Here is a 57,671-nt window from a genome sequence, read left to right as displayed (position 1 = left end):
GTGCTCGCCGCCGAGAACGCGAGCTTCTACTCCGACAGCGGGGTTTCGCCGAGCGGCGTGATGCGGGCCCTGACGCGGATGGTGACGGGGGGTGAGACCCAAGGCGGTTCCACCATCACTCAACAGTACGTGAAGAACGCTTATCTGAATCAGCAGCAGACCTTCTCCCGCAAGCTGACCGAGATGTTCATCGCCATCAAGCTGGACGACAAGATGAGCAAGGAGGAAATCCTCGAGAGATATCTCAACACCAGCTGGTTCGGCCGCGGCACCTACGGCATCCAGCGGGCCGCCTATGCCTATTACGGCAAGGATGTCTCCCAGCTCGACCCCAGTGAAGGCGCGATGCTGGCGTCCCTGCTCAAGGGCGCCGGGACCTTCGACCCCGCGATCAGCGCCAAGAACCATCGCCGGGCGGTGGACCGCTGGAAATGGGTCCTGGACCGGATGGTCGACATCGGCAAGCTCTCCAAGTCCGAGCGGGCCAAGTACACCAAGTTCCCGGAGCCCAAGGCGATGCCGAAACCGGAGGGGCTGACCGGCCAGGTCGGCTATCTCGTCGAGACGGCGAGGGCGTATGTGTCCTCCCACACCGAGATATCCGCCGCCGATTTCGACCTGGGCGGCTATCAGATACACACCACCTTCGAGAAGTCGAAGGTGAATGAGCTCGCCAAGTCGGTGGACAAAATGCGCGACAGCCTCGACCCGAAGCACCGCAAGGAGGACCGGTACTTACGGGTCGGCGCCGCGTCCGTCTCTCCCGACGGGCGTATCGCCGCGCTCTACGGCGGACCCGGCTACCTCGAACAGGGCTTCAACGACGCGAACGCCTCCAACGTCCCGGCCGGCACGTCCTTCACGCCCTTCGTCTACGCCGCGGCCCTGCGCGACGGCGTACAGCTCGAACGAGGCGGTGCGCGCACCCCCGTGTCGCCCACCACTGTCTACGACGGCAACGACAAGGTGGCGGTGCGCACGCCCGAGGGCCCGTACTGGGACCGCAGCGGGCAGATCGTGCGGGGTGCCAACGACGAGCAGCGCTCGTTCGGGCAGGTGACCCTGCGGGAGGCGATCATGCTGTCGATCAACACCCCGATGATGCAGCTCGGCATGGACGTGGGCCTGGACCGGGTGCGCAAGGCGTCCATCGACGCGGGCCTGCTGCCCAGCAGCTTCAAGGCCCGGGTGCCCGCCTTCTCGCTCGGCACGGCCACCCCCAGCTCCATCCGCATGGCCAGCGCCTACAGCACCTTCGCGGCCAAGGGCAGGCACACCCCGCCGTACTCGGTCACCGGGCTCACCCACCAGGGCGAGCGGGTGCCCCTCGAAAAGCAGTCCGCCACCCGGGCGTTCAGCCAGGAGGTGGCGACGCAGGTGGACGACGCCCTGCACGGGGCGGTGGAGACCGGCACCGCGGGGGCGGCCGCGGCGGTCGGCTCCGATGTGGCGGGCAAGGGGGGCACCGCGCAGGACAACACCTCGTCGTGGTTCGTGGGCTATACGAAGGAGATGTCGACGGCCGTGTCGCTGTCGCGGCTGGATCCCAAGACCCAGGAGCTGCTGCCTCTGGACGGGCTGGGCGGATCCGGCGGGGCCTCGGAGGTCACCGGAATCCCCGGGACCTCCGGTGGCACCGGCGGCGCGACCAATTCCGGACCCACCTACGCCATCGACATCTGGACGCGCTACATGAAGTCCGTCACTCCGCCTTCGTGAAGGTGGGCCAGTCGGGCGCCTGGGCCGGATCCAGTGTGCGCAGCTCCTCCAGGACCTTCGGGTCCTGGGCGTCCAGCCAGTCGGCGAGCTGTTTGAACGAGACGCACTCGACGCCCTCGCGGGGGCACACGTCCCTCATCACGTCCTCGATGGCCTGCATATAGATGCCGCCGTTCCAGGTCTCAAAGTGATTGCCGATGAACAGCGGCGCCCGACTGCCGTTGTAAACGCGCTCGAAGCCGTTCATGTAGCCCTCGCGGGTCAGCCGCTCCCACTCCGGGTACTTCGCCGGGTCGCCCTCGGTGCTGTCGCCCGACTGGTTGTAGAGGAAGTTGAAGTCCATCGAGAGGACCTGCTTCTCGCTCTCCGGGTAAGGCACCAGCTGCAGTGGGAAGTTCCAGATCCCGTCGATCTTCGACGGCCAGATCTGGAAATCGCCGGGTGAGCTCGCGTCGTACCGCCAGCCCATCGACTTGATGGCCGGGATGAGGTTCTTCTGCCCCTCCAGGCACGGCGCCCGGCCGCCGACCAGCTCCACGTCGTAGTCGAAGGGCAGCGGGGCGACGTCGGTGAAGCCGGTGTTGGTCTTCCAGTTCTTCACAAACGAGTACGCCTGCTCGGTCTCGCTCTTCCACTCCTCCGTGCTCCAGTCCTCGCCGCCCTTGGAGCCGCAGAAGTGGCCGTTGAAGTGGGAGCCGATCTCGTTGCCCTCCTGCCACGCCCCGCGCAGCTGCTCCAGGGTCTCCCTGATGTGCTCATCGGTCGGGTACGAGATCGCCGCCGAGCCCTGCTTGTGCTGGGGCGGCTGGTAGAGGTCGCTCTTCGACTTGGGCAGCAGGTACATGCCGCTCAGGAAGAACGTCATCGTGGCGCCGCTCTCCTTGGCCACGTCGCGGAAGTGGGAGAAGAGATGGTCGCCGTTCTCCAGCGCGCCGTCCCAGGAGAAGACCACGAACTGCGGCGGCTTCTCCCCGGGCTTCAGTTTCTTGATCTTGAGCTGGTGGGGCTGCGGCCCGGTGTACGACGTGGAGCCGTCCCCGAGCACCTTGACCTTGCCGTCCCAGTCGGCGTACTTGCTCTCTTTCTTCTTCGTGCCGGAGGTGCTCCCGTCCGGCACGGGGGACGCGCCGGCCGCCGGGGCCTTCTCTCCGGGCGCGCCGTCCGCCGTGCCGCCCGACGGCAGTACGGTCAGCAGCACGGCGACGACGACGGCCACGGCGACCAGCGCGCCCACGGGGCCCGTCACTCCATAGGCGTTCCTCGGCCGTAACGCCTTCAAAGCCTTCAAGGTCTTCAGCCCCTTCACGGGTCCCGCCCCCGAGACAGTACAAACGTGCGGCTCCCCAGTATCACTGAAGAATTACCGTCTCTTCACACAGGCCCCGCATCAACCACGCACGGCTGCTGTCGTGCACCGCGGTCAGCCGGTCGACCAGGTCCCGCACCGGGGCGGACAGCGACTCGTACGGGAGTTGCAGATCGGCCCAGTTGGTGGCGGGCACGGCCCGCCACGAGGCGGTGATCCGACCGGGCGACATCGTCGGCGAGCCCCTTCACATGGACGGCGTTCACCAGCGCGCTCCGGCCGGGCACCGCCTTGATCTGCTTCTGGTCGGCGAGGAACTCGGCCGCGCTGCGAAGGCCTTCCGCCAGGTGTCCGACGCGTCCCGGCCGGCCCAGCCAGGTGGCGCTCGCCTGGTCGGCGGGGCTGAGGAAGATCCCTTGTCGAGCTGCACTCGTGCTTCCTTGTCGCTGATGCTTAGTTGCCGCGCAACCGCAACCGCAACCGCAACCGCAACCGCGGCAGCGGACGGGCCGTCATGGATCAGATGCAACAGCCGAGCTGGCGACGGCGTTACACGGCATTCCGACCAGCCACTCCGGAGCACCGTTGGATTAGCCACGCTTAATGTGGCTTGAGTAATTGAGCCTTGTCGGGCCAAATCGCCAACTGCCAGCATTCAGGGGGCAGTGAGTAGGCCATGCCACCCATTGATGAACGATGGCCTGCCCAACTGCCGCCGCGCGGCGGTCGATCGTCGACATGCCGTACCCCTTCCTGCTTTGAAGGAGTCCCGACATGCCGCTACGTGAACAGGTCAGCTTCGCCGGTGATGGGGCAAAGCTCGCCGGGCACCTCTTTCTGCCCGATACCGAGGGCACCGATGATGCCATTCCGGTGCAGGGTGTCGTGGTCGCCGGTACCTGGACCAGCGTCAAGGAACAGATGGCCGACCGGTACGCCGAGGAGCTCGCCCGACGCGGCTATGCCGCCCTGTCCTTCGACTTCACCGGATACGGCGAATCGGCCGGCGAGCCGCGCAACTACGAATCGCCGCAGCTGAAGGTCCAAGACCTCCGGGCGGCGGCCGATTTCCTGACGGGGCATCCAGCGGTGGGCGACGGACAGTTGGGCATGCTGGGGGTGTGTGCCGGCGCGATGTATGTGAGCGCCTTCGCCGCCGAGGACCCAAGAGTGGGGTCGCTTGCTCTGGTGGCGCCGTGGCTGCACGACCGCCGTATCTGCGAGGAGAACTACGGCGGCTCGGAGGGCATCGAGGCGAAGAAGGCATCGGCGGCCGAGGCCCGGCGCAGATACGAGGAAACGGGTGAGGTCGTCTACGTACCGGTGGTCAGCGGCAGTGACCCGGATGCGGCCATGCCCTTCGACATCGACTTCTACCTCAATCCAGCGCGCGGCGGGATCGAGCAGTGGTCCAACCGGTTCGCCGTCATGGCCTGGAGCGGCTGGCTGGACTTTGATGCCCTTGCGATCGCGCCGCAGGTGACCGCGCCCGTGCTGCTCGTACACGGCGAGGACGCCGCCATCCCCGACGGCGCTCGCCGCTTCCACGACAACCTCGCAGGGCCCAAGAAGTTCCGGTGGACCGAGGGCATTCAGTTCGACTTCTACGACCAGTCACCCCAGGTCGGCCTCGCCGCGGACGCGGCGGCCGAGCACTTCGCCCGCACGCTGTGAGCAGTCTGCACCCTGCATCCCGCCCCGCCGGCCTCCCTTTCATCACCCGACTGGAGATCACTTCGCCATGCCCGAGTCCTTTGATCTCGCCGCGCCGTGCCCAGCTCAGACCCGGATCGAGGTTGCCGAGACCTGTACCCGGATGGCCGTGCACGCGGACCGGCGTGAATGGAAGCTGTTGCGTGGCCTGTTCGCCGACAAGGTGCTCCTTGACTACACCAGCCTCAACGGCGGCGAACCGGTCCGGCTCACGCCGCAAGAGATCGTCGACGCCTGGTCGGCGACGCTCGGCGGCTACGACGCCACCCAGCACCTGATCGCCAACCACCTCGTCCAGATCGACGGGGACCGTGCCGTCTGCACCGCCTCCTTCCAGGCCACCCACCGCCTCGCAACCCCCCACGGAGCCCCGCTGTGGACACTCGGCGGCGACTACCGCTGGGAACTGGCACGGACTGGCGGCCGCTGGCTGATCAACTCCGTAGTGATGACGGCGACGTGGGGGGACGGCAACAAGGACCTGCCCGCACAGGCAGCCCGCTGACCGCAGTACCGCCGGCCGGGCGGCGGAACGCTCACCGCCCCGCGCCCCTCGTTTCACCGCACCCATTGCCGACCGATATGTCAGCGGTCGCGCCTGATCGCCGATCTCGCTCCCGCATCGTCCGTACGCCTCAGGAGTGCCCTGGTGAAATCTCCCCTCACGTCTTCTCCTGCCTCCGGCGCCGCGGTCGCTGCGCCGGAGGCCGCACGCGGCGGTTCCTCCCTTGTGCTGGGAGCCGCCCTGCTGGGCTTCTTCCTCATCTCGCTGGACGCATTGATCGTCACCGTCGCGCTGCCCGACATCGGCCGCAGTCTCGGCGGCGGCATGTCTGGCCTGCAGTGGGTGGTGGACGGATACACGCTGATCTTCGCCGCCCTGATGCTCTCCGCGGGCGCCCTGTCCGACCGCATCGGTGCCCGGCAGGCATACGGCGGCGGCGTCGTGCTCTTCGGACTGGCCTCGGCCGCGTGCGGGCTGGCGCCCAACCTCGGCGTGCTGGTGGCGGCGCGGCTCGTGCAGGGAGGTGCGGCGGCCGTGATGATGCCGGCGTCGCTCGCGCTGGTCCGCCAGGGCTTCCCCGACCAGGCCAAGCGGGCCCGGGCGATCGCGATTTGGACCGTGGGCGGCGCGGTCGCGGTGGCGGCCGGGCCGGTCCTCGGCGGGGCGCTGGCCGCATCCGTGGGCTGGCGGTGGATCTTCTTCGTCAACCTGCCCGCGGGCCTGCTGGCGCTCGCCCTGCTGGCGCGGGTGCCGGCCTCGCCGCGGCTGCCCGCGCGACTGGACGTGGTCGGGCAGGTGACGGCCGTGGTCGCGATGGGCGCGCTGACGTACGGCGTGATCGAGGGCGGTGACCAGGGCTTCGGCCGGCCGCTCGTGGTGGTGTCGCTGCTGGTGGCCGGGGTAGCGGTAGCCGTCTTCCTGGCCGCGCAGGCCAGGGGCGCGCACCCGATGCTCCCGATGCCGCTGTTCCGCTCGCACGTGGTAGCGGTGTCCCTGGTGGTCGGGTTCATGCTCAACGCCGCCTACTACGGAGGGGTGTTCATTTTCAGCCTGTACCTGCAGCAACAGCGCGGGCAGACGGCGCTGCACGCGGGCCTGATGTTCATCCCGATGACCGCACTGGTCGCGGTAGTGAACCTGGCCTCGGCGACGCTGGCCGCGCTCTTCGGCCCGCGGGCGCCGATGCTGGCGGGACAACTGATCGGGGCAGTCGGGCTGTTGGCACTGCTCACCGTCGGCCCGCACACCCATGTGTGGGTGGTGGCGCTGCTGATGGTGCCAGTCGGCCTCGGCGGCGCGCTGACGGTGCCGGCGTTGACCGCGATGCTGCTCGACGTGGTCCCCGCGGACCGGGCCGGCACCGCCTCCGCCGTACTCAACACCGGCCGCCAGGCCGGCGGGGCCATCGCGGTAGCCGTCTTCGGCGCACTGCTGGCAGGGGCGGACACGTTCCTGGCTGGTATGCGGTGGAGCATGCTGCTCGCGGCGGCCGGGCTCGTACTGACCGCTGGCGCGACGCTGACCCTGCCGCGGGCGGGGCGGATAGGCGCGTAGGCTGCCGACCAGCCGGAGTGAGGGCCCCGCTGCGATTGCTGCGATCGAACAACGCGCCACCGATACGCCGCTCCAATCTCTTGATCGCCTGGCTGACCCGGCCCGGCGAGATGAGCAGACGCTCGGCGGTCCGCGTGAAGGGAGCTTTTCGGCGAGGGGCAGGAACGCCTCGATCTCATGCCGCTTCCCTGGGCCCCCCGCCGGACCGTGGCCGCGGATCCCATTCCGCACCCTGTGGGGCTTCGCCGAGGACGGTCTCTATGAACGCCCGGAGCCCGGCGCTGTCGTCCGCGGCGCGCCACATCAGCGCGTAGTCAACGGGCGGTGCGTCATCGATCGGGACGTAGACGATATCGGGCCGACCGTAGTAGCGCCCCGCCCGGACGGTGGCCACCGTAGCCCCCTTGCCCGCCCCGACCAGTGAAAGCATCTCCTGCCACCCGGCGGCGGCCGGCCCGTGCCGTATCGGGCGCCCCAGGGGGGTGCAGCGGGGGAAGAAGGCGTCGTGCCAAGCACGGGAGACCCCTACAGCCGTGATGAGCGGCAGGGCTGCGAGGTCCTCCAGTGACACCGTTTCCTGTTTCGCCAAAGGGTGGTCGGCGGGCACGAGGAGGGCGCGGGGCTCGCAGAACAGGACGGGGCCCACGGTGATGGCCGGGTCCTCGACGGGAGGCTCGGAGATCACCAGGTCGGCCCTCTCGGCCTGCAGCGCTGCGATGGCCGAATTGTACGTCGCTTCCTGCAGCTCGACGGCGCAACGGGGATGGAGCGAGTTGAACGCCTCGGCCGCCCGCACGAGCAGAGCACCGGACCATGCGGCAGTGAAGCCGACGCGCAGCACTCCGCCAATGCCGTGCCCGGCCGACACCGCCCTGGCGACGGCACGCTGAACTTGCTGATAAGCGGGCAGCAGGTCGTCGCGGAGTTGCTCACCGAGCGGGGTCAAAGCCACCCGGTGACTGGACCTGTCGAACAACCGCGCTCCAAAGCGCCGCTCCAGTTTCGCAATCGTCTGACTGACCCGGCCGCTCGTGATGTGCAGCAGCTCCGCGGTACGGCGGAAGTGCAACTCCCGGGCCAGGGCCAAAAAGGTCTCGATCTCGTACCGTTCCACTGGTCCCCACACCTTCCGCAGCCTTGCCGCCTCCGCTCCGGGCCGCAGCCCTACCGCCGACAGTAAAGGCGTTTGCAGCCTGGTCGTCCACAGCGTTGCCGGGCGCTGACGATGACCTGAGCTGAGATCAAGGAGCGCGAACCAAGCCCCGCGATGCGCCGCCGCCGGTCCTGGGTGATGCTGGATAAACACGTCAAAAGCCGAGAGGCAACGGATGCGTACCACCGGACTGACATCCCGCACGCTGACAGCCCTCCGCGCCAGGCGCCCCTACCCCGCGGTCACCATCACCCTGCCGACCCACCGCCGCGAGCCCTACCGCCCGGCGGACACCGTACGGCTGCGCAACCTGATCGCCGAGGCCAAGCGCCGCCTGGAAGCGGACCCGGACGTGCCGCGCGAGGCCCGCTACGAGATCAGCGGGCAGCTCGACCGGGCCATGGCCGATGTGGACCTGCGCCACGCCCTGGACTCGCTGGTGATCTTCGCGGCCAAGGGCGAGTACGAGGTGTGGACCCTGCCGAGAACCGCGCCCGAGCGCGTCGTCTTCAGCGACACCTTCCTGACCCGCAACCTCGTCGCGGCGCGGGAGCGGACCCGCCCCTACTGGGTGCTGGCGGTCTCCGTGGACCGTACGACGCTGTGGAGCGGCAGCGACAGCACGCTGCAGGAGGAGCGGGCCGCGGGCTTCCCCCTGGAGCCCGAGCCGACGTACAACGAGGACGCCGAGCGCGAGGAGCGGATCGGCAACGTCCCCGGCCCGTACGACGACGAGGGCACCCGCACCTATCTGCGGCAGGTCGACACCGCCGTGGACGCCCTGCTGGCCACCGACCCGCGCCCGCTCTACCTGGTAGGTCTCGCCCCCGCGCTGAGCCTCCTGGAGGAGGTGGGCTCGGCGGCGAAGGCGGCCGTCAGCAAGGTCCTCAAGGGCGGGCTGACCAACGGCCCCGCCCGCGCCCTCGCCGACGCGCTGCGCCCCGCCCTGCGGGAGCAGGCGGAGCGGCACACCGGGCGCGTCCTCGAGCGCATCGGGCAGGCGCAGGGGCGCCGCGCCTTCGCCGCCGGTCTCGAAGAGGTGTGGCAGGTGTGCAAGGAAGGCCGGATCGAGCTGCTCGACGTCGAGGAGAACCACCAGCGGACGGTGAAGGTCACCGGGGAGCACCTGACCCCGGTCGACCCGGAGGAGACCTCGCCCGCCGAACTGGGCACGGCGGTGCTGGAGGACATCGTGGACGAGATCATCGAGACCACGCTGGACCGGGGCGGGGAAATCGCCTTCGTCCCGGACGACTCCCTGGCGGCGCACGAGCGCATAGCGGCGGTCCTGCGCTTCTGACAGACGACTGCTGACCCCGTACACGTACAACGCGCTGGTTGAGCTGACGGTCCTTCGGTCACAGAACGCACACCGCGGGTACGACGCGGCGTTGCCTGCCGCTGCCAACGTGGCGGCCGGTCCCCCCACCGCAAGCGACCGAGGACAGACCATGACGGCAACCGCCCCGCGCCCGGCCCAGCGACCCCGCGATCTCCACGAGGTCAAAGGCTGGTTCCCCAGCCTGGACCAAGTGCTCTTCGACCGCTTCCTGACCCGGCAGAAACGGCTGGGACACCGCGGCGACCTGCTGGAAATGGGCGCCTACCTGGGCAAGAGCGCCATCTTCACCGCCGGCTATCTGCGGACGGACGAGCGCTTCACCGTCTGTGACCTCTTCGACGCGCCCGCGCCCGACGAACGGAACGCGGCGGAGGCCAGAAAGTCCTACGCCACCTTGACCCGGGTCGCCTTCGAACAGAACTACCTGGCGTTCCACGACGCACTGCCCGACGTCGTGCAGGGCCCCACCTCCCTCGTCCCGCGCCACGTCGCCCCCGACAGCTGCCGCTTCGTCCACATCGACGCCTCGCATCTGTACGAGCACGTGGCGGGCGACATCGACGCCGCCCGCACGGCGCTGGTGCCGACCGGCGTGGTGGTCCTGGACGACTTCCGCTCCGAGCACACCCCGGGCGTGGCGGCCGCCACCTGGGAGGCGGTGTTCGTGCGTGGGCTGCGGCCGGTGTGCCTGAGCACCAATAGGCTCTACGGCACGTGGGGCGACCCCGAGCCGCTGCAGGAGGAACTGCTCGCCGATGAGGAGTGGCGCGCCGGGATGCACCTGAGCGTGCAGGAGATCGCCGGCCGGCGGGTGCTGCGCTTCTCGGGCCGCCCGCCCAACCCGGCCGCGCCCCGCTCCCGCTACGCCGACGAGATCCGCCCGTCCGACGCCGCCGCCGAGCCGGCGAAGTCCGCGCAGTCGTCCGCGAAGCCCGTGAAGCCCGCGCAGTCCGTGCCGCGCCGCCGCAGCCCGGTGCGCAGGCTCGCCGCCGACGTCCTCCCGCCGGTCGTCACCCGCGCGATCCGCCGCCGAGGCGGCAGGTAAGTGAGGAAGGGGCTGATCAGCCCTGTCCGTCCGATGCCCCGGGCCACGGCCGCACAGGGCCGGGTGGTCCGCGACGACCGTGTACGAGCCGGGCGCGATCTCGTTCGGCCGGCATCGGATCAGCCCGCCATGGCCCGGGCGACGGCTGCGATGAGCATGACTACCCGTGCAGAATTCGCGCAGCGCGTACCGCGCCGACCGGTTTGCCGTGTCCGAGAACGGGCGCGGCGGCGAGTTCGGCGAGGGTTTCGTCGGCGTCGGTGTCAACGCCGAGCCGCCGTAGTGCGGCGATCATGACGACGGGGCGAGCCCGGGTGGAGCCGTCGGCGATCTTCAGGGAGATCGACGAGCCGTCGGGGAGTGCCATCGCGTAGACGCCTTCTGCGCCTTCCTTGGCGACCGATCCGAGAAGTGCGCCCATGAGCCGGGTCACGTCCCGGCCGGTTCCGCCGACGTATGCGGCGTGCGTGCTCATCGCGACGGCGACTCGCCGTTCCAGCGATCCGGACCGGCTCGTCGCCAGCTTGGCGAACGCCCGGGCCAGGCCCCGGTAGCCGATGGCGAACAGCGGCGCTCCGCAGCCGTCGACGCCGGTCGCGGCGACCTTTTCGTCGGCCAGGTCCTCGATCGTCTCGCGCAGCGCGCGCTGCAGCGGGTGGCGGGGGTCCCGGTACGTTGCCGTGTCCCATCCGTTGGCGACACAAGTGGCGAGCATCGCTGCGTGTTTGCCCGAGCAGTTCATCGTCAATGGCGTCGGGCCTTTGCCCTCGGCAAGGTAGGCATGCAGAGCGGCATCTCCGATGGGCAGGGCGGCCGTGCACTGCAGTGCCCCGGTGCCGAGCCCGGCGCCTTTGAGGATCCTGCGCACACCATCGAGGTGGAAGGCCTCGCCGGAGTGGCTTGCACAGGCAAGTGCCAGCAGCTCGCCGTCCAGGTCGAGTCCGGCGCGCAGCATGCCGAGCGCCTGAAGGGGCTTGGCGGCCGACCTGGGGTACATGGGGCTGTCCGCCTCACCGACGCTCAGCACGGTCTGCCCGTCCGGTCCGGCCGCGTAGACCGTTCCGTGGTGCACCGATTCGAGGAAGTCTCCTCGCCAGACCTCCGCCACCACCGCGTGCATCGCGCGCTCCTTCCTCTTCGGCCGTACCGGCCGAACGACCTGAACTGTCAACAGTTATCACTTTGCCGCCAGCCGCGTCGATGCCGCCCGGAGTCTTGACAGGCTCCGATGCGCCGCTGTGCACTGTCATCTGTCAACACTTTTCCGCTGCGTTCGGCGACGCGGGACCCTTCGTGGCCGTGGCGATCCACCAGCGGTAAGCCCTGATCGGACGGGAAGCACGCATGCCTGAAACGCTTGAGCGCGGCCTCGCCGTCCAGCTTGCCGAGACGCTTCGCGAACGCCTCCTCAGCGGCCGGATCACCTCCGGCACCCGGATCAACGAGGTCGAGATCGCCCGCGAGTTCAGCATCAGCAGGGGACCCCTGCGTGAGGCGATCCGGCAGCTCGTCAGTGAGGGCCTCCTCGTGCACCGCCCCAATAAGGGCGCCGTCGTGTTCGAGGCCCAGCCGGACGAGATCGAGGCGCTCTTCGAGCTGCGCTCAGCACTCGAGACCGCCGCCGCGCGCCTGGCCGCCGTACGGCGCGACCGCAAGGACATCGCCGCGCTGCGCCGCGCCTGCGAGCGGTCGAGGAAAGTCCTCGCCGCGGGCCGCGAGTTCGCGCACCGCATGGACCTCGACTTCCACCGCGCGCTGCTCGACGCGGCCTGCAGCCCTCGCATCACCGAGCAGGTGTGGCGGGTGCATCAGCAGATCATCGTGGTGCGCAGTCGGCACGACGTGGCCGCGTCGCACACCGACGCCTCGCTGACCGACCACGAGCAGATCGCGGAGGCCATCACCGAGGGGCAGGCCGACCGTGCCGCCGCACTGATGGAGCTGCACCTTGACCGCGTACGGCTGCAGATGATCACGAGCATGACGGGCACCGGCGCCTCCCGCGACTGACGACCCCCGTCCCGGCGCCGCTGCTCCCACTCCCTCCGCTTCTTCCTCCACCCCCCTCGCTTCTATTCCCATGCCCTCGCACCGGCTGCCGGCATGTCCGGCTTTGAGGAGCACCGTCACCATGTCCGAAACCCCCGTCGTCGACGTCGCCAAGGCGTCGCCACGCCGCCGCCCCCGCCGCACACCGACACTGTTCGAGGCGGCCCTGCCCATCGTGCTCATGCTGGCGATCGTCATCCCCGGCTCGATCTGGCTCAGGCTCAACCCGGTCGTCCTGCTCATAGTCGCCGGCTCGTGTGCGGGGATCATCGCCTGGCGATTGGGAGTGACGTGGGAGGAGATGCTGCACGGCATCCGCGAGAAGATCGACTCGGCGATGCCGGCGCTGCTCATCCTCGTCGCCATCGGGATGCTCATCGGCACGTGGACGCTCAGCGGCACCATTCCGATGATCGTGGACTTCGGACTGCGGGTCATCCAGCCGACCTGGATCATCCTGGCGGCGTTCCTGATCACCATGATGGTCTCCACCATGACCGGTACCTCGTGGGGCTCGGTCGGCACGGTCGGTGTCGCGCTCATGGGCGTCGCCGCGGGGCTGGGGGCGTCCCTTCCGATGACCGCGGGCGCGATCGTGAGCGGCGCCTATTTCGGCGACAAGATGTCACCGCTGTCCGACACCACCAACCTCGCGCCGGCGGTGGCCGGCTCCACGCTCTTCGAGCACATCCGCCACCTCTTCTACACCACTCTCCCGGCGGCCGGAGTCTCGGCGGTCCTCTACTTCGTCCTCGGCCTGACCCAGCACACCGACGGGCACGCCGCCGCCCGCTCGGACGCCCTGCTGACGGCGCTCAACCACGCGTTCGACTTCAACGTCCTGCTCCTGCTGCCACCCTTGGTGGTGCTGGCGGGCGCGATGACGAAAAAGCCCCCGGTGCCGACGATCGTGCTGTCCTCGGTGGTCGCGGCCGTCCTGGGCATGGCCGTTCAGGGCTTTACGATCCACGACGTCAGCGACGCCGCGGCGAAGGGCTTCGACGTGACGATGCTGGCCGGGCACGGCGTCGACCCCTCCCAGCTGCCCGATGCCGCCGGCCTCCTGCTCAACCGTGGCGGGATGATCTCCATGGCGCAGACCATCCTTATCGGCCTGGTCGGCTTCGCGCTCGCCGGGATCCTCACCGAGGCGGGCTGCATGGACGTCCTGATGCACCGCCTGCTGCAGCGGGTGCGGCGCACCGGCGGCATCATCCTGGCGACCGTGGTCTCCTCGATCGGTACGGCGATGGCCATGGGCGTCTCCTATCTGGCGATCTTGATCCCCGGCCAGGCGTTCAAGGACGTCTACCGAGAGCGTGGGCTCGCCGCCAAGAACCTCTCGCGGACGCTGGAGGACTCTGGCACGGTGGTCGTCCCGCTGGTGCCGTGGACCGAGGCGGGAATGTACATGTCGACGACGCTGGGCGTGGCGACGGTCGCCTACGCGCCGTATGCGTTCCTCAACTACCTGGGCGTGGTGTTCGCGCTCATCTGCGGGTTCACCGGATTCGGCATCGCCCGGATCAAGACGGCGGACAACGCCGCGAAGTAGACGTCGAAGGCCCTCGTCCGCCCGGCTCCTCAGGTGCGGGCTCGGCGAGCAGGCCGTCGTCCGGTGTTCCCACCGGACGGGGAGGCATACGGCCTTCTGGCTGCTGTCGCATGCCTTTCGCCCGACGTGCGGGAGCGGCGGGGCGACGCGTTACCTCAATGTAACGGGTGATACATCTAGGCATCCCATCGGCACAGATGTAATGTCCCAGTCATTCGACGGCCGCCCGCGCCGTCGCCCGCCAGACCGTCGAGAAGGACCTGACCGTGAAGCTGACCTCCTCGAACCGCCGCATCATCGTGGCGGCCATGTCCTGCGCGACCGCGCTGCTCACCCTGTCCGCCTGCTCCGGCAGCAACGACGACGGCGGCACGCAGGCGGCCGCCGGTGGAAAGTTCACCATCGCCGGCAAGGTCGTCCAGCAGGACGCCGCGCTCCACAAGCTCCTGCCGGACGCCGTCAAGAAGTCGGGCATCGTCCGTGTGGCGACCGACATCCCCTACCCGCCCTTCGAGATGTACACCGCCGCCGGCAGCACTACGATGACGGGCCTGGACTACGACCTCGGGCAGGCGCTCGGCGCCAAGCTCGGCGTTCGCTTCACCTTCTCGGCGCAGAAGTTCGACGGCATCGTGCCGGCCCTGCAGGCGGGCAAATTCGACGTTGCCATGTCCGCGATGACGGACAACAAGGCACGGCAGCAGGTCGTTGACTTCGTCGACTACACCCATTCCGGCTCCGGCATCATGGTCGCCGACGGAAACCCGGAGAAGATCACCACGCTGGACGACCTGTGCGGGCGCAAGATCGCCGTCCAGGCCGCGACCAACCAACTCAAGCTCCTCACCGCCCACCAGGCGACGTGTGCCAGGTCCGGCCGAGGCAAGGCCGACATCCAGACCTTCCCCAAGGACTCCGACGCCCAGCTGGCTCTCAGGTCCGGCAAGGTCGTCGCCGACGTGCTGACCCAGCCGGCTGCGGGCTGGACCGCCAGGACCGCCGACGGCGGCAAGGCCTTCGACCTCGTCGAGGACCCCAAGGCCCCCGGCGGCTACAACCCCTCGCCCAACGGCATCGCGGTCAGCAAGCGGTTGCCCGAGCTGACCGGTGCGATCCAAAAGGCCCTGCAGGCACTCATCGACGACGGCACGCTCACCAAGATCTGCGACAGGTACGGCGTCGGCTCGATCGCGGTTGACAAGGCCACCCGGAACGCGGCGGTGGACTGATGCAGACCAGCACCCAGCCGCTGCCGCACGCGGCGGCCGAACAGCCCGCGGCACAGGATCTCGAGGTCGTCCCCATCCGCCACTACGGCCGCTGGGCGGCCGCCGTCGCCGCGACCGCGGCCCTGGCCGGACTGATCGGCTCCCTCGCCCGGAACGCCAACGTCCACTGGGACGTGGTAGGCCACTACCTCTTCGCAGGCCTGATCTTCGACGGCCTGGGAACCACCCTGTGGTTGACGGCCGCCGCCATGGTGCTCGGTCTCGGACTGGGCACCCTGATCGCCGTCATGCGTCTGTCGGCCAACCCGGTGCTCTACGGGCTGTCCTCCCTGTTCGTGTGGTTCTTCCGCGGCACCCCACTGCTCGTGCAGATCATCTTCTGGGGTTACGCCGCAGCCCTCTACAAGTACGTGTTGATCGGCATCCCCTTCACCGACATCACCTTCTTCCGGGCCGACACCAACTCCCTGCTCACACCCTCGGTCGCGGCCCTGCTCGCCCTGGGACTCAACGAGGCGGCCTACGCCAGTGAGATCATCCGCGCCGGCATCCAGTCCGTCGACGCCGGACAGGCCGAGGCCGCGCACTCGCTGGGCATGCGACCGGCCATGACCATGCGCCGCATCGTGCTCCCGCAGGCGATGCGGGTCATCGTCCCGCCGATGGGCAACGAGACCATCAACATGCTCAAGATGACCGCCCTCGTGTCGGTGATCGCCGCCCACGACCTGATGTCCAACATTCAGGACGTCTACGCACAGAACTACCAGGTCATTCCCCTGCTGGTGGTGGCGAGCATCTGGTACCTGGCCCTGGTGACCGTACTGAGCGTCCCGCAGGCCTGGCTGGAGAGGCGCTACGGCCGCGGCAGCGCCGGAGCCGGCCCCACCTCGCCCCTGCAGCGCATGTTCCTGGGGGCCGCCGCAGCCCTCCGCAGGAAGGAGGGGCGCCGATGAGCGTCCCGATGGTTCACGCCGAGGGCGTGCGCAAGCACTTCGGCCGGCTGCAGGTGCTCCAGGGCATCGATCTGACCGTGGAGCGCGGACAGGTGTGCTGCTTGCTCGGCCCCTCGGGCTCCGGCAAGTCGACGTTTCTGCGCTGCATCAACCATCTGGAGAAAGTCGACGGCGGACGCCTGTCCGTCGACGGGCAGCTGGTCGGCTACCGCCAGGACGGCAACCGGCTGCATGAATTGCGCGAGCGCGAGGTCGCCGAGCGCCGACGCGACATCGGCATGGTCTTCCAGCGTTTCAACCTCTTCCCCCATATGACGGCACTGGAGAACATCGTCGAAGCCCCGATCAGGGTGGCGGGCGTCAGCCGCGCCACCGCCCGAGAGGAAGCGGTCAGACTGCTCGACCGGGTGGCGCTGAGGGACCGGGCCGACCACTATCCGGCCCAGCTGTCGGGCGGCCAGCAGCAACGTGTGGCCATCGCACGCGCCCTGGCGATGAAGCCGAAGCTGATGCTCTTCGACGAACCCACCTCCGCGCTCGACCCGGAACTGGTCGGCGACGTGCTGGAGGTGATGCGACAACTCGCGGACGACGGGATGACCATGGTGGTGGTGACCCACGAAATCGGCTTCGCCCGGGAAGTGGCCGACACGGCCGTCTTCATGGACGGCGGCACCGTGGTGGAGGCGGGCAGGCCCGCCAAGGTACTGGTCGACCCCGAACACGAGCGCACCCGCGTGTTCCTGTCCAAAGTCCTGTGACCGCCGAGGTACGCCGGCGCCCGCCCGCCGCCGCCCTGCTGGCGCTGGCGGGCGATCGGGAACCCGGCTTCGTCAACGACCTGGCCGAACTGGTGGGCATCGACTCCGGCTCCAACAGTCCCGCCGGGGTCAACAGGGTCGCGGACTGGGTGGGCGACCGGCTCACGACTCTGGGCTTCACCGTGGAGCGGGTCGCGCTGCCCGCGACCGCCGACGGGCAGCGCGTCGGTGACGTGCTCGTGGCCCGCAAGGCGGGTGCCCTGTCCGCCGCGCAGGGCGGGCGCCGGGTGCTGCTGGCGGCTCACATGGACACCGTCTTCGAGGATGGCACCGCCGCGCTGCGGCCGTTCACCATCCGCGCCGGACTCGCTCACGGTCCCGGGGTGTGCGACGACAAGGGTGGGCTGCTCGCCGGTCTCACCGCGCTCGACGTGCTCGCCGAGGCGGGCGTGGACGCCTACCGGGAGCTGGTGTTCCTGGCCACGCCGGACGAGGAGATCGGATCTCCGGCCAGCCGTCCGGTGACCGAGCGGATCGCCCGGAAGAGCGATGTCGCCCTCGCTCTGGAGTGTGCGCGGGAGAACGGAGACCTGGTGTGCGCCCGCAAGGGCGTCGCGGACTTCCGCGTCACCGTCACCGGCCGGGCCGCACACGCCGGCATCGAACCGGAACGTGGAGCCAACGCCGCCTTGGCCGCGGCCCACCTGGTCGTTGCGTTGCAGGGCCTCAACGGCCGATGGGACGGGGTCACGGTCAACGTGGGGGTGGTGCGAGCAGGCACCCGGGCCAACATCGTCTGCCCGGAGGCGGAGCTGCGCGTGGAGGTCCGCTCGGCCACCGCGTCGGGCATCGATGCCGCACGTGACGCCATCGAGACCGCGGCATCACAGCCGGGTGTGGCCGGCACCAGCGCGCACGTCGAGCAGCTGGACTTCTGTCCCCCCATGGAGCACACTCCCGCCGCCCGCCGGCTGCTGGCCACGGCGTGCGAGCTGGGGACCGAACTCGGCCTGTCCGTCCGTGCCACCGCCACGGGCGGCGTCGGCGACGCGAACCTCATCGCGGGCGCGGGCATACCCGTGCTCGACGGGCTGGGCCCTGTCGGCGGCGCTGACCACTCCCCCGAGGAGTGGCTCGACCTGAGCTCTGTGCACCGGCGCGTGGCCCTCCTCGCCTCGCTCATCGCGGTGGTGGGCGACGGCCGCACCTGACGGCCGGTGCCCGGTGCTCTGCGATGCACGCGGCTCGTGTGAGCCGGCGGCGGTGGTGCCGGCCAGTACGCCGGTGCGCCGACCTCCCTGATCAGCGCACCGGCCACGGGTTAAGCTCGTCCGACGTCGACCGCGCTCCACCAGTCCGAACGCCGCGGGAAGGAAGACTGACAGGATGGCCACTGGCGTTCTGGCGGACGAGATCCGCCACAAGCTCGGCGAACTGAGTCCGGCCGAACGCAAGGTCGGGCGCGTACTGCTGGCCGCCTACCCGTCCGCCGGCTTCGAGACCGTGGCCGCCATCGCGGAGCGCGCGCAGGTCAGCGCCCCCACCGTACTGCGGTTCGTCTCCCGCTTCGGCTTCCGCGGCTTCCCCGACTTCCAGGCGGCGCTGCGTGCGGAGCTGCAGGAGCGCAACGCCTCGCCGTTGTCCCTGTACGACGCTCCCGCTTACGGCCGTCCCGTGGAGGAGGGAACCGACCAGGGAAGCCTGCTCGACCGGGTGGGGAGGATCTTCCCGAGCGAGGTGGCCAAGACGCTGGCGGAGCTCCCGCCGCATGACCTCGACCAGGCCGTCCGCCTGCTCGCCGACGCCAGACTCCGCGTCACGCTCGCCGGAGGCCGTTTCACACACCTGCTCGCGCACTACCTCGGACTGCACCTGATGCAGCTGCGGGAGGGCGTGCGGTTCCTGCCCGACCGCAGCGTGGAACGCACCGCTGCCCTGGCCTCGCTCGGCCGCCGTGACCTCCTTGTGCTCTTCGACTACCGGCGCTATGAGGCGGACAAGGTCGCGATGGCCGAACATTCCAGGGCGCGAGGCGGGAAGGTCCTGCTCTTCACGGACACTTGGCTCTCCCCGGTGGCCGGCCCGGCCGACGTCACGCTGCCCTGCCGGGTGACGGCGCCCTCCCCCTACGACAGCCTGGTGCCGACCCTTGCGGTCATCGAGACGGTCGTGGCCGGAGTGGTGGAGGCTCTGGGCGAGGCCGCCCACGACCACCTGCGCCGCGCCGAGGACATCGCCCAGCACATCGGCCTGGTATGACGTGGGCCGGCCCGGGTGGTGCGTGCGTTACCTTCCGGCACCGGGCTGAGCCCGCGGAGGGCACCGGGTCCGTCGGCAACGGCCGCCTCCGAGGCGCGGACGGCGCGGCGGTGTTCGGCCTGCGCAGGTCGCCGGAGTAGCCAAGTTACGACCGTCGTTCGCGGGGGAGGCGGCAGAACTGGGTGCCCCCCTCGACTGCAAGAGTTGGCCCGGGGGCGATCTCGGTGTACCCCGCGTCGCGCACCACCGGCAGGCCGCCGGCGACCAGCCGGGCCCAGTGCTCCGCCGACGGGGTGCGCACCGACAGCGGGAACCCCGCCGCGCGCCAGGCCGCGCGCGCCGCGTCGTCCAGCTCCCACCACGCGAGCTGCGCGCCGTGCCCGGCCTGCGCCATCGCCTTGCCCGCCGACATGGTGACCTCCGGGTTCAGCCACAGCACCGGCCCGGCGGGGTCCGGCACGGGCGGCGGCTCGGGGTCGTCCAGGTCGGTGCCCGAGACCTGCAGCTTGGCCAGGTCCTTCGGCCAGCCGTCGAGCGGCACCGGAGGGAACACCCGCACCTCCGCCGCCGACGGCCCGCCGTCCACGGCCGCCGGGCCGCCGAGCGTGATCCCCGGCAGCGCCTCGGCCCGCCGCCACTCCGCGCCCCGCGCCCGCCGCACGACCTTCCGGATCCGGGCGTCCTGCCAGCTCCGTACCGCCTCGGCCCACTCGCCGTCCGCCGCCGTCGCCCGCTGGTCCGACAACAGGACGAGCACGGCGCGCGCCGCCGTCTCCAGGGCGTCCGTACGGGCGGGCGGAGCGGCCTTCTCGATGTGCACCACCAAGGGCAGCACAAACTGCGGCGCGGCGTCCCGGTCGGTCTCCGAGTGCCGGAACGGACTGGTACGGACGCGGTCGCCGGAGCCGACGGGGGCGTCTGGACGGGTCTCGGAGCTGGTCACGCGCCCCAGTCTGCCACCCGCGCCACCCGTGCCCCGGAACGGCCTCGGGCCGCATAGGCTCAACCGTCATACGACTGTATGGGGTTGGCCGCCGCTACGGCCTGCGCGGGGCTTGGGTGCTGCGTGGCGTCGGCCTCGAGGTGCGGCCGGGCTCGCTCATCCGGGTGATGGGGGGCAACGGCAGCGGCAAGTCCACCCTCCTGCGGCTCCTCGCCGGCATCGACGCCCCCACCACCGGCCGGATCACCGCCCGGCCGCGCACCGCGTACGTCCCCGAGCGCTTCCCCGGGGACCTGCCCTTCACCGCCCTCGGCTACCTCACCCACCTCGGCCGCCTCCACGGCCTCGGCCGCGCCGCGGCCTGGACCGGCCTCGACCAGGCCGCCCGCGCCGCGCTCGACCAGGCGGTCATCTCCCGCGTCAGCGCCGGCGCCGCGGTCGTCTACGTCGACCACGACCCCCGCCGCCTGGCCACCACCGCCGACGAGGTCCTCCGCGTCACGGACACACGGCTCGTGCCGGAGCGGAACGGTTCCGGTCCCGCCGACGCCCCACGCCGGCGCCCGGGGAGCGCGCTGCCGCGGGATGGCCGGCCGGCCCCTGACCCGTGCGGATCAGGGCAGCCTGGGCTCGCGCCGGTGGCCGCCGACTCGTACGGGTCGGGAGAGTTCGGGCCGGGCCAGGCCCCGGGTGTTCTGCCGGATGTCCCGGTCCGGGGGCCGTCGGCCGGCGTGAGCCCGGGCTCGCGGCGGAGCAGAGCATCTCCGCGGCCGAGGCGCGCGGGTGCGTGGAGGTCGAGGGCCCGCCCGGGGCCTCGGTGCCGGATGACCTGCCGGGTGCCCCGGTCGGCGAGCCGGGACGGGGCGGCGGCGCCTGTGCCGTCCGGCTGACGGTCGCCGTCGCGCACTCCGACGCGCTGCTGCGCGCGCTCCTCACCGCCCCGCCGTGGCACATCCGCGCGGTGACGCCCGTGGCGGCCGTGGCGGCCGAGGAGAAGCGGGCCCCGGGGAACGTCCCGGACCGGGCGGCCGATGGCGGGTCGGAGGGGCGAGGTGGGCGGGGACCCGGCTCGGGGCCCGCGCCCCTACCGCCGTCGGACGGGGCCGAGGCGGCCGGGCGCGCGCTGCCCGCTCTGCTGCGCTACCAGGCCGTGCTGCTGGCCCGCTCGCAGCGGGCGGGAGAACAGGGTGCAGACCGGGCGTGTCCCGAAGGAGTCGCCCCGCCGAAGTGCTGGGAATGCGCTGAAAGTACCCATCGTCAGGCCCCGGCGCCCCGCATTCCGGTTGGCGGGTAGGGTGCCGATCAGCGGCCGGACGACAGGCCGCTGCGACCGTTGCACGGGGGTAGCGTGAGCATGGGTGACTTCATTCCGGATGGTCTTGAAGAGCGGGCCGAGGGCCTGGCCGAGGACGTCGGGACGGCCATTGGCGGCGCGGGTCACTGGGCGGGCGACTGGCTGGATGACTTCGGCTGGGAGAGTGGCGCGGACTGGGTCCGGGACAAGTCCGATTCGGCGGCGAACGCGCTGGGGGCGGATGTCGAGGAGATGCAGCTGGGGGAGAGTGAGGACCCCAAGAAGCTGATCCACGGCAGTCCGTCCAAGCTGCGCTCAACGGCCGGCCATCTCACCGATTTCAAGACGGCGTTCAACAATGTGGGCAAGGGGCTGCAAGGGCTGGGGTCGCGGTCGTTGAAGGGGAAGGCGGCGGATGCCTTCCGGGAGAGCGTGTCGGTCGAGCCGAAGAAGTGGTTCACGGCGGCGGACGCGTGTGAGAAGGCGTCGGGGGCGCTGGAGCGGTTCGCGGGGACGGTGGAGTGGGCGCAGGGTCAGGCGGAGGAGGCGATCCGGCGCTACAAGAAGGGGAAGAAGGCGTCGGACGATGCCCGTTCGGCGCATAACGACAAGGTGTCGGCGTACAACAAGGCGGCGGACGCGTACAACGCGCTGCCCGCCGGCAAGCGTGATCCGTCGAGCCTGCCGGACAAGCCGGGTGCGTTCCACGATCCGGGTGCTGCTGACGTCGAGGCCGCTGAGGAGTTGTTGCGGGAGGCGCGGCGGCAGCGGAGTGAGGCGCATGGGGTGGCGAAGGCGGCGGTGGAGGCGGCGCGGGACGCCGCGCCGAAGAAGCCGTCGTACGCGCAGCAGGTGGGGGACGGGCTCCAGGGGATGGCACTGGACACCAGCCATTTCTTCGGTGGTGTGGTGAAGGGGACGGCGGGGCTGCTCAACTTCGTCCGGCAGGTGAATCCGCTGGACGTGTACAACATCACCCATCCCGCCGAGCACGTCACCAATCTCAACAACACCGACGCGGGTCTGGTGCGGCTGTCCAATGACCCGGGTGCGGCGGTCAAGGGCATGTGGGACGCCTTCGAGAAGGATCCCTCCGAGGGGGTGGGCCGTCTGGTACCGGAGTTGATCGGGACCAAGGGTCTTGGCGGGGCGAAGGCGGCCATCACGGCCGCCGAGCGGCTGCCGGCGACCCTGGCCCGGGCCGAGCGCCCCGCCCTGCAGACGCTGGTCAAGGACGGCGCGGCGCCGCACGCCACGCCGGACCTGGCGAAAACGGCCGGGGGGACGGATCCGGTGGACTTGGCTTCGGGGCGGATGTATCTGCCGCAGCGGGATGTGGTGTTGCCGGGGGCGTTGCCGCTGGTGTTCGTGCGGCGGGCGGAGTCGGGGTATCGGGCGGGTCGGTGGTTCGGGCCGACGTGGTCGAGTACGGCCGATCAGCGGCTGGAGATCGGTGCGCGGGGTGTGGTGTTCGTCGCCGACGACGGGCTGCTGCTGTCGTACCCGCACCCGGCGCCCGGGGTGCCGACGCTGCCCGAACTCGGCCCTCGACGGCTCCTGGAGCGGACGGTGGAGGGGGATTACACGCTCAGCGATCCGGACACCGGCCGCACCTGGTACTTCACCGGCCCGGAGGGCGGGGGCGACGGCGAGGCGCTGCTGGCGGAGATCAGCGACCGCAACGGCCACCGGCTGACCTTCGAGTACGACGCGCAGGGCGCCCCGACGGGAATCGTCCACAGCGGTGGCTACCACCTCAAGATCACCACTGACGAGGGCCGCATCACCGCCCTGCGCCTGGCGGGCGCAGCACCGGACGGCACCGACCAGGAGCTGATCCATTACGGCTACACCGGCGGCAACCTCACCGACGTCACCAACTCCTCCGGGCTGCCGCTGCGGTTCGAGTACGACGCCGAGCGACGGATCATCGCCTGGATCGACACCAACGACCGGCGCTACGACTACGTCTACGACAACCGTGACCGGTGCATCGCCGAGGGCGGCACCGAGGGTCATATCGCCCTGCGCATCGACTACGGCCCCCCGGATGAGCGGACCGGCCACCGGGTCACCACCGTCATCACGCCCGAGGGCCACGCCACCCGGTACCTGGTCAACGACCGCTGCCAGGTGGTCGCCGTGACCGACCCGCTCGGCCACACCACCCGTATCCGGCGCGACCGCTACGGCCGAGTCCTGTCCCGCACGGACGCGCTCGGCCGCACCACCGGCTACACCTACGACGCGACCGGCCGCCCGCGCGCGGTAACTGCCCCCGACGGCACCCGGCGAACCGCCACGTACAACGCCCTGGGCCTCCCGACGGAGGTCACCCACCCGGACGGGGCCACCTGGCACTACGTGCACGACGAGCGGGGCAACCACACCTCCACCACCGACCCGTTGGGCCGCACCACTTACTACACCTACGACGACCACGGCCATCTGGCCTCGGTCACCAACGCGCTCGGCGACACCACCCACGTGCGCTGCGACGCGGCCGGTCTCCCCGTCGAGATCACCGATCCGCTGGGCGCGGCCACCACCTACCACCGCGACCCCTTCGGCCGCCCCACCGCCATCACCGACCCCCTCGGCGCCACCACCCACATCGAGTGGACCATCGAGGGCAAACCGCTGCGACGCACCGCCCCGGACGGCACCCAGCAGACCTGGACCTACGACGGCGAAGGTAACCGCACCACCTACGTGGACGCAGGCGGCGGCCTGACCACGTATGAGTACACCCACTTCGATCTGCTGGCCGCCCAGACCGGCCCGGACGGGGCCCGCCACGAGTTCACATACGACGCGCGGCTGCGCCTCACCAAAGTCGCCAACGCCCAGGGCCAGACCTGGAGCTACACCTACGACCCGACCGGCCGTACACTCAGCGAGACGGACTTCGACGGCCGTACCATCACCTACGCGTACGATGCGGCGGGCCAACTGGTGTCCCGCACAGACCCGCTGGGTATCATCACCCGCCTGGAACACGACGTCTGCGGCCGGATGGTCCGCAAGGACGCCGACGCCCAAATCACCACCTTCATCTACGACGCCGCCGGGCGGCTGACGGAGGCCGTCGGCCCTGACACGGTGCTGACGTACCGGCGGGATCGGATGGGCCGGGTGGTCGCGGAAGTTGTCGGCGGCCGGGTGCTGACCCATGCCTACGACGCCTTGGGCCGCCCTGCGCGGCGCACCACCCCCTCCGGCGCGAAGTCCACGTTCGTGTATGACGCGGCGGGCCGGCGCACCACGCTGACCACCTGCGGCCAGACCCTGGACTTCACGTATGACGCGGTGGGCCAGGAGACCGCCCGCCGACTTGGGCCTACCGCGTCTCTCGCGCAGATCTGGGATCCGGCCGGAAGGCTGTCCGAGCAGACCCTGACCGGCCCGGGGGGCGGAGCCCTCCAGCACCGTGCCTACACCTACCGCCCCGATGGCCACCTGACCGCCGTCGACGACCAGTTGCGCGGACCCCGCGCCTTCGACCTGGACGGCGCGGGCCGGGTCACCACCGTCCGCGCCGAGGGCTGGACCGAGACTTACGCCTACGACGAGGCGGGCAACCAGACCCACGCCACCTGGCCCACCCACCACCCCACCCAGGACGCCACCGGCCCCCGCACGTACACCGGCACCCGCATCACCCGCGCCGGACGCGTCCGCTACGAACACGACACCGCCGGCCGCCTCACCCTCCGCCAGAAGACCCGCCTGTCAGCCAAACCCGACACCTGGCGCTACAACTGGGACGCCGAGGACCGCCTCACCACCGTCACCACCCCCGACGGCACCACTTGGCGCTACCTCTACGACCCCCTGGGCCGCCGCAGCGCCAAACAACGCCTCGCCGACGACGGCGAAACGGTCCTCGAACAGGTTGACTTCACCTGGGGCGGCACCACCCTCGTCGAACAGACCACCACCACCCCCGACCTCCCCGACCCGACCACCCTCACCTGGGAACACGACGGCTTCCGCCCGCTGACCCAGACCGAGCGCATCACCGACCCCACCACCCAGCGCGAGACCGACCGCCGCTTCTTCGCCATCGTCACCGACGTCGTCGGCACCCCCACCGAACTCATTGACGAGACCGGCGACATCGCCTGGCAGACCCGTACCGCCTTGTGGGGCACCACCACAGAAGACCGCACCAGGCCGACGCACACCCCCCTGCGCTTTCCCGGCCAGTACTTCGACTCCGAGAGTGGCCTCCACTACAACCACCACCGCTACTACGACCCGGCCACCGCCCGCTACCTCACCCCTGACCCTCTCGGCCTGGCCCCCGCTCCCAACCCGGTTGCCTACGTCCCCAATCCCCACGCCTGGAGCGACCCGCTGGGGCTGTCCCCCTACGAGGCCATCGGGCGGACCGGCGAAAGTCCGGGACCACGCCCGGACGGCGCGACCGTCATCTCCGGTGAGGTTGGCTACCTCGATCTACCCCATCACCCGGGGTTCCACGTGCCGCCGGGCACGCGCGTCGCTGTGTACGCGCCGGTGGACGAGCCCCTGGCGGCTTGGCAGGTGAATGACATCATCAGCGGGCAGCCCATAGAACCGACCCGCATCTACGGACCGGGAGATTGGATGGAGGACTACATCGTGCACGGGGCGGACATGCCCTCCGGCAGCAAAATCGTCGACATTCCCCATTCATCCGGCAGGCCCCTTCCAGTCCGGCTGTCGTACTTGCTTCCTCCGGAAATGGACATGGTGCACTTCGCCGTGCCCACGCGGGTTCTTTTCTCGGACACACCCCTTACTCATGTTTACCCACCGTATTAACGGCTGGCACGCGCACAACGAGCACATGCATGACCAACCCGGTCGAGCTGGTCCGGCCGACCACGTCGGAGGAGGCGCTGCGTCCCAGGACCCACCGGATGGTCCACGCCGTCACCGAGACCGGCGGGGCCATCGGCTGTCTCGCGCCGCCGGACCGGGCGGAGACCGACGCCTGGCTCGACGGGGCGCTGGCCGCCGTACGGACCGGGGACGCGCCGTTCGCCCTGGCGACGGAGGGGGACGGGTCGGGTGAGGTGCTGGGCTGTGCGCTGTGGCGGCGGCGCGCCACCGCGGCCAGCTACCGGCACAGCTCCGAGCTCCAGCAGGTCATGACCCGCCCCGCGGCCATGGTCGGTCTCCGAGTGCCGGAACGGACAGGCTCGGCCGCATAGGCTCAATGGTCATGAGACTGTATGGAGTTGGCCGTCGCTACGGCCTGCGCGGGGCTTGGGTGCTGCGTGGCGTGGACCTCGAGGTGCGGCCGGGCTCGCTGATCCGGGTGATGGGGAGCAACGGCAGCGGCAAGTCCACCTTCCTGCGGCTCCTCGCCGGCATCGACGCCCCCACCACCGGCCGGATCACCGCCCGGCCGCGCACCGCGTACGTTCCCGAGCGCTTCCCCGCGGACCTGCCCTTCACCGCCCTCGGCTACCTCACCCACCTCGGCCGCCTCCACGGCCTGGGCCGTGCCGCGGCGGTGCGCGGTGCCGAGGAGTGGCTGGAGCGCTTCGACGCGGCCGGACACGCCCGCACCCCGCTCGCCGAGCTGTCCAAGGGCACCAGCCAAAAGGTCGCCGTCGCCCAGGCCCTCCTGGCCGCCCCCGACCTTCTCGTCCTCGACGAGGCCTGGACCGGCCTCGACCAGGCCGCCCGCGCCACGCTCGACCAGGCAGTCATCTCCCGCGTCAGCGCCGGCGCCACGGTCGTCTACGTCGACCACGACCCCCGCCGCCTGGCCACCACCGCCGACGAGGTCCTCCGCGTCACGGACACACGGCTCGTGCCGGAGCGGAACGGTTCCGGCCCGCCCGACGCCCCGGGCCGAGGCCCGGGCGCGGGGAGTTTGTTCGGGGAGCCCGGGTTCGCGCTGGTGGAGGGCTCGGAGGTTGGGCCGGGGGCTGCCGCTTCGTATGGGGCGGGGGAGTACGGGACGGGTCGGGTCCCGGGCGTCCTGCCGGATGCCCCGGTCCCTCGGCCCCTCGCGGACTCGCGGTCCGCACCGCCGCGCGGACAGGCGAGCGCGGCCGAGGCGCGTGTGTGCGTGGAGGCCGAGGGCCCGCCGGGGGCCGGGCTGCCGGATGGCCTGCCGGGTGGTCCGGTCGGCGAGCCGGGACGGGGCGGCGGTGCCTGTGCCGTCCGGCTGACGGTCGCCGTCGCCCACTCGGACGCCCTGCTGCGCGCGCTGCTCACCGCCCGTCCGCCGTGGCACATCCGCGCGGTGACGCCCGTGGCGGCCGTGGCGGCCGAGGAGGAGCGGGCCCCGGTGAGCGCCCCGGGCCGGGCGGCCGGTGGCGGGTCGGAGGGGCGAGGTGGGCGGGGACCCGGCTCGGGGCCCGCGCCCCTACCGCCGTCGGACGGGGCCGAGACGGCGGGCCGCGCGCGGCGGACCGAGGCGGCCGGCCGTGCGTTGCCCGCTCTGCTGCGCTACCAGGCCGCGCTCCTGGCCCGCTCGCAGCGCTGGGTGCCGCCGGTCGTTCTCTACGGCGCGTTCATGGGCATCGGCGTCATGGCGGGCCAGCCGATCCTCGACTCTCTCGGCTACGCCGCGGCCGCCCTGCTGCCCATCGCGGCGTGGCTGGTGCGCGTGTGCGTCAGCAACGAGCCGCCCGCGGCGCGCAACTGCGCCGCCGCGGCGACCAGCCCCGCCCGGGTCCACCTCAGCTCCGTGTTCACCGGGCTGTCCGCGGCGGCCGGGCTCGGCGTCGTGGGGGCGCTGTTCATCGCCTTGATCAGCGATCCGAAGACCTCCGACCAGCGGATCGACATCTCACGCTTGGACGCGACGTGCGCGGGGCTGCTCGCGGCTCTCAGCTGCGCCCTGCTGGGCACGGCGGTCGGCGCGTTGTTCAGCCGTCCGCTGCTGCTCAGCACCGGCTGGGGCATCCAGGCCACGGCGGTCGCCTCGCTGCTGGTGCTGGTGGTCTCGGCGTCGCCCGCGAACGCGGCCGTGTCCGACCTGGTCAGCGGCTCGCACACCGGCACCGTGACGCTGCCCCTGCTGCCGCTCGCCATGACCGGCGCGGTCGCCGCCGGGGCGACCGCGCTGGCCTGTGCACTCAGCTCACGGCGGTCGTGACGCGACTGCGTGCTGTGCGGCGAGCCGACCGAGCACCCCGCGTCGCGGCCCGGGGGCTCAGTGGCGCCAGGGCCCGGTCACCGCGAAGGTCGTGCCCGGGGTGTAGCAGTTCACGTACATCGTGCGCCGGTCCGGCGCGAAGGTCACCCCCGCGAACTCACCCCACTCGGGCTCCTCAGGTGTGCCAAGGTTTTGGCGTCCGCGCGCCATCGGATAGACCTCCCCGCGCCTGGTCAGCCCGAAGACGTGCTGCGCGCCGTTGCCGTCCTCGCAGACCATCAGGCCGCCGCTGGGCGCGAGCGTGATGTTGTCCGGTGACTCGCCGGGCAGCTGGACGTCCGTGCTCGGGCCGAAGACGATCACGAGGGTGAGGCGGCGCTGCTCCGGGTCGTACCGCCAGATCTGCCCGTAGTGGTCGGCGGCCGAGCCGTCCGCGCTCTTGGCGAAGCTGGAGACGAAGTAGACGGACGTGCCGCCCCAGTAGCAGCCCTCGAGTTTCTGCGCGTGGGTGATGCCCTTGGGGCCGAAGTCCTGGAACCGGACGGGGGTCTGTTTGGCGAGCGGGTCGGGGACCGGCACCCATTCGATGTCGCGGAAGGACGTGCCGGTCTCCTGGACGGCCGACAGATCCCGTACGCCGGGCACGCGCATCGCGTACAGCTCGCCGCCCGCGCGCAGCGACCCGGTGCCGCCGAGCGGCTTGCGCGGCAGGAAGCGGTAGAAGAGGCCGAAGGGCTTCTCGAAGGCGTCCTCGGTCTCGTAGACGACTCCGTTACGCGGGTCGATCGCGATGGCCTCGTGCTGGAAGCGCCCCATGGCGGTCAGCGGTACGGCGCCGGTGCGGCGCGGGTCGTACGGGTCGACCTCGAAGATGAAGCCGTGGTCTTTGGTGTAGCCGTTGGTGCCGGCCTTGTCCTCGGTCTCCTCGCAGGTCAGCCAGGTGTTCCAGGGGGTGGGGCCGCCGGCGCAGTTGACGGCGGTGCCCGCGATGGCGACGTGTTCGGCGAGGACGCGGTTGCCGGCGTCGAGTTCGAGGGCCGTACAGCCGCCCATGCCCATGGGGTCGTAGGTGATGCCCTGGACGGCGGGGACGCGGATCGCCGCGGTGGGGCGGTTCTCGTGGTTGCGGACCAGGTGGGTGCGGGCCCGGGCGCCGGTCCGGCCGGGGAAGGCGGCCATGCCGTCGTGGTGGCTGGGGACCTTGCCCTCGCCGGAGCGCAGCTCGTCGCCCTCGCGGGAGAGAACCTGGTAGCGGAAGCCCTTGGGGAGGTCGAGCAGGCCGTCGGGGTCGGGGACGAGGGGGCCGTAGCCGCCGGAGCCGGCGGCGGCCTCCTGGCCGGGCTCGGCGGCCGCGGCCGTACCGGCGAAGAGTTCGGAGATGTTGCCTGCGAAGGCGATGGCGGCCCCGGCGGCGCCGCTGCGGGCCAGGACCTGACGTCGCGTTACTGACATGCGGTAACTCCCTGCTGGCGGACAGGAAATGTGACCGCACGTGTGTATCACGCGGATTCGCGCGCGGGAACCATCCGATCAACGGTCACGGCTGCGCGTCGCGCTTCTTTTGTGGCTCGGTTCTCCCCCAGCTACCGCTGGGAGGTGCCCCCGGCCGGGGGCGAGGGCACCAGCCGCTTCGCGTCCCGCGCGAGCGCCGTGAGCCGTGATATCGCCCGGAAGTACTTCTTCCGGTAGCCGCCCTCGAGCATCTCCTCGCTGAAAAGACGGTCGAACGGCACCCCGGACGCCAGCACCGGCACCTCACGGTCGTAGAGCCGGTCGGCCAGCACCACCAGCCGCAGCGCGGTCGACTGGTCGGGCACCGACTCGACCCCGGTCAGGCACACCGCCTCGATCCCGTCGCACATCGCGCCGTAGCGGCTCGGGTGGACGCGGGAGAGGTGGTCGAGGAGGGTGGGGAAGTCGTCGAGCGAGGCGCCGGGCGTGCGGTGCGCGGCGCGGGTGACGGCCTCGTCCGAGTACGGGGAGGTGGCCTTGGGCAGGCCGCGGTGGCGGTAGTCCTCGCCGTCGATGCGCAGCGTCCGGAAGCGGGCGGACAGGCCCTGGATCTCGCGCAGGAAGTCGGCCGCGGCGAACCGGCCCTCGCCGAGCTTGCCGGGGAGCGTGTTGGAGGTGGCGGCGAGCGCCACGCCCGCGTCGACGAGCTTGCCGAGCAGTGTGGAGACCAGCACCGTGTCGCCCGGGTCGTCCAGCTCGAACTCGTCGATGCACAGCAGCCGGTGGCCGCTGAGGGTCTGCACGGTCTGCTGGAAGCCGAGGGCGCCGACCAGGTTGGTCAGCTCGACGAAGGTGCCGAACGCCTTGCGCTCGGGCGGGGCCGCGGTGGCGTGCCAGAGGGAGGCCAGCAGATGGGTCTTGCCGACGCCGTAGCCGCCGTCCAGATACATCCCGCGCGGGCCGCGCGGCGCGGCGGGCCTGGACTCCCGGCGGAACCAGCTCTTGCGGCGGGGCTCCGCCGCCCCCGGGCCGCCGCTGACGGAGGTGGCGAAGGCCGCCAGCTCCTTGACGGCCGTGGTCTGGCTGGGCTGTCCCGGGTCGGGGATGTAGTTGTCGAAGCTCACCGTCGAGAAGCGCGGTGGCGGGACCATCTCCGCCACCAGACGCTCGGCGGGGACGTGCGGCGTACGGGAGGCGAGGGCGGCGGGGGCCTGGTCGGCTATCGGACCCGCGGGCCTGTCGGTCGTGGTGGTTCGAGATGACACAAATTCCCAGCGTAGTCGCTTCGGGGAAGGTCACCGCCGGATAGGGAGGCATGTCACACTGCGGCGTATGCGACGCCTGTTCCCTCCGACCGCCGAACCGCCCGTCGAAACGTCCGCCGAAGCGGCTGCCGAGTCGTCCGCCGGACCGCCCTCGTGGGAGGACCGCGAGTGGGGGCTGGACGAGCTGGCCGAGGCGTACGCCTACCCGGACCTCCCGGCCGGCCCGGGCCGGCCCGTGGGCGTCTGGCTGCGGGCCAACATGGTGTCCTCGCTGGACGGGGCCGCCCATCACGACGGGCGGTCGCAGCCGCTGTCCTCCGCCGCCGACATGCGGATCTTCGGGGTGCTGCGGGGGCTGGCCGACGCGGTCGTGGTCGGCGCCGAGACCGTACGCCGGGAGGGCTACCGCCCGGCCCGCGCCCGCGAGGCGTTCGTCGCCCGGCGGGCGGCGCGGGGCCGCCCGCCGGTGCCCGCGATCGCCGTGGTCAGCGCGAGCCTGGACCTGGACTTCGCGCTGCCCCTGTTCACCGAGCCGCTGGTACCCACGCTCGTGGTCACCGGCGCGCAGGCCCCCGCGGACCGCTTGGCGGCGGCCCGGCAGGCGGGCGCCGAGGTGGTCCTGGCGGGGGAGGGGGCCGCGGTGGATCCGGCGCGGGCGGTGGCCGCGCTCGCCGAGCGCGGCCTGACCCGGCTGCTGTCGGAGGGCGGGCCGAAGCTGCTCGGGCAGTTCGCGGCGGCCAGGGTGCTGGACGAGCTGTGTCTGTCGCTGGCCCCGCTGGTGGCGGCGGGCGACGCGGCGCGGATCGTCAACGGCCACGTGCTGGTGGAACCGGAGCGGTTCTCTCTCTTTTCCGTCCTGGAGGACGCTGGGTTTCTTTTCACCAGCTACCGTCGCAGGCGGTAATAAGGCGATAATTGGTTTTAGTTAAAAAAGGAATATACGGAATAAACCGCAGGAGAGGGCGCCGGCTGTGTTCACGAGCGTATTGATGATCGAGAAGCCCCTGAGCCACGTCGACGTGGAATTCGTCACCACCTTGCACGGCGACGACCCGGTCTCCTTCGTCGTGCTCATGCAGCCGCGGGGCAGCAAGGACCGGCTGCTGCGCGCGATCGACGACATCGCGCTCGGCGATCTGGAGCACGCCGTCCAGGAACGGGAGGAACCCGAGGGGCAGGAGGCGCTGGAGCCCGCCGAGCGCGCCCTCAACCACTCCCTCGCCGCCCTGCGCGCCGCGGGCAGCGAGGCCCGCGGGGAGATCGTCCAGCGCCACCCGCTGGACGCGCTGCGCGGGGTGGTCGAGCAGGCCGGCGCCGACGAGGTGATCGTGTTGACCGCGCCGCACTTCGTGGAGGAGTTCTTCCACCGGGACTGGGCGTCGCGGGCGCGCCACAAGGTGGGCGTCCCGGTGCTCAAACTCTTCTCGCACGCGGCCGACGAGGAACAGCCGGCGACAGGCGCCTGAGTACGCGGCGGGCCCGTGCGTACGCGGCGGGCCCGCCCTTCATCCGCCCCGCCGGTGCGCCGGACGGGCCTTCGCCGACCCCACCCCCGCAGGGTGCGAGAATCAGGGCCGACAGCGACGAACCGCGACCCAGGGGAGACCCGCACATGGCACCGGCCGGCTTTGCCTCCGACGCGATGGCCCGACCGCACTTCATCGGCATCGGCGGCGCCGGGATGTCGGGCATCGCGAAGATCCTCGCCATGCGCGGCTCGCGGGTCGCGGGCAGCGACTCCAAGGACTCCCCGACCGTCGAGGCGCTGCGCGCCCTCGGGGTGACGGTGCACATCGGCCACGCCGCCGAGCATCTGGCGGCCGACGCCACCAGCGTGGTCGTCTCCAGCGCGATCCGCGCCGACAACGCCGAGCTGGCCGCGGCCGCCGAGCGCGGCATCCCCGTCATACACCGCTCCGACGCGCTGGCCGGCCTGATGGACGGCGCCCGCCCGATCGCGGTCGCGGGCACCCACGGCAAGACGACCACCACCTCCATGCTGGCCGTCTCCCTCACCACCCTCGGCCTCGACCCGTCGTACGCGATCGGCGGCGACCTGGACGCCCCCGGCTCGAACGCCCGGCACGGCGGCGGCGACATCTTCGTCGCCGAGGCCGACGAGAGCGACCGCAGCTTCCACAAGTACGCGCCCGAGGTCGCGATCATCCTCAACGTGGAGCTCGACCACCACGCCAACTACGCCTCGATGGACGAGATCCACGAGTCGTTCCAGACCTTCGTGGAGCGGATCCGGCCCGGCGGCACGCTGGTCGTCTCCGCCGACCACCCCGGCGCCCGCGAGCTGACCGGCCGCGTCACCGGCCGCGAGGGCCTGCGGGTGCTCACCTACGGCGAGGACCCGGGCGCGGACGTGCGCGTCCTGGACATCGCCCAGCGGGGACTGACCAGCGAGGTCACCGTCCTCCTCCCGGACGTCCCGGGCGGCGGCGAGCTGACCTTCACCGTCTCCGTCCCCGGCCGCCACTACGCCTTCAACGCCGTCGCCGCCCTGACCGCCGGCGCGGCCCTCGGCGTCCCCGCCCGCGAGCTGGCCCCCGCTCTCGGCTCGTACACCGGCGTCAAGCGCCGCCTCCAGCTCAAGGGCGTCGCGGCCGGAGTGCAGGTCATCGACTCCTACGCACACCACCCCACCGAGATCTCCGCCGACCTGGAGGCGATCCGCGGCGGCGCCGGCGACGGCCGGGTGCTGGTCGTCTTCCAGCCCCACCTCTTCAGCCGCACCCGCGAGCTGGGCGCCGAGATGGGCGAGGCGCTCGCCCTCGCCGACGCCGGCGTCGTCCTGGACATCTACCCCGCCCGTGAGGACCCCGTCCCCGGCATCACCAGCGCCCTGATCATCGACGCCGCCGCCCGCCGCGGCGCGGACGTCACCGCCGAGCACGACCGGACCGCGGTCCCCGAGCTGATCGCCGGAATGGCCAAGCCCGGTGACCTTGTTCTCACCATGGGCGCGGGCGACGTCACCGATCTCGGTCCGGAGATCCTCGCCCGCCTGCGGAGCGTCGAGAGCGCGGAGAGCTAGGAGATTCCATGCCGTACGAGATCGACAAGCCGGAAGACCAGTGGCGCGCGGAGCTGACCCCGCAGGAGTACCACGTCCTCCGCGAGGCCGGCACCGAGCGCGCCTTCACGGGTGAGTACACCGACACCAAGACGGCCGGCGTCTACTCCTGCCGCGCCTGCGGGGCCGAGCTGTTCCGCTCCGCGACCAAGTTCGAGAGCCACTGCGGCTGGCCGTCCTTCTACGACCCGGCCGACACCTCCGCCGTCGAACTGATCGAGGACCGCTCGCTCGGCATGGTCCGCACCGAGGTCCGCTGCGCCCGCTGCGGCTCCCACCTCGGCCATGTGTTCGCGGGCGAGGGCTACCCGACCCCGACCGACCAGCGCTACTGCATCAACTCGGTCTCGCTCCGCCTGGAGCCGGAGGAGGGCTGACCCCTCGGCCCGGCGGGGCCCCTCACCGCAGCACCACCGCCGTCTCCGGCGGCAGCCGCAGGGTGCCGTCCGCGGCGGGCGGGTCGGTGTGCTGCCAGGCGGCGACGACCTGGGTGCGGTCGGCGGCGTGCGGGCCGAGGCGGGCCTCGGCCGGGCGGTCGTACGGGTTGATCACGATGCGGAGCGGGCCGCGACGGAAGGCGACGCAGCCGTCCGAGGGGACGGACAGGCGGATGGCGGACAGGCGGGGGTCGGTCAGGGCCGGTTCGGCGCGGCGCAGGGCGATCAGCCGCCGGTGCCAGTCGAGCAGCCTGGCGTGCGGCTCGCGGGCCGGCTCGGTCCAGTCCAGGCAGGAGCGCAGCCGCGTCGCCGGGTCCTGCGGGTCGGGGATGTCCTCCTCAGCCCAGCCGTGGGCGGCGAACTCCCGGCGCCGGCCGCGCCGTACGGCCTCGGCCAGCTCCGGGTCCTGATGGTCCGTGAAGTACTGCCAGGGCGTGCGCGCCCCCCACTCCTCGCCCATGAAGAGCATCGGCGTGAAGGGCGAGCACAGTACGACGGCGGCCGCGCAGGCCAGCAGCCCGGGGGAGAGCCGGGCGGAGAGCCGGTCGCCGACCGCGCGGTTGCCGATCTGGTCATGGGTCTGGGCGTAGCCCAGCAGGCGGTACGCGGGGGTGGTCAGGGTGTTCAGCGGGGCGCCGTGGCTCCGGCCGCGGAACGCCGAGTACGTGCCGTCGTGGAAGAAGCCGCCGATCAGGGTCTTGGCGAGGGCGTGTACCCCCTCGGCGGCGAAGTCGACGTAATAGCCCTGCCGTTCGCCGGTGAGCAGGGTGTGCAGGGCGTGATGGAAGTCGTCGTTCCACTGCGCGTGCAAGCCGTGGCCGCCCGCCTCACGCGGGGTGGTGGTGCGCGGGTCGTTCAGGTCCGACTCGCCGATGAGGAACAGCGGACGGCCCACCTGGGCGGCCAGCCCGTCCACGGCGGCGGACAGCTCGGCGAGGAAGTGGCGCGCGCGGGTGTCGCGCAGCGCGTGCACCGCGTCGAGCCGCAGCCCGTCCAGGCGGTAGTCGCGCAGGTGGGCGAGGGCGCTGCCCAGGAAGTACGCGCGGACCTCGTCGGAGCCGGGGGCGTCCAGGTTGACGGCCGCCCCCCACGGCGTGTGGTGGGTCTCGGTGAAGTACGGGCCGAAGGCGGGCAGATGGTTGCCGGAGGGGCCCAGATGGTTGTGGACCACGTCCAGCACCACGCCGAGGCCGTGGCCGTGCGCGGCGTCCACGAAGCGCGCGAGCCCCTCCGGCCCCCCGTACGGCTCGTGCACCGCCCATGGCGCCACGCCGTCGTACCCCCAGCCGTGCGCCCCCGGAAACGGGCAGACCGGCATCAGCTCGACGTGGGTGACCCCCAGGTCGGCCAGGTGCGGCAGGCGCTCGGCGGCCGCGTCGAAGGTCCCCTCGCGGGTGAAGGTGCCGATGTGCAGCTCGTACAGGACCGCGCCCGGCAGCGGCCGCCCCCGCCACTCCCGCCGCCACGGGAAGCCCGCGGGGTCCACGACCGCGCTCAGGCCCTCGGGGCCGTCGGGCTGGCGGCGGGAGCGCGGGTCGGGCAGCGGCGCGCCGCCGTCCAGCGCGAAGCCGTAGCGCGCGCCGGGCCCGGCCTCGGCCGCCGCCCGCCACCACCCCTCCCGGGCCGGATCGCGCTCCATGGGGTGCGTACGGCCCTCCAGCTGGAGCTCGACCCGCCCGGCGCGCGGCGCCCACACCTCGAACAGCACTGACGTCTCCTCACCTCAGCGGTGCCTGAGGGACCATGCTGCGCGACGCGGGGTGCGCCGCGCAGCAGGCCACGGGTATCAGACCAGTTCGATGCGCTCCTGGGTGATGGGATAGCCCGCCTTGGCGAAGTGCGCGGCCATCGGGAAGTTGGCCTGGTCGGTCGCCGCCGCGATCTTCGTCGCGCCCCGCTCCACCAGGTCGTGTGTGCACTCCACCAGCAGGTCGTACGCGTAGCCGTGGCCGCGCTGCCCGTCGACCACCCCGATCTGGCCGACACAGGGGCCGGACGGGTTGTGCGCGGGAACCTGGATGCCGACCAGCTCCCCCTCGGGCGTGAACGCCAGCCGCCACCACTCGCGCGGCGACGGGCACCAGCTCAGGAAGTTCATCAGCTCGCGCACCGCGGCCTCGACGCCGCCTTGAGCCAAGGCCCGCTGGTCGTGCGCGTCGAGTGTGCCCGGCATGATGCGGCGCAGCGCCTCGGCGATCATCGCGTCGTCGGGCTCCGGCCGGAACACAAGCCGCCCCGGCCGCTCGGGAAGCCCGCACTCGGGCGTCCACTCGTAGCGGTAGCGCTCCACCAGCGGCTCCATCCCGGCGGCGAGGGCGGCATCGACCCGGGCCTGCGCCGCCGCCCGCTCCTCGGGCCTCTCGCGCCAGCCGGGCGCCGCGAGCAGGCTGTACTCGGCGTGCAGCGGGGCGGTGCGCAGCAACTGCGCCGCCGCGTCGGCCTCGCCGTCGGCGAATTCGAACCAGTCCAGCGTCACGGGTGCCGCGTCATCGGACGCGCCCCACCAGGCGGCGCGGGCGACCACACGGCCGTCGCGCAGCGCGACCCAGGTCCAGTCGGGGCGGTAGTCGCCGCCCTCGGCGCGGGTGCGGTAGGTCTGGCCGAAGCGGGCGCGGCCGACGAGCGCGGGGTCGTGCAGGGTGTGAAAGAGATGTGCGTCGCTCTCGGTGAGCGCGCGGATGACCAGCTCGGTCATGAGATTCCTTCCGGGAAAGCGATGCGCTCCCGGTCGGATCGGCGATCAGACGGCGGTACGCCCGGTGGACAGGGGGCGGGAGCGCGGGAACGTGATGATGTCCATGGCTCTCGCCTCCTTCCTCGATCATGGGCGTGCCCGCACTTTATGCGGGCCGACGGATCCGCGTCCAGGTGTTTTCAGAGCGGCTCAGGATTGTGGGCGGGCTGCGCCAGATAGTCGGCGAGGGTGCCCCGGCTGCGCCGCAGCTCGTCGAGGCGGTCGTCCACGGCCGCCAACTCCCCTTGCAGGATGGCCCGCAGGTCCGCGCACCAGTCGAAGCCCGGCTGCTCGCCCCGGGCGCAGGGCAGCACCTTGCGGATCACCTCGGTGGACAGACCCGCCTTCAGCAGGGCGCGGATCTGCCGCACGGTGATCACCGAGTCCTCGTCGTAGTCGCGGTAGCCGTTGTGACCGCGCCGGGCCTCGAGCAATCCCTGTTCCTCGTAGTACCGCAGCAGCCGTGTGCTGACGCCCGTACGCCGGGACAACTCCCCGATCAGCATCCGCCCCGTGCCCTCCGAGCTTGACCTTTCCACCGATGTGAAGCCATAACGTCGGCTCCGCGAGCGAGCATTCCGCGTCCGCTCAGCCGCTTCCCAACCGATGGAGTGATCATGACTTCTTCTGTCGCACACCGCAACGGCCGGGCCGCCACCGCCGAGGAGTTGGCGCCACTCGCCTTCGCCGGCTATGCCCACTTCACCGCCATGCAGGTGCGCGGGGGCCGGGTCCGGGGCCTTGACCTCCATCTGGAGCGGCTGCGGACCGCCTCGGTGGAGTTGTTCGGCCGCGCGCTGCCCGACGACGAGGTGCGGTCGTCTCTGCGGGCGGCGCTGGAGGCAGGCCCGGCCGACCTCTCACTGACGGCCACGGTCTACTCGAGGGCGGGCGAGTTCACCGCGGCCGGGGCGGAGGGGGAGTCCGAGATGCTGGTCCGCACGGGGCCGCCCTCGTCCGGGCCGGAGGGTCCGCTGGCGCTGGCAGCGGTCGAACACGAACGGTTCCTCCCGGCCGTGAAGCACGTCGGTGAGGTGGCCAAGACCTACTTCCTCCGTCAGGCCGTCGCGCAGGGCTTCGACGACGCCGCCTTCGTGGACCGGCGGGGGCGGCTCAGCGAGGCGACGATCTGGAATCTCGCCTTCTGGGACGGTGACTCGGTGGTGTGGCCCGCGGCCGAGGTGCTGGGCGGGATCACCATGAGCATCGTCCGCCGACAACTGGACCGCCTCGGCGTCCCTCAGCGCTTCCAGGAGGTCACGCTCGCCGACCTGCCGACGCTGGCCGGGGGCGTGGTCATGAACTCGTGGACGCCGGGCGTGGCGGTGCGCCGGATCGGGTCCGTGACCCTGCCCGAGGCGCCGTCCTTCCTGGACCTGCTGCACAAGGCCTACGAGTCCGAAACCCTCACCGTGCCGTGAGACTTTGCGGGGGAGTCATCCGAGCAGGCCCGCGTCGTGGGCCAACAGCGCGATCTGCACGCGGTTGTTGAGATCCAGCTTGGTCAGGATCCGTGACACATGCGTCTTGACGGTCGCGACGCTCATGAACAGGCCCGCGGAGATCTCCGCGTTGGACTTGCCCTGGCCCACCGCGACCGCGACCTCGCGCTCCCGGTCGTTCAGCCGGCCGAGCAGCGCCCGGGCCCGCTCCCGCCGCCCGTCCCGGCCCTCGCCCGCCACATGCTCGATGAGCTGCTGGGTCACGGTGGGGGACAGTACCGGCTCGCCCGCCGCCACCCGCCGCACGGCCGCGACGAGGTCGGCGGGCGGGGTGTCCTTGAGCACGAAGCCCGCCGCTCCGGCGCGCAGCGCCCGCAGTACATGCTCGTCCGCGTTGAAAGTCGTCAGGATCACCACCTCGGGGGCTGGTTCGCGCTGCCGCAGCTGCTCGGTCGCGGCCAGCCCGTCCACCGTGGGCATGCGGATGTCCATGAGGACGACGTCGGGGGAGTGGCGGTCCACGAGCGCGGCGACCTCCGCGCCGTCGGACGCCTCGGCGACGATCTCGATGCCGGAGGAGGCGCCGCCGAGCATCAGCCGCAGCCCGGCGCGGACCAGCGGGTCGTCGTCGACGATCAGCAGGCGGGTCGGGGTGGGGGAGGGCGCGGGCGCGGGGCCGGGTGCGGGCGCGGGGCTGGGCGCGGGCGCCGGTTCGGCGGATTCCGGTGGGGATGGGCTCATGCGGGCCACGGTAGCCAGGCGTACAGCCGGAAGTCCCCGGCGTCCGAAGGGCCGCACTCCAGCCGGCCGCCCGTCAGCGCCGCGCGCTCGGCCAGCCCGGCCAGGCCCTGGCCCGATCCGGGGATCGCCCCGGGGAGCGCCCCCGGCCGGTCCTCGTCGCGTGGCGGGGCACCCGGGGTGCGGGCGCGCACCGGGGCGCGTACGGCATTGCGCACCTCCACGGTCAGCCCCTCACCGGGCGCCCCAGACGCCGTCACCGTCACCTCCGCGCCGGGCGCGTGCTTGCGCGCGTTGGTCAGCCCCTCCTGGACGACGCGGTAGGCCGCACGGCCCGTGGCGCCCGGCACGGCCGCCGCGCCGGCCCCGGCGACGCCCGCCTCGTCCGACAGCGTCACCCGCATGCCCGCCTGGCGCGACTCCTCCGCCAGCCGCGGCAGATCGGCGAGGGTCGGCTGCGGCCGGTCGGGCGGGCTGCCGTCGGTGGCGTCGGCAGCAGCATCGGAGTCCGGGGCCCGCAGCACGCCGATCACCTCGCGCAGATCCTGCAGCGCCTGGTGCGCGCTGCTGCGTATCACCCCGGCGGCCTCGGCCACCTCCTGCGGGGACGCGTCGGCCCGGTACTCCAGCGCCCCCGCGTGCACGCTCAGCAGGGAGAGCCGGTGGGCGAGCACATCGTGCATCTCCCGGGCGATCCGCTCGCGCGTCAGACGCTGCGTCCGCTCGGCGCGCAGCGCCGCCTCCGCCTCGGCCCGCGCGGCCCGGTCGCGCAGCGACTCCAGCAGCTGGCGCCGGGAGCGCACGAACATGCCCCAGCCGATGGCGCCGCTGACCAGCAGAGCCCCGAGAACCACGTCCCCGATGTAGGAGAGGTCGGGGTCGGGGTGCACCAGCGGGGCGACGAAGATCTGGACCAACGCCACCCCGCCGACCCACACGACCGTACGCAGCGGCCGGTGCACCGCGACCGTGAACAGCGCCACGAGCAGCGGCCCCGCGACGTAGAACGAGACCACGCCCGCGGCGAGCAGCACCAGCGCCAGCCCGACCGGCCGGCGGCGGCGCAGCCACAGCGCGAGACAGGCCGCCACCCCGGTCATCAGGTCCGCGAACAGCGCCTCGTCCGACACCGAAGGGTCGGTGGCCATCGACTCGCAGGCCGTCAGCGAGAACACGGCCGCGATCGAGATGCAGCACACGTCCACGATCCAGTCGCGCAGGGTGCGGCGCGTCCTGACGCGCTCGCCGCCGCGCGCCCGCTCGCTGCTTGCCGTCCGCGCGGCGTCTGAGCTGCCCATACCGACGAATCTACTGGTGAGCGGGGGCGCGGTCGCCGCCTCGGACGCGGGCATCGACCAAAGTCGCGGGGCGGCGACCAAAGTCGCAGGGCCTTAGACCTTTGGCCGACCCGCGTCCGCGGGTTTGCCGCCTAGCCTCGAACGCATGAGAAAAACGTGCGAGTGGGTAGGGAGTGTGCTGCTGGTCCTGGGCCTCGGCGGGTTGGTCCACCACTTCATCGGCTGGTTCGGGAAGTGGGCGGTGGTCCGGTATGTGCCGTTCCTGGACGGCTATGAGCTGTATGCGAATGCCGCCCTGGCCGTGGTCGGTTTCCTCATGGTCGCCGTCGCGGAGGAGGCGGCCAAGCGTCCGTCCGGTCCGCTCATATGATCTCCTTCGAGGAAGCGCCGTCCACGGTGACCGTGTCGCAGGATGCGGCCGGACGCTGGTATGTGTCCCTCCTGTGCGAGGACCCGGCCGTGAAGCCGCTGACCGCCACGGATACGGCGGTCGGCGTGGATGCCGGACTGGACCATCTGCTGACCCTGTCCACGGGGGAGAAGATCACCAACCCCCGGCACGAGCGGCGCGACCGGGCGCGCCTGGCCAAGGCCCAGCGGGAACTTTCCCGCAAGGCCAAGGGTGACGGCGCGAACCGGGCCAGGGCCCGGCGGAGGGTCGCGCGCATCCATGCCCGCATCGCCGACCGGCGACGCGACAACCTGCACAAGCTCACCACTCGGCTCGTTCGTGAAAACCAAACGATCGTGATCGAGGACCTCACCGTTCGGAATCTGCTGAAGAACGGCAAGCTGGCCCGCGCCATCTCCGATGCGGTCTGGTCGGAGTTCCGCAGCATGCTGGAGTACAAGGCCCAGTGGTACGGACGCGAAGTGATCGCGGTCGACCGCTGGTTCCCCTCTTCCAAGCTGTGCTCGAACTGCGGAACCCTGCAGCACAAGATGCCGCTGCACATCCGCACCTGGACGTGCGAGTGCGGCATCACCCACGACCGCGACGTGAACGCGGCACAGAACCTCAAGGCCGACGGGCTGGCGGTGTCGGCCTGTGGAGCCGGTGTAAGACCTCAACGGAGTATTCCGGGCGGGCAGTCGGCGATGAAGCAGGAAACCCTACGGCGCGAGCCGTAGGAATCTGCTCCTTCAGGAGGGGGAGGAAGTCAAATCTGATGCAGACCGCGCCCCGCGAGAGTGAGGAAGGCCTCGCCGACCGCCTCCGAGAGGGTGGGGTGCGGGTGGATGTGCTGGGCCACGTCCGAGGGTTCGGCGTCCCAGCCGACGATCAGCTGGCTCTCGGCGACCATCTCCGAGACATGGGGGCCGACGAGATGGACGCCGAGGACCGGGCCGGTGCCCTCGCCCGTCCGCTCGGCGACGACCTTCACCATGCCTCCCTGGCCGTGCACCATGCCCTTGGCCACGGCGGTCAGCGGCATGGTGTTGACGACGACGTCGAGGCCCCGCTCGCGCGCCTGTGCCTCCGACAGGCCGACGGCGGCGGTCTGCGGACTGGAGTAGGTCACCCGGGGGACGGTGTCGTAGAACGCGGGTTGGGGTTGAGGTCGGGGTGAGTGGCCCGCCAGGGTCTCGGCCACCAGCAGCCCTTCCGCGAAGGAGGCGTGGGCCAGCCCGAGTGACGGCGGGGGCAGCAGATCGCCGACGACATGGATGCCCGGCACCGCGGTCTCCAGCCGCGACCAGTCGGCGGGGGCGACAAATCCGCGGTCGTCGGTGGTCAGCCCGGCGGCGCCCAGGTTCAGGCCGTCGGTGACCGGGGCACGGCCGACGGCGACCAGCAGCCGCTGGGTGTCGAGGGCGCGCGGCTCGCCGCGGGCCGGGCGGATGGTGGCGCGCACCCCGTCCGCGTAGGGCTCGGCGTGCTCCAGCCGGGCGCCGGTCAGCACCTCGATACCGCGCTTCTTCAGCCCGCGTGTCAGATGGCGGCTGACATCCGCGTCCTCGAGCGGCAGCAGCCGGTCCGCCGCCTCGACGAGGGTGACGTCCGCGCCCATGGAGCGGTGCAGTGAGGCGTATTCGACGCCGATCGCCCCGCCGCCCAGGACCAGGACGGAGGCCGGGAGTCCCGGGGCGAAGAGGGCGTCGTCGCTGGTGACGACCCGTCGGCCGTCCGGAGCCAGCCCGGGGAGAGTGCGCGGGCGGGAGCCGGTCGCCAGCACGATGCCCCGCCGCGCGGTCCACTCGCCGCCCGCGCCTGCGCCCCCGCCCGCGCCCGGCGCCGTGCCGGCCGGCTCGATGCGTACGGTGCGCGGGCCGGTCAGGGCGGCGGAGCCGCGCACCACGTGGACGCCCGCGTGGGACAGATGGCCTTCGACGCCGCGGTGGTTGCGGGCCACGATGTCGTCGCGGGTCGCGGTGAGCGCGGACCAGTCCACGGCGTCCAGCGTGGCCTTCACCCCCCACCGCTCACGCGCCTCGGAGATGCCGTCGACCAACTCCGCGGCGTGCAGCATCGCCTTGCTGGGGATGCAGCCGCGGTGCAGGCAGGTCCCGCCCACCAGATCGCGTTCGGCCAGGACGACGTCGAGACCGAGGGCGGCCGCGCGCAGCGCGGTGCTGTAGCCGCCGGTTCCGCCGCCGATGACGATGATGTCTGTCTCATGCATGGGTCCAGCCTGTGCCCCTACCGCGGCATGAGTCCAAGGCAAAGTTTCTCTGGATACGATGAATTTTCTGCATGGGGAGGATGGCGGCGAAGGGGGAAACCGCGGATGAGTCTGCGTCAGATGGAATATCTCGTGGCGGTGGTCGAGGAGGCGTCCTTCACCCATGCCGCCGAGCTGCTGGGTGTCACCCAGTCCGCGCTCTCCCATCAGATCAAGGCCCTGGAGCGGGAGGTCGGCGGGCCGCTGCTGGAGCGGCTGCCGCGGGGGGTGCGTCTGACGCCCATGGGCCGGGCGTATCTGCCGCATGCCGAATTCGCGGTGCGCAGCGCCCGGCAGGCGCGGCGCGCGGCGCGGGCGGCGGCCGGGGCGGCGGGTGGCGAGCTGCATATCGCCACCCTGCACGCGTTCGCCATCGGGGTGCTCCCCGAGGTTCTCGCGCGCTGGCGGCGCGACCATGGGCAGGTGCGCCTGGTGGTGCACGAGTACGCCACCGGAGGGGAGCTGCGCGAGGGCATGGAGCGCGGTGTCGCGGACGTCGCCGTCGGGCACCGGCCCGAGGGCTGGCGGGGCCCAGTGGTGACGGTGGGCGAGGAGGAGATAGTGGTCGTGGTGGCGCTGGATGATCCGCTGACCGGGCGGGAGGCGGTCCGGCTGGCCGACCTGGCGGACCGGGACTGGGTGCGCTGCGCGCTGGAGCCGGTGGTCGAGGGCCGTCGTTTCCTGGACGTGGCCTGTGAGCGGGTGGGCTTCACGCCTCGTACCGGTGTCGACACCGAGCACACCTCGACGGCCGTGCGCATGGCCGCCGCGGGAGCGGGAGTCCTCATCACGGCCGCGCATGTGGCCATGGCCCACGACTGCGCGGTGCTGCCCCTGGATCCGCCCTGGCAGCGCGAGCTGACCGCGTTCTCCCGGGTCGAGCTCACCGGGGCCGCTGCCTCCTTTGTCGGGCTGCTGGACCGGCGGTGGTGGGGGCGGACGGGGAAAGGCCGGTCTGCCGCCCACGAGGGGGAAGGGGGCGGCAGACCGGCAGGGTGAGGTGCACCTGACAGGGCGGAGGAAGCGGATCAGGGCACCGTGCGGATCAGGGTGGTCGGGGCAGCGCGCTGTGCGGGTCAGCGCGCTGCGCGATGCGGGTCAGTGCACCATACAGATCGGCGTGGCCGCCGCGTCGGGCGAGCCGCCGCTGGCCGCATAGCCGAAGGTCGTCGACGCTCCGGCCGCCAACGAGCCGTTCCAGTCGGCGTTGGTGACCGATGCCGATGACCCTGTGGCGGTCAGTTTGCCGTTCCAGAGGCTGTCCACCCGCTGCCCGGACGGCAGTGTCCAGTCGACCATCCAGGAGGAGATGGGGGTGGCGCCGGTGTTGGCCACCGTCACCTCGGCCTGGTAGCCGCCGTTCCAGGTGCTGGTGGTCTTCTGGGTGGCGGTGCACTTGGCCGTCGGCGGGTCGGTCGGGTCACTGCCGCCGCTGGAGGCGCCCGGCACCGTCACCTCACCGTTGCCGCCGTCGAAGACCACGTCGGAGCAGCTGTAGAAGGTCTCCTGGCTGTCCGAGCGGGTCCAGACGGTGTAGATGATGTGACGGCCGCTCTTGCCCGAGGGCAGATTGGCGGTCCAGGTGTACTTGCCGTCCACCGTGCCGACCGGGCCCGTCTGCGGCGGGTTCGTCACCGTGTTGAACGGCTGGTCCTCCAGGTCGTTCCAGGTGAGCGGCTTCGTCGGGTCGATCGCGTTCTTGGTGACGTAGCTTCGGAACGAACCGGGGTGCGCGGCCCAGGCGTTGTAGGTGAACTGCATCGACTTACCGGCGGTCAGATGGGTCACCGGCCAGTCCTTGCTGCCCAGGTCGAAGCCGGAGAAGTTGTAGACGGTGGCCGCGCCGCTGCACAGCTGGCCGTCCGGGATGAAGCCCTTGGTCCGGCCCGCCCCGTCCGAGCGCAGCACCGCGAACCAGTTGTAGAACGGCGTCGCCCCGCTCTTGTCGAACGCGGCCTTGCAGGCGGGGTTGGTCGGCTTGACCTCTCCGGTGCTGGACAGGCTGTACTTCCAGCACAGATAGGTGCGGCTGCCCGGTGCCATCGGCGCGCCGTGCGCGGAGGCGCTGCCGCCGCCGAAGAAGACCAGCCCGAGGGCGGGCAACACACCGAGCAGGACCAGCAGTACGGACCGGCGGGCGCGGGAGCGGCCCGGCGGTTGAGCGGGACGTGCGAGAGCCATCAATCGTCGTGGCATTGCGCTTCTTCTTCCCTTCGACGCGAACGGGTCAGGAACCGTCGTATGGGAGCGCTCCCAAGTTACTTTGTGAAGGTAGCGCCGTCCGGAGTACCTGTAAATGCTTTAGGCCGCGAACACAGCACCAGTTCTGGCGGAGCGTCAGGTTCGGACCAGCAGCGCCACCGGGAATCGGTCGAAGAGGCCGCTCAACGGGGCCGCGCCCGCGGCCGCCCGCCCGGTCAGCAGATCCCGCCAGCGGCCCGGCGGCAGCGCCAGCGCCGTGCCGCGCCAGCCGCCCGCCTCCGCCAGCCGCCGCGACAGCCGGGTGACGGCTGTGATCGCCCCGCCGCCCCCGCCGCCTTCCGCGCCGCCATCCCCGCCTTCGGCCGCACCCCGCCCCTCGCCAAGGCTGTCCGTCCGCAGAAAGGCCACACAGTGCGCCGCCGCCGGGCCCTCGGCGGCCAGCGGGAGGTACGCGCCGGACGGCCCGAACCACCGGGGCCGGTGCCGCCGCAGGCGCAGGGCCGCCGCGGTCAGCAGCAGCTTCTCGGCCGACGGCCCGTCCGGCTCGCGCCCCGCGTCCAGGCGGGCGAGCGACTCGGGGCGCGGCTCGGGCGGGCGGCGGTTGTCGGGGTCGACCAGTGCGGCGTAGGTGTGCTCGGTGCCCATGTAGAGGTCCGGTACGCCCGGCATGGTCAGGTGCAGGAGCGCCGCGCCCAGCGCGTTGGCGTGTGCCGGGGCGTCCAGCGCGCCGTCCAGCGCCGCCCACGCCGGGTGGTCGGGGTCGCACGGGCCCGCCTTGAGGAAGGCGGCGACCTCGTCCTCGTACGCCGGGTCCTGCTCGGTCCAGGTCGTCCGCAGCCCCGCCTCCCGCACCCCCTTGAGGACCGCGGGCGCCAGCCGCTCGCCGTCCGGGGCCCCGAGGCCCACCGCGGTCTGCCACGCCGTCCACGCCAGATGGGCGTCGAGTGCCGCCGCGGTGCCCGACGCCGTCTCCCGCGCCTCCACCGCCACTGCTACTGCCTCCAGCAGCTTCGCCCATCGGTCGGGGCACTCGGTCAGCGCCGCGAGCCGCGCCCGCACATCCGCGCTGCGCTTGGTGTCATGCGTGGACAGCACGGTGCCGGCCTGGGGCCAGTCGGCCTGCAGCCGGGCGGCGAAGTCATGGAACCGGTCGGGGGAGACGGCCGGTTGCCCCGGGTCGCCGCCGACCTCCGCCGCCGAGAGCAGCGGGGCGTAGCGGTAGAAGGCGGTGTCCTCGACCGATTTGGCGCGCAGCGCGGCGGCGGTCTGCGCGAAGCGCGCGCAGAAGTCGCGGTGGTGCGGTCCGTCGCCCAGTCTGCCGAGCGCCGCGTCCCGCACCGTGAACACCACCCGCGCCTCCTCCCGCACCGCGAACGCCGCCTGGGCGTCCCCCGCCGCCAGGATCAGCATCTCGGCGTCCGTCCGGGTCGCCGGGGCGTCGGGGGAGACGTACGGGCGGTAGACCGGCAGCCGCACCAGCAGCTCATGGATCGCCGTGCGCAGCGCCCAGGGCGCGTGGTCGCGCAGCCGCGGTTCGGCGGCGCAGATCCGCACGGCGGTGCGCACCAGCCGCTCCACCTCGGCGGCCAGCTCATGCGTCACCACACGGTGTGCGGCGCGCCGCACGGTCGCCGGCCAGTCGCCGCCCAGGTCCTCGGGGGGTGCGGCGAAGCCGCGGTACCGCGCGGTCAGCTCCGCCAGCCCGGCCGGGTCGACGAAGAGGCCGTCGATGTGGTGCAGGGCGTCATAGCCGGTCGTGCCGGCGACCGGCCAGTGCGCGGGCAGCCGCTCTCCCCGGCCGAGGATCTTCTCCACGACGGTCCACCGGCCGCCGCCCGCCGCGGCCCGCACCTCGCGGTCCAGCCGCCGCAGATAGCCCTCCGGGTCGGCGAGGCCGTCCGGATGGTCCACCCGCAGCCCGTCGATCACCCCGTCGCGCACCAGCTCCAGCAGCTTCCCGTGGGTCGCCGCGAAGACCTCGGGATCCTCCACCCGCACCGCGATCAGCTCGGAGATGGTGAAGAAGCGCCGGTAGTTCAGCTCCGTGCGGGCCAGCCGCCACCAGCCCAGCCGGTACCACTGCCGGTCCAGCAGCTGGGGCAGCGGCATCCCCTCGGTGCCGGGCCGCAGCGGGAACTCGTGGTCGTGGTAGCGCAGCACCCCGTCCGCCGCCCGCAGCTCCGCCAGCTCGTCGCCGAGCGGTCCGCCGAGGACCGGCAGCAGCACCTTGCCGCCGTGGCGGCCCCAGTCGATGTCGAACCACCGCGCATACGGCGAGGCGGGCCCGTCCTTCAGCACCTCCCACAGCGGTCTGTTGAGCCGCTCCGGCGCGGGCACCGCCATGTGGTTGGGGACGATGTCGACGATCAGCCCGAGCCCGTGGGCGCGCGCCGTACGGGCCAGGGCGCGCAGCCCCTCCTCGCCGCCCAGCTCCGCCCGCACGGCCGAGTGGTCGACCACGTCATAGCCGTGTGTGGAGCCGGGGCGGGCCTCCAGCACCGGCGAGAGGTGCAGATGCGACACGCCGAGCGCGGCCAGATACGGCACGGCCGCGCGCGCCGCCTCGAAGGGGAAGGCGGGCTGCAGCTGCAGCCGGTAGGTGGCGGTCGGCGCGGAGGACCCGGGCACGGTGCGGTCGGACGTCATAGAACGTACGTACCCACAACCCGCCCGGCATCAGATCGAAGCACCCGCCAAACACTCGTACGAGGGTTTCTGTGCCCGACCGGGAACCCGACCCGGCCCCTACCCCGGCCGCTGCAGCACCAGCAGGCTCCGGTCCACCAGCGTCAGCCGGTCGCCCGCCGCCACCTTCGCCCCGCTGCCGGGCTCCACGCCCTCCGGCAGCGAGGTGTCCACGATCACCTGCCACTGCTTGCCGTGGTCGATGGGCACCGTGAAGTCCAGCGGCTCGTGGTGCGCGTTGAACATCAGCAGGAAGGAGTCGTCGGTGATCCGCTCCCCGCGCGGCCCCGGCTCGGAGATAGCGCTGCCGTTGAGGAAGACCGTCAGCGATTTGGCGTGCGCCGCCTGCCAGTCGCGCTGCCGCATCTCCTCGCCCTCGGCCGTGAACCACGCGATGTCCGAGAGCTCGTCGTGGGTGCCCTCCACCGGCCGTCCGTGGAAGAAGCGGCGCCGCCGGAAGACCGGGTGGTCGCGGCGCAGCCAGATCAGCGAGCGGGTGAAGCGCAGCAGCTCCAGGGCCGGCGCGTCCGCCTCGGCAGCCTGGGCCGCCTGGTTTTTGGGTTCCGGCCATTGCACCCAGGACACCTCGTTGTCCTGGCAGTACGCGTTGTTGTTGCCGTGCTGGGTGCGCGCGAACTCGTCGCCGTGGCTGAGCATCGGCACGCCCTGGGAGAGCATCAGCGTCGCGATGAAGTTGCGCATCTGGCGCTCACGCAGCGCCCGCACCGCCGGGTCGTCGGTCTCGCCCTCGACGCCGCAGTTCCACGAGCGGTTGTAGCTCTCGCCGTCCTGGTTGCCCTCGCCGTTGTCCTCGTTGTGCTTCCTGTCGTACGAGACCAGGTCGCGCAGCGTGAACCCGTCGTGGCAGGTGACGAAGTTGACGGAGGCCAGCGGCCGCCGCCCGTCGCCCTGGTAGAGGTCGGAGGAGCCGGTGAGCCGGGAGGCGAACTCGGCAAGGGTGCGCGGCTCGCCCCGCCACAGATCGCGCACCGTATCGCGGAACTTGCCGTTCCATTCGGTCCACAGGGGCGGGAAGTTCCCCACCTGGTAGCCGCCCTCGCCGACGTCCCAGGGCTCGGCGATCAGCTTCACCTGGCTGACCACCGGGTCCTGCTGCACCAGGTCGAAGAACGAGGACAGCCGGTCGACCTCGTGGAACTGCCGGGCCAGCGTGGCCGCCAGATCGAAGCGGAAGCCGTCGACCCGCATCTCGGTCACCCAGTAGCGCAGCGAGTCCATGATGAGCTGCAGGACGTGCGGGCTGCGCATCAGCAGGGAGTTCCCGGTGCCGGTGGTGTCCGTGTAGTACCGCCGGTCGTTGCCCAGCCGGTAGTACGAGGCGTTGTCCAGGCCCCGGAAGGACAGCGTCGGGCCCAGGTGGTTGCCCTCGGCGGTGTGGTTGTAGACGACGTCGAGGATCACCTCGATGCCGGCCTGGTGGAGGGCGCGTACGGCCGACTTGAACTCCAGGACCTGCTGTCCCCGGTCGCCCCAGGAGGCGTAGGCGTTGTGCGGGGCGAAGAACCCGATGGTGTTGTAGCCCCAGTAGTTCGACAGGCCCGCGTCGGCCAGCCGGTGGTCGTGCACGAACTGGTGCACCGGCATCAGTTCGAGCGTGGTGACGCCCAGTTCCGTCAGATGTTCGATGATCGCGGGGTGCGCGAGCGCCGCGTAGGTTCCGCGCAGCTCGTCCGGCAGCCGCGGATGGCGCATGGTGAGGCCCTTGACATGGGCCTCGTAGATGACGGTGCGGTGGTAGTCGGTGCGCGGCGGCCGGTCGTCGCCCCAGTCGAAGTAGGGGTTGACCACGACCGAGGCCATGGTGTGGGGGGCGGAGTCGAGGTCGTTGCGCTTCTCGGGCCGGTGGAAGTGATAGCCGTAGACCTCCTCGCCCCAGTTGATCTGTCCGCTGAGCGCCTTGGCGTACGGGTCGAGCAGCAGCTTGGCGGAGTTGCACCGGTGGCCGCGCTCCGGCTGGTACGGGCCGTGGGCCCGGAAGCCGTAGCGCTGGCCGGGCATGATCCCCGGCAGATAGGCGTGGCGTACGAAGGCGTCGGTCTCGCGCAGCTCCACCGCGGTCTCCGAGCCGTCGTCGTGCAGTAGGCACAGCTCGATCCGAACGGCGGCCTCGGAGAAGACCGCGAAGTTGGTTCCGGCGCCGTCGTAGGTGGCGCCCAGGGGGTAAGCCTGTCCCGGCCAGACCTGCATGCGTCGACTCTTCCACTTCTTCCCCGGGGCCCGCGAGCACCCCTGGGCACCGGACGAGGAGGAATCCTTGCCCAACTCGCGCCCTGACGTAGCCCTTTCGCCACAACTTCCTGAAAACGAAGGCAACCTGCGGCGAGATCGGTTCGTCCTACGGGGTGACTCCGCATACTGGATCTCCCGGTATGCGGTCCCATGCGACCTGAGGGGTGTTTGGGGGAGAATGTGCGCACGATAATGCACCGTCACCTGGGCAAGGTGGTGGCGGGTGCGGCCATCGCGGTCACCGCCACCGCGGTGATGGTGGGAGTGACCCTCCCGAGTGACGCGTCCGGCCAGGAGAAGGGCGCGGCCGCCGGGCGCGACGGCGGCCCGCAGAGCTCGACGGCCGAACAGGGCCAGTCGGCGCGGCAGCAGCCCGCTGTCGTGGAGTCGGCCCCCGCGCGGGGGAAGACGGGCACCGGCCGGGATCCGCTCACGGACGACGAGATGAAGCGCGCCGAACAGCTCGCGCTCGGCCGGAACCTCCGCGACAGCGGGGAGAACGTCACCGGCGGCAAGGGCCCGCAGCGACTGGCCACCGACCTCGCGGAGCTGTCTCCCGAGGATGTGACGAAGGCCGACCCGCCGCGCCGCGCCGAGGTCTCGTACTACGACTACAAGGACGACACCTACGTCATCAAGACCATCGACCTCGCCTCCGGCAAGGTCGAGCACACCGAAACCCAGCGCGGCGTCCAGCCGCCGCCCACCCGCGACGAGGCGCGCGAGGCCGCCCGGCTGCTGATCGCCGACAAGCTCGGCGACGGCCTCAAGCGGGACTACAAGGACGCCACCGACAGAGCGCTCACCGGCCCCGACCAGCTGACCGTCACCGGCTTCGTCTACCGGGTCGACGAGGAGAACGCCGGGCCGGCCGCCCTCGCGGACTGCGGCACCCACCGCTGCGTGCGGCTGTTCACCAAGGTCCTGCACGGGCAGTGGATCGACACCCGGCAGCTGGTGATCGACCTGAGCGACCGCACCGTCCACCGGCTCGGCTGACGGGCGCCGGCGCGCTCCCTTCCGCACACCTTCACGTCCATCACAGGAGTACCCCCATGCCTGAAAGAAGGCTTCGCCGTGCCCGCTCGCGGGTCGCGGCGGCCCTCGGCGCCTCGGCGCTCATCGGCGTCACGGGCGTCGCGGCCGGTCCTGCCGGATCAGCCCAGGCCGCCCCGAAGGCGCCCGCGAAGGCCCCGGCCGCCGCCGCGGACTGCTCGGCCGCGTACCGGATCGAACAGAAGCTGGACGGCGGCACCACCTGGCGGATGTGCTGGCACTACAACGGCAAGGCCGGGCTCGTGCTCGACAACGTCTCGTACCAGCCCAAGGGCGAGCCCGCCCCCATCAAGGTGCTGACCAGCGCGAGACTCGGCCAGATCCATGTGCCGTACGACGACGGCAGCAATGAGTACGACGACCTCACCGGGCAGCCCTTCGCCCAGGAGCTGCAACAGCTCGACCCGGCCGAATGCCCGGGCGGCACCATCAAGACCGTCCGCGTGCCCGGCGCATGGGACCCGGATCACCCGGATGTGAAGGGTCTGTGCGCCACCACCCGCGCCCGCGGCCACGCCTACCGCATGGGCGGCGCCGGCCCCGACGGCGACAAGGTCTACCAGCGGCAGGGCAAGGACCTGCTCCTCTACACCGTCAACCAGGTCGGCTGGTACGAGTACATCACCGAGTGGCGGTTCTCCGGCGACGGCACCATGTCCATGCAGGTCGGCGCCACCGGCACGCTCTCCCCGCTGGACTACGACGCGGGCGACGGCCGCGGCTGGCCGATCGGCAAGGGCGCCAAGGACTACGCCACCAGCCACGCCCACAACGTTTTCTGGCGGCTGAACTTCGGCCTCGACGGCTCCCCCAAGAGCAAGATCGAGCAGTACGACTCCAAGACCACCACGGCCACCGGCCAGAAGCCCAAGACCAAGACCACCCGCACCAAGGTCACCAAGGAGCTGGCCGGGGACGCCGCCGCCCAGCGCTGGTGGCGGGTCGTGTCCACCGCGGGCAAGAACAAGGACGGCCACCCGCGCAGCTACGAGATCGTGCCCGGCCACACCAGCAAGTTCCCCGGCCGCAGCTACACCAGGCACGACGTGTACTTCACCGAGTACAAGAAGTGCGAGCAGTTCGCCAGCCACAACCCGCGCGGCTGCGCCCAGGGCGCGGGCAACAGCGTCGACAAGTGGGTGAACGGCCAGACCCTCAAGCACCCCATCGTGTGGGTCAACATCGGGTTCCACCACATCGCCCGCGACGAGGACCAGGAGCCCATGCCGGTGCACTGGCAGGGCTTCCAGCTCGCCCCGCGGGACGTCACCGCTATGAATCCCCTCACGCCTTCTGCACTGTCCGATCACAACGGCCATACAGAAGGCGAAGGTTGACCGTAAGGTCGATCGATCGAGCTGCACCGCCCCCGTCCGCCGCAGTAGTCTGCGGTGATCGTTGGACGGGGGCGGAAGGCGGTGCGCAGGTGAGCTCGGGCGGGCTGGAGCTGCCCCCTGGGGACTCGGTTCCCGGGGGAGACGGCGCCACCGACGCACCCCCCGGTGCGGTGTCCCTGGTGCAGCCGGTGGAGATCGGAGCGGAACTGGACTGGGGCGCCGACGCCTGGGCCGAGGTGCGCACCCGCGCACGCCGGGCCGGGCGGGCCTACATCTGGCTGAACCTCGTCGAGCAGCGGCTGCGCGCGGTCGTGGCCGCCGTGCTCCGTCCCATCTACGAACCGGTCCACCACGACGACTGGGTCGTCGCCGCGGCCGGGCCCGCCGGACAGGAGTGGGTGCAGCGCGCGGTCGCCGTACGGGAGGTGAGCCGCCGCAAGGGCTATCTGCTGGACCCGGCGGACGACAACGTCCTCAGCTTCCTCACCCTGCCGCAGCTGCGCGAACTCCTCGTCCAGCACTGGCCGTGCTTCGAGCCGTACCTCGACGACCGGCGCGAGGTGGAGCTGGCCCTGGACGAGCTGGAGGTCGCCCGCAACGTCGTCTCCCGCAACCGGGCCCTGTCCCTGACCGTGCTGGCCCAAGCCGAGCGCGCCTCCGCCCGGCTCCTGGACATACTCGGCAGCGGCACCGGTACCCCCTCCGCCGACCGGCTGCCCATCGACGCCGTCGAAGACCTGGTGGGGGACCGGTACGCGGACGTCGTGGGGGTCCACTCCGACCGGGTGCGGCTGCAGCGGCAGCTGCCCGTCGAGGACCTCTTCGGCAACGCCCGCCGCCTCGACGCCGTCGGCATCGGTCTGGGCCTCCTGGTCCAGAACTACTCCGGCCGCCGGCTGGTCCGGCTGGCCGAAGCCGGCTGCCGGGCCCGGCTGCTGTTCCTCAACCCGGCCAGCAGCGCGGTGCGGCGGCGCGAGCGCGAGCTGGGGCTGAAGAAGGGCGAGATGAGCCGGTCGGTGGAAATGAACATCCTCCACATGCGGCGGGTACGCGCCCGGCTGCGTGACCCCGGCGCGTTCGAGATCCACGTCTTCGACGAGACCCCGCGCTTCACCGCCTACCTGGTCAACGGCGACGGCGCCGACGGCCTGGCCGTCGTCCAGTCGTATCTGCGCAAGGCCCGGGGCATCGAGGCCCCGGTACTGGTGCTGCGCGGCGCGGGGCGTGGGGGCGACGTGGTGCGGGACGGGCAGGACATGAGCCGTGACGGCGAGAACGGGCTGTTCGGTACGTACCGGGAGGAGTTCGAGAGCGTGTGGGCGGACTCCCGGCCGGTGTCCTGAGGCTCGCGCGCTCCGGCGCTGTCGGTGGCGGCGGATAGCGTCCTGGCACGCCGGATGCCTACACCACGCTGCCCAGCTTCCTGGCGCCGGAGTCAAGGAGGGCGACCACATCTGTCCCGTGCGCGCCTTCCGCAAGCGGCTGTGGGCGCTGGGCCGCATGGACCGGGCGGTGCCGCCCGGCCTGCTGGCCTCCTTGACCTACCGCTCCCGGCGGGGCGAGCGCCGCGTCAAGCACGTCGAGGACGGCGAGCTGAAGCGCTCCCACAGCGTGCAGGGCGTCTACCGGCCGGCCCCCGAGTCGGCGGCGGCCATGGTCGCGCTGGTGGCCGGCTGAACCGTACGGCCGGTACGGGCCCGGCCGGTGCGGGCCGTCCAGCGGCCGTCGGTGCGGGTGATACGGACCGGGTGGCCGAAGCAGGCGCTGATCCGCTCCGTGGTGACCACCTCGTCGGCCGCCCCGGAGGCCAGGGCGCGCCCTTCGCGCAGCAGCAGCGCGTGCGTGGTGCTGGCCGGCAGCTCCTCCAGATGGTGCGTCACCAGGACGGTCGCCAGCCGTGGATGGTCGCGCCGCAGCGCGTCCAGGCTGTCCAGCAGCTGCTCGCGCGCCGCCAGGTCCAGGCCGGTGGCCGGCTCGTCGAGCAGCAGCAGGCGCGGACGGGGCATCAGCGCCCGGGCGATCAGGACCCGGCCGCGCTCGCCCTGGGACAGGGTGGGCCACAGGGCGTCGCGCCGGGCGCCCACCCCGAGCGTGTCGAGCAGCCGCTCGGCCTGCTCCAGCCGGCCGGGCTCGGGGCGTCGGCGCGGAACGGTCTCGACGGTGTTGGTCAGCCCGGTCAGCACCACGTCCCGCACCCGCAGCGGGGAGCGCAGCGGATGGCGCGGGTTGACATGGCCGACGAGGGTGCGCAGCTCCCGCAGGTCCACCCGGCCCAGTGTGTGCCCCAGGACCTGCACCGTGCCCCGAGTGGGGTGGGTCAGCGCGCCGAGCAGGCCGAGCAGGGTGCTCTTGCCCGCGCCGTTGGCGCCGAGCAGCGCCCAGTGCTCGCCCTCGCGCACGGTCAGCGAGACCGACCGGAGCAGATACCGGCCGTCGCGTACGACGTCGACGTCCCCCGCCCGCAGCACCGGGGAGCCGGTCATCGCACTGCCTCTTCAACTGAGCCGACCGGGCCGACGGGGTCGACCAGGGCCATGACGGACTCCAGGTGCCCGGTGGTGGCCGCGATCGCGGCCGCGGCGTCGCCGCGCGCCAGGGCGTCCAGCAGCTCCGCGTGCGCACAGGACAGATCGGGCAGCCCTGTCTCGTACGTCACCATCTCGACCAGCGCCTCGCGCAGCACCGGCAGTACGGAGGTGAACAGGCCGAGCAGCACGGCGTTGCCCGACAGTTCGACGACCGTCCGGTGGAACTCCAGGTCGGCGTCCACGAAGGCGGCCGGCCCGGCCCCGGCGGCCTCCTGCCGCCGCTTCAGGTCCGCGGCGAGCCGGGCGACGTCCTCGGGGCGCGTCCGCCGCGCGGCCAGCCGGGCGGCCTCCACCTCGAGGGCCCTGCGGACCTCGTAGACCTCCAGCAGCCGGGCGCGGCGCAGCAGATGCCGCAGGTCCAGCTCCCCGTCCGCCCCGGCCTGCTCGGGCCCGGTCCGAGTGACGAAGGTGCCCGAGCCGTGGCGTACGTCCAGCAGCCCGTCCCGGGCCAGCAGCCGTACGGCCTCCCGCACCGAGGACCGGCCGACGCCCAGCTCGGCCGCGAGCATCACCTCGTTGGGCAGCCGCTCGCCGGGCTCCCAGCGCCCGTCACGCAGCATGTCCCGCAGCGCGCCTTCGACCTGCGGTACGACACGCCCGTGCCGCAGCCGGGTCGGCTCCGCCATGCCCCCACCTCTTTCGATCATGTCCGATGGCGGGGACTCTAACACGAGTCCTCAGACGTCTGAGGACTCATCGCGCCGGTGGGCCCATCGCGGCGGCGGGCTCGGGGCGTTGTCAGTGGTGCGTGGGAGGGTGGTGCACACCAGGGGGAAGTAAAGGAGGGCCGGTATGGGCTGGCACCGGGAGCTGCTGATCGGATTCGACCTCGAGACCACGGGCACGGACCCGGGGGAGGCGCGGATCGTGACGGCGGCCGTGGTCGAGGTGAGGGGCGGGGAGCCGGTCGGGCGGCGCGAGTGGCTGGCCGATCCGGGCATGACCATTCCGGACGGCGCCGTGGCCGTGCACGGTATCACCACACAGCGGGCGGCGGCCGAGGGACGCCCCGCGCGCGAAGTGGCCGACGAGATAGCGGACGTGCTGGTGGCCCACTGGCGGGCGGGTGCGCCGGTGGTGGCGTACAACGCGGCGTTCGATCTGAGCCTGCTCGCCGCCGAGTTGCGGCGCCATGGGCTGCCCTCGCTGGGCGAGCGGCTGGGCGGTGCCGAGACCGGCCCGGTCGTGGACCCGTACACGATAGACCGGGCCGTCGACCGGTACCGCAAGGGCAAGCGCACACTGGAGGCGGTGTGCGGGGAGTACGGGGTGGTTCATGAGCGGGCCCATGAGGCGGGGGCGGACGCGTTGGCGGCGGTCCGCGTCGCGTGCGCGGTCGCGGAGCGACACGGTCAGGTGGCGGGTCTGGACCTGTGGGACCTGCACCGCAAGCAGGTCGTCTGGTATGCCCGATGGGCGGCCGACCTCCAGACCTGGCTGCGCCGCAAGACGCCGGACGCGGTGGTGGACGGCAGCTGGCCGCTCCACGAGGTCCAGCCGGAGGCGGTGCCGGGCTGACAGCCCCACGGCGCGGCAGGGTGTTTAACAGTCGATCGATTGGCCTGGGGATCCTGGGTGATGCGGGGTATCACATCGAGGATATTTCATCAGTATTTCTCTCTCTCTTCACTACATTGGGCTGGATTCATGTGAGTTGGGGCGTTCAGTAGGAGGTGTGGACCTACCGTCTGGGCTATGGAGTTGCTGCGATTGGCGGTAGCGGCGCGGCGGGTGGGGGTTCATCCGGACACGTTGCGCCTGTGGGCGAAGGCAGGGAAGGTGCCTGCGGTGTGGGTGGGACGCGAGCGCCGGTTTCCCTCAACCGCATTGGACGCCCTCATCGTTGATGACGATCGGAAGCCTGTCGGGGGCCGCGAGCGGCGTGAAGCCCTTTATGTGCGGGTGTCGGGCAGCACGGGGCAGGAATCGTCGCTGGCCGCGCAGGAAGCGGAGC

General features: G+C 71.7%; 48 protein-coding genes and 2 pseudogenes (1 of these 50 running past the window's edge). 32 read left to right on the top strand and 18 right to left on the bottom strand.

Features of this window, described 5'->3' with window-relative positions; genetic code table 11:
* Nucleotides 1–1,719, top strand: partial view of a transglycosylase domain-containing protein gene (locus PV419_RS38800; protein ID WP_415925473.1) — the 3' portion only. Its footprint begins 432 nt before the window's first position; only the last 1,719 of its 2,151 coding nucleotides appear in the window; its start codon lies beyond the left edge, outside the window; it ends in the stop codon at nt 1,717–1,719.
* Here PV419_RS38800 and PV419_RS38795 read toward each other — a convergent pair.
* Together PV419_RS38795 and PV419_RS38790 are read right to left on the bottom strand one after the other, a co-directional pair.
* Nucleotides 1,703–2,965 carry a hypothetical protein gene (locus tag PV419_RS38795; protein ID WP_319697084.1) on the bottom strand — a complete coding sequence of 421 codons (1,263 nt, stop codon included), beginning with the start codon at nt 2,963–2,965 and terminating at the stop codon, nt 1,703–1,705. The two genes, PV419_RS38800 and PV419_RS38795, sit on opposite strands and share 17 nt — an antisense overlap.
* Before the next feature lie 103 nt (nt 2,966–3,068).
* Nucleotides 3,069–3,257, bottom strand: coding sequence for a hypothetical protein (locus tag PV419_RS38790; RefSeq protein WP_319697082.1), 189 nt, complete (start codon nt 3,255–3,257; stop codon nt 3,069–3,071).
* Nucleotides 3,258–3,799: 542 nt separating this feature from the next.
* Between PV419_RS38790 and PV419_RS38785 the strand changes: the two genes are divergently transcribed.
* From PV419_RS38785 to PV419_RS38775, 3 genes are all read left to right on the top strand, one after another.
* Nucleotides 3,800–4,699 (top strand): alpha/beta hydrolase, encoded by a 900-nt coding sequence (locus tag PV419_RS38785; RefSeq protein WP_319697080.1) that lies wholly within the window; start codon nt 3,800–3,802, stop codon nt 4,697–4,699.
* 67 nt (nt 4,700–4,766) lie between these two features.
* Nucleotides 4,767–5,243, top strand: coding sequence for a nuclear transport factor 2 family protein (locus tag PV419_RS38780; RefSeq protein ID WP_319697078.1), 477 nt, complete (start codon nt 4,767–4,769; stop codon nt 5,241–5,243).
* A gap of 144 nt (nt 5,244–5,387) precedes the next feature.
* Nucleotides 5,388–6,797, top strand: a complete 1,410-nt coding sequence (locus PV419_RS38775) for an MFS transporter (RefSeq protein ID WP_319697076.1) — start codon at nt 5,388–5,390, stop codon at nt 6,795–6,797.
* A gap of 175 nt (nt 6,798–6,972) precedes the next feature.
* On the opposite strand, the gene PV419_RS38765 is transcribed toward PV419_RS38775, so the two are convergent.
* On the bottom strand, nt 6,973–8,103 hold the full coding sequence (locus PV419_RS38765; RefSeq protein ID WP_319697074.1) for a LysR family transcriptional regulator: 1,131 nt from the start codon (nt 8,101–8,103) through the stop codon (nt 6,973–6,975).
* A gap of 22 nt (nt 8,104–8,125) precedes the next feature.
* Here PV419_RS38765 and PV419_RS38760 point away from each other — a divergent pair, with 22 nt between their 5' ends.
* Nucleotides 8,126–9,250 carry a chemotaxis protein gene (locus PV419_RS38760; protein ID WP_319697072.1) on the top strand — a complete coding sequence of 375 codons (1,125 nt, stop codon included), beginning with the start codon at nt 8,126–8,128 and terminating at the stop codon, nt 9,248–9,250.
* Between the two features lie 151 nt (nt 9,251–9,401).
* On the top strand, nt 9,402–10,337 hold the full coding sequence (locus PV419_RS38755; RefSeq protein WP_319697071.1) for a class I SAM-dependent methyltransferase: 936 nt from the start codon (nt 9,402–9,404) through the stop codon (nt 10,335–10,337).
* Nucleotides 10,338–10,497: 160 nt separating this feature from the next.
* On the opposite strand, the gene PV419_RS38750 is transcribed toward PV419_RS38755, so the two are convergent.
* Entirely contained in the window at nt 10,498–11,457 is a 960-nt protein-coding gene (locus PV419_RS38750; RefSeq protein ID WP_319697069.1) for an asparaginase, read from the bottom strand.
* A 224-nt stretch (nt 11,458–11,681) separates the two neighbouring features.
* Here PV419_RS38750 and PV419_RS38745 point away from each other — a divergent pair, with 224 nt between their 5' ends.
* From PV419_RS38745 to PV419_RS38715, 7 genes are all read left to right on the top strand, one after another.
* Nucleotides 11,682–12,347, top strand: coding sequence for a GntR family transcriptional regulator (locus PV419_RS38745; protein ID WP_319697068.1), 666 nt, complete (start codon nt 11,682–11,684; stop codon nt 12,345–12,347).
* Between the two features lie 121 nt (nt 12,348–12,468).
* Nucleotides 12,469–13,941, top strand: coding sequence for a Na+/H+ antiporter NhaC (gene nhaC / locus PV419_RS38740; protein ID WP_319697066.1), 1,473 nt, complete (start codon nt 12,469–12,471; stop codon nt 13,939–13,941).
* A 266-nt stretch (nt 13,942–14,207) separates the two neighbouring features.
* Complete coding sequence (locus tag PV419_RS38735) at nt 14,208–15,170, top strand: ABC transporter substrate-binding protein (protein WP_319697064.1); 963 nt, start codon at nt 14,208–14,210, stop codon at nt 15,168–15,170.
* Nucleotides 15,170–16,126, top strand: a complete 957-nt coding sequence (locus PV419_RS38730; RefSeq protein ID WP_319697062.1) for an amino acid ABC transporter permease — start codon at nt 15,170–15,172, stop codon at nt 16,124–16,126. Before PV419_RS38735 ends, PV419_RS38730 begins: the two co-directional genes overlap by 1 nt.
* Complete coding sequence (locus PV419_RS38725; RefSeq protein WP_319697061.1) at nt 16,123–16,887, top strand: amino acid ABC transporter ATP-binding protein; 765 nt, start codon at nt 16,123–16,125, stop codon at nt 16,885–16,887. The genes PV419_RS38730 and PV419_RS38725 overlap by 4 nt, the downstream gene beginning before the upstream one ends.
* Entirely contained in the window at nt 16,884–18,098 is a 1,215-nt protein-coding gene (locus PV419_RS38720) for a M20 family metallopeptidase (protein ID WP_319697059.1), read from the top strand. Before PV419_RS38725 ends, PV419_RS38720 begins: the two co-directional genes overlap by 4 nt.
* Nucleotides 18,099–18,273: 175 nt before the next feature.
* Nucleotides 18,274–19,146 (top strand): MurR/RpiR family transcriptional regulator, encoded by an 873-nt coding sequence (locus tag PV419_RS38715; RefSeq protein WP_319697058.1) that lies wholly within the window; start codon nt 18,274–18,276, stop codon nt 19,144–19,146.
* A 145-nt stretch (nt 19,147–19,291) separates the two neighbouring features.
* On the opposite strand, the gene PV419_RS38710 is transcribed toward PV419_RS38715, so the two are convergent.
* Nucleotides 19,292–20,089, bottom strand: coding sequence for a peptidyl-tRNA hydrolase (locus PV419_RS38710; RefSeq protein WP_319697057.1), 798 nt, complete (start codon nt 20,087–20,089; stop codon nt 19,292–19,294).
* 68 nt (nt 20,090–20,157) lie between these two features.
* Between PV419_RS38710 and PV419_RS38705 the strand changes: the two genes are divergently transcribed.
* From PV419_RS38705 to PV419_RS53520, 5 genes and pseudogenes are all read left to right on the top strand, one after another.
* Nucleotides 20,158–20,979: an ATP-binding cassette domain-containing protein gene (locus PV419_RS38705; protein WP_319697174.1), complete on the top strand. Its 822-nt coding sequence runs from the start codon at nt 20,158–20,160 to the stop codon at nt 20,977–20,979.
* Complete coding sequence (locus tag PV419_RS38700) at nt 20,907–21,383, top strand: hypothetical protein (protein ID WP_319697056.1); 477 nt, start codon at nt 20,907–20,909, stop codon at nt 21,381–21,383. Before PV419_RS38705 ends, PV419_RS38700 begins: the two co-directional genes overlap by 73 nt.
* Nucleotides 21,384–21,443: 60 nt before the next feature.
* On the top strand, nt 21,444–26,192 hold the full coding sequence (locus PV419_RS38695; RefSeq protein ID WP_319697055.1) for a putative T7SS-secreted protein: 4,749 nt from the start codon (nt 21,444–21,446) through the stop codon (nt 26,190–26,192).
* Between the two features lie 29 nt (nt 26,193–26,221).
* Nucleotides 26,222–26,584 (top strand): hypothetical protein, encoded by a 363-nt coding sequence (locus PV419_RS38690; RefSeq protein ID WP_319697054.1) that lies wholly within the window; start codon nt 26,222–26,224, stop codon nt 26,582–26,584.
* 11 nt (nt 26,585–26,595) lie between these two features.
* Nucleotides 26,596–27,645 (top strand): annotated as a pseudogene (locus tag PV419_RS53520) (ATP-binding cassette domain-containing protein); the annotation flags it as partial.
* Between the two features lie 900 nt (nt 27,646–28,545).
* Here the strand turns inward: PV419_RS53520 and PV419_RS38680 are convergent.
* Together PV419_RS38680 and zapE are read right to left on the bottom strand one after the other, a co-directional pair.
* Complete coding sequence (locus PV419_RS38680; protein WP_319697051.1) at nt 28,546–29,940, bottom strand: PhoX family protein; 1,395 nt, start codon at nt 29,938–29,940, stop codon at nt 28,546–28,548.
* A 131-nt stretch (nt 29,941–30,071) separates the two neighbouring features.
* Entirely contained in the window at nt 30,072–31,205 is a 1,134-nt protein-coding gene (gene zapE / locus PV419_RS38675; RefSeq protein ID WP_319697049.1) for a cell division protein ZapE, read from the bottom strand.
* A 67-nt stretch (nt 31,206–31,272) separates the two neighbouring features.
* Between zapE and PV419_RS38670 the strand changes: the two genes are divergently transcribed.
* From PV419_RS38670 to msrB, 4 genes are all read left to right on the top strand, one after another.
* On the top strand, nt 31,273–32,109 hold the full coding sequence (locus PV419_RS38670; RefSeq protein ID WP_319697047.1) for a pyrimidine reductase family protein: 837 nt from the start codon (nt 31,273–31,275) through the stop codon (nt 32,107–32,109).
* 85 nt (nt 32,110–32,194) lie between these two features.
* Nucleotides 32,195–32,671 (top strand): indole-3-glycerol phosphate synthase, encoded by a 477-nt coding sequence (locus tag PV419_RS38665; RefSeq protein ID WP_319697045.1) that lies wholly within the window; start codon nt 32,195–32,197, stop codon nt 32,669–32,671.
* A 146-nt stretch (nt 32,672–32,817) separates the two neighbouring features.
* Nucleotides 32,818–34,248 (top strand): UDP-N-acetylmuramate--L-alanine ligase, encoded by a 1,431-nt coding sequence (murC, locus tag PV419_RS38660; protein WP_319697043.1) that lies wholly within the window; start codon nt 32,818–32,820, stop codon nt 34,246–34,248.
* 8 nt (nt 34,249–34,256) lie between these two features.
* A complete protein-coding gene (msrB, locus tag PV419_RS38655; protein WP_319697041.1) occupies nt 34,257–34,664 on the top strand; it encodes a peptide-methionine (R)-S-oxide reductase MsrB in 408 nt (135 codons plus the stop codon).
* A 22-nt stretch (nt 34,665–34,686) separates the two neighbouring features.
* On the opposite strand, the gene treZ is transcribed toward msrB, so the two are convergent.
* The 3 genes from treZ to PV419_RS38640 all read right to left on the bottom strand — a co-directional run bounded on the left by treZ (nt 34,687) and on the right by PV419_RS38640 (nt 37,964).
* Nucleotides 34,687–36,432 (bottom strand): malto-oligosyltrehalose trehalohydrolase, encoded by a 1,746-nt coding sequence (treZ, locus tag PV419_RS38650; RefSeq protein WP_319697039.1) that lies wholly within the window; start codon nt 36,430–36,432, stop codon nt 34,687–34,689.
* A gap of 78 nt (nt 36,433–36,510) precedes the next feature.
* A complete protein-coding gene (locus PV419_RS38645; protein WP_319697037.1) occupies nt 36,511–37,419 on the bottom strand; it encodes a GNAT family N-acetyltransferase in 909 nt (302 codons plus the stop codon).
* Nucleotides 37,420–37,598: 179 nt separating this feature from the next.
* Entirely contained in the window at nt 37,599–37,964 is a 366-nt protein-coding gene (locus PV419_RS38640; protein WP_319697172.1) for a MerR family transcriptional regulator, read from the bottom strand.
* A 111-nt stretch (nt 37,965–38,075) separates the two neighbouring features.
* Between PV419_RS38640 and PV419_RS38635 the strand changes: the two genes are divergently transcribed.
* Nucleotides 38,076–38,879, top strand: coding sequence for an aminotransferase class IV family protein (locus PV419_RS38635; RefSeq protein WP_319697035.1), 804 nt, complete (start codon nt 38,076–38,078; stop codon nt 38,877–38,879).
* Nucleotides 38,880–38,894: 15 nt separating this feature from the next.
* Here the strand turns inward: PV419_RS38635 and PV419_RS38630 are convergent, their stop codons facing one another.
* Together PV419_RS38630 and PV419_RS38625 are read right to left on the bottom strand one after the other, a co-directional pair.
* Nucleotides 38,895–39,641 (bottom strand): response regulator transcription factor, encoded by a 747-nt coding sequence (locus PV419_RS38630; RefSeq protein ID WP_319697034.1) that lies wholly within the window; start codon nt 39,639–39,641, stop codon nt 38,895–38,897.
* Complete coding sequence (locus tag PV419_RS38625) at nt 39,638–40,936, bottom strand: sensor histidine kinase (protein ID WP_319697032.1); 1,299 nt, start codon at nt 40,934–40,936, stop codon at nt 39,638–39,640. Before PV419_RS38625 ends, PV419_RS38630 begins: the two co-directional genes overlap by 4 nt.
* 145 nt (nt 40,937–41,081) lie before the next feature.
* Between PV419_RS38625 and PV419_RS38620 the strand changes: the two genes are divergently transcribed.
* Together PV419_RS38620 and PV419_RS38615 are read left to right on the top strand one after the other, a co-directional pair.
* Nucleotides 41,082–41,306 carry a hypothetical protein gene (locus tag PV419_RS38620; RefSeq protein ID WP_319697030.1) on the top strand — a complete coding sequence of 75 codons (225 nt, stop codon included), beginning with the start codon at nt 41,082–41,084 and terminating at the stop codon, nt 41,304–41,306.
* A gap of 17 nt (nt 41,307–41,323) precedes the next feature.
* Nucleotides 41,324–42,067, top strand: a pseudogene (locus PV419_RS38615) (RNA-guided endonuclease TnpB family protein); the annotation flags it as partial.
* Nucleotides 42,068–42,096: 29 nt separating this feature from the next.
* Here PV419_RS38615 and lpdA read toward each other — a convergent pair.
* The gene (gene lpdA, locus PV419_RS38610) at nt 42,097–43,560 is read right to left on the bottom strand and encodes a dihydrolipoyl dehydrogenase (RefSeq protein ID WP_319697028.1); all 1,464 of its coding nucleotides are present in this window, start codon (nt 43,558–43,560) and stop codon (nt 42,097–42,099) included.
* 105 nt (nt 43,561–43,665) lie between these two features.
* Between lpdA and PV419_RS38605 the strand changes: the two genes are divergently transcribed.
* Nucleotides 43,666–44,598 (top strand): LysR family transcriptional regulator, encoded by a 933-nt coding sequence (locus PV419_RS38605; protein WP_319697026.1) that lies wholly within the window; start codon nt 43,666–43,668, stop codon nt 44,596–44,598.
* A 99-nt stretch (nt 44,599–44,697) separates the two neighbouring features.
* On the opposite strand, the gene PV419_RS38600 is transcribed toward PV419_RS38605, so the two are convergent.
* The 3 genes from PV419_RS38600 to glgX form a co-directional block, all read right to left on the bottom strand.
* Nucleotides 44,698–45,795 carry a lytic polysaccharide monooxygenase gene (locus PV419_RS38600; protein ID WP_319697024.1) on the bottom strand — a complete coding sequence of 366 codons (1,098 nt, stop codon included), beginning with the start codon at nt 45,793–45,795 and terminating at the stop codon, nt 44,698–44,700.
* Between the two features lie 141 nt (nt 45,796–45,936).
* Nucleotides 45,937–48,447, bottom strand: a complete 2,511-nt coding sequence (gene treY, locus PV419_RS38595) for a malto-oligosyltrehalose synthase (protein WP_319697022.1) — start codon at nt 48,445–48,447, stop codon at nt 45,937–45,939.
* A 99-nt stretch (nt 48,448–48,546) separates the two neighbouring features.
* Nucleotides 48,547–50,694: a glycogen debranching protein GlgX gene (gene glgX, locus PV419_RS38590; RefSeq protein WP_319697021.1), complete on the bottom strand. Its 2,148-nt coding sequence runs from the start codon at nt 50,692–50,694 to the stop codon at nt 48,547–48,549.
* Nucleotides 50,695–50,928: 234 nt separating this feature from the next.
* On the opposite strand from glgX, the gene PV419_RS38585 reads away from it, so the two are divergent.
* The 4 genes from PV419_RS38585 (at nt 50,929) to PV419_RS38570 (ending at nt 54,806) form a co-directional block, all read left to right on the top strand.
* Nucleotides 50,929–51,735 (top strand): Tat pathway signal sequence domain protein, encoded by an 807-nt coding sequence (locus PV419_RS38585; protein ID WP_319697020.1) that lies wholly within the window; start codon nt 50,929–50,931, stop codon nt 51,733–51,735.
* Between the two features lie 56 nt (nt 51,736–51,791).
* Complete coding sequence (locus tag PV419_RS38580) at nt 51,792–53,129, top strand: copper amine oxidase (protein ID WP_319697018.1); 1,338 nt, start codon at nt 51,792–51,794, stop codon at nt 53,127–53,129.
* Nucleotides 53,130–53,218: 89 nt separating this feature from the next.
* Nucleotides 53,219–54,472, top strand: a complete 1,254-nt coding sequence (locus tag PV419_RS38575) for an SAV2148 family HEPN domain-containing protein (RefSeq protein ID WP_319697016.1) — start codon at nt 53,219–53,221, stop codon at nt 54,470–54,472.
* A gap of 118 nt (nt 54,473–54,590) precedes the next feature.
* On the top strand, nt 54,591–54,806 hold the full coding sequence (locus PV419_RS38570; RefSeq protein WP_319697015.1) for a hypothetical protein: 216 nt from the start codon (nt 54,591–54,593) through the stop codon (nt 54,804–54,806).
* Here the strand turns inward: PV419_RS38570 and PV419_RS38565 are convergent.
* On the bottom strand, nt 54,752–55,612 hold the full coding sequence (locus PV419_RS38565) for an ABC transporter ATP-binding protein (protein ID WP_319697014.1): 861 nt from the start codon (nt 55,610–55,612) through the stop codon (nt 54,752–54,754). The two genes, PV419_RS38570 and PV419_RS38565, sit on opposite strands and share 55 nt — an antisense overlap.
* Complete coding sequence (locus PV419_RS38560) at nt 55,609–56,343, bottom strand: FadR/GntR family transcriptional regulator (protein ID WP_319697012.1); 735 nt, start codon at nt 56,341–56,343, stop codon at nt 55,609–55,611. The genes PV419_RS38565 and PV419_RS38560 overlap by 4 nt, the downstream gene beginning before the upstream one ends.
* 166 nt (nt 56,344–56,509) lie before the next feature.
* Between PV419_RS38560 and PV419_RS38555 the strand changes: the two genes are divergently transcribed.
* Entirely contained in the window at nt 56,510–57,235 is a 726-nt protein-coding gene (locus tag PV419_RS38555; protein ID WP_319697011.1) for a 3'-5' exonuclease, read from the top strand.
* A 177-nt stretch (nt 57,236–57,412) separates the two neighbouring features.
* Nucleotides 57,413–57,671 (top strand): helix-turn-helix domain-containing protein (locus PV419_RS38550; RefSeq protein WP_319697009.1); only part of this gene is annotated, 259 nt, incomplete at its 3' end.

This window comes from Streptomyces sp. ME19-01-6 (assembly GCF_033793745.1).
Lineage (GTDB): Bacteria > Actinomycetota > Actinomycetes > Streptomycetales > Streptomycetaceae > Streptomyces.
This window is presented reverse-complemented; position numbering and strand designations above follow the sequence as displayed.

Bases quoted from the DNA above. Each gene is read 5' to 3' on its own strand.
- PV419_RS38790 (WP_319697082.1), bottom strand. From the start codon at position 3,257: ATGTCGCCCGGTCGGATCACCGCCTCGTGGCGGGCCGTGCCCGCCACC.
- PV419_RS38785 (WP_319697080.1), top strand. From the start codon at position 3,800: ATGCCGCTACGTGAACAGGTCAGCTTCGCCGGTGATGGGGCAAAGCTC.
- PV419_RS38780 (WP_319697078.1), top strand. From the start codon at position 4,767: ATGCCCGAGTCCTTTGATCTCGCCGCGCCGTGCCCAGCTCAGACCCGG.
- PV419_RS38760 (WP_319697072.1), top strand. From the start codon at position 8,126: ATGCGTACCACCGGACTGACATCCCGCACGCTGACAGCCCTCCGCGCC.
- PV419_RS38755 (WP_319697071.1), top strand. From the start codon at position 9,402: ATGACGGCAACCGCCCCGCGCCCGGCCCAGCGACCCCGCGATCTCCAC.
- PV419_RS38750 (WP_319697069.1), bottom strand. From the start codon at position 11,457: ATGCACGCGGTGGTGGCGGAGGTCTGGCGAGGAGACTTCCTCGAATCG.
- PV419_RS38745 (WP_319697068.1), top strand. From the start codon at position 11,682: ATGCCTGAAACGCTTGAGCGCGGCCTCGCCGTCCAGCTTGCCGAGACG.
- nhaC (WP_319697066.1), top strand. From the start codon at position 12,469: ATGTCCGAAACCCCCGTCGTCGACGTCGCCAAGGCGTCGCCACGCCGC.
- PV419_RS38730 (WP_319697062.1), top strand. From the start codon at position 15,170: ATGCAGACCAGCACCCAGCCGCTGCCGCACGCGGCGGCCGAACAGCCC.
- PV419_RS38725 (WP_319697061.1), top strand. From the start codon at position 16,123: ATGAGCGTCCCGATGGTTCACGCCGAGGGCGTGCGCAAGCACTTCGGC.
- PV419_RS38715 (WP_319697058.1), top strand. From the start codon at position 18,274: ATGGCCACTGGCGTTCTGGCGGACGAGATCCGCCACAAGCTCGGCGAA.
- PV419_RS38695 (WP_319697055.1), top strand. From the start codon at position 21,444: ATGGGTGACTTCATTCCGGATGGTCTTGAAGAGCGGGCCGAGGGCCTG.
- PV419_RS38690 (WP_319697054.1), top strand. From the start codon at position 26,222: ATGACCAACCCGGTCGAGCTGGTCCGGCCGACCACGTCGGAGGAGGCG.
- PV419_RS38680 (WP_319697051.1), bottom strand. From the start codon at position 29,940: ATGTCAGTAACGCGACGTCAGGTCCTGGCCCGCAGCGGCGCCGCCGGG.
- PV419_RS38670 (WP_319697047.1), top strand. From the start codon at position 31,273: ATGCGACGCCTGTTCCCTCCGACCGCCGAACCGCCCGTCGAAACGTCC.
- PV419_RS38665 (WP_319697045.1), top strand. From the start codon at position 32,195: ATGATCGAGAAGCCCCTGAGCCACGTCGACGTGGAATTCGTCACCACC.
- murC (WP_319697043.1), top strand. From the start codon at position 32,818: ATGGCACCGGCCGGCTTTGCCTCCGACGCGATGGCCCGACCGCACTTC.
- msrB (WP_319697041.1), top strand. From the start codon at position 34,257: ATGCCGTACGAGATCGACAAGCCGGAAGACCAGTGGCGCGCGGAGCTG.
- PV419_RS38645 (WP_319697037.1), bottom strand. From the start codon at position 37,419: ATGACCGAGCTGGTCATCCGCGCGCTCACCGAGAGCGACGCACATCTC.
- PV419_RS38640 (WP_319697172.1), bottom strand. From the start codon at position 37,964: ATGCTGATCGGGGAGTTGTCCCGGCGTACGGGCGTCAGCACACGGCTG.
- PV419_RS38635 (WP_319697035.1), top strand. From the start codon at position 38,076: ATGACTTCTTCTGTCGCACACCGCAACGGCCGGGCCGCCACCGCCGAG.
- PV419_RS38630 (WP_319697034.1), bottom strand. From the start codon at position 39,641: ATGAGCCCATCCCCACCGGAATCCGCCGAACCGGCGCCCGCGCCCAGC.
- PV419_RS38625 (WP_319697032.1), bottom strand. From the start codon at position 40,936: ATGGGCAGCTCAGACGCCGCGCGGACGGCAAGCAGCGAGCGGGCGCGC.
- PV419_RS38620 (WP_319697030.1), top strand. From the start codon at position 41,082: ATGAGAAAAACGTGCGAGTGGGTAGGGAGTGTGCTGCTGGTCCTGGGC.
- lpdA (WP_319697028.1), bottom strand. From the start codon at position 43,560: ATGCATGAGACAGACATCATCGTCATCGGCGGCGGAACCGGCGGCTAC.
- PV419_RS38605 (WP_319697026.1), top strand. From the start codon at position 43,666: ATGAGTCTGCGTCAGATGGAATATCTCGTGGCGGTGGTCGAGGAGGCG.
- PV419_RS38600 (WP_319697024.1), bottom strand. From the start codon at position 45,795: ATGCCACGACGATTGATGGCTCTCGCACGTCCCGCTCAACCGCCGGGC.
- treY (WP_319697022.1), bottom strand. From the start codon at position 48,447: ATGACGTCCGACCGCACCGTGCCCGGGTCCTCCGCGCCGACCGCCACC.
- glgX (WP_319697021.1), bottom strand. From the start codon at position 50,694: ATGCAGGTCTGGCCGGGACAGGCTTACCCCCTGGGCGCCACCTACGAC.
- PV419_RS38585 (WP_319697020.1), top strand. From the start codon at position 50,929: ATGCACCGTCACCTGGGCAAGGTGGTGGCGGGTGCGGCCATCGCGGTC.
- PV419_RS38580 (WP_319697018.1), top strand. From the start codon at position 51,792: ATGCCTGAAAGAAGGCTTCGCCGTGCCCGCTCGCGGGTCGCGGCGGCC.
- PV419_RS38565 (WP_319697014.1), bottom strand. From the start codon at position 55,612: ATGACCGGCTCCCCGGTGCTGCGGGCGGGGGACGTCGACGTCGTACGC.
- PV419_RS38560 (WP_319697012.1), bottom strand. From the start codon at position 56,343: ATGGCGGAGCCGACCCGGCTGCGGCACGGGCGTGTCGTACCGCAGGTC.
- PV419_RS38555 (WP_319697011.1), top strand. From the start codon at position 56,510: ATGGGCTGGCACCGGGAGCTGCTGATCGGATTCGACCTCGAGACCACG.